Annotated in this window: 60 protein-coding genes and 1 riboswitch (1 of these 61 cut by a window edge); of the genes, 33 read left to right on the plus strand and 27 right to left on the minus strand. The window is 69.0% G+C overall.

The window, feature by feature from the left end:
* The first annotated feature begins 28 nt into the window (after positions 1–28).
* Entirely contained in the window at positions 29–2,494 is a 2,466-nt protein-coding gene (locus tag BKH33_RS03020; protein WP_081395411.1) for a glycoside hydrolase family 3 protein, read from the plus strand.
* Positions 2,495–2,629: 135 nt separating this feature from the next.
* Entirely contained in the window at positions 2,630–3,409 is a 780-nt protein-coding gene (locus BKH33_RS03025; protein ID WP_003781799.1) for a carboxymuconolactone decarboxylase family protein, read from the plus strand.
* A gap of 57 nt (positions 3,410–3,466) precedes the next feature.
* Here the strand turns inward: BKH33_RS03025 and BKH33_RS03030 are convergent, their stop codons facing one another.
* A complete protein-coding gene (locus BKH33_RS03030; protein ID WP_003781792.1) occupies positions 3,467–3,874 on the minus strand; it encodes a winged helix-turn-helix transcriptional regulator in 408 nt (135 codons plus the stop codon).
* 113 nt (positions 3,875–3,987) lie between these two features.
* On the opposite strand from BKH33_RS03030, the gene BKH33_RS03035 reads away from it, so the two are divergent.
* The 6 genes from BKH33_RS03035 to BKH33_RS03060 all read left to right on the plus strand — a co-directional run bounded on the left by BKH33_RS03035 (position 3,988) and on the right by BKH33_RS03060 (position 10,410).
* Entirely contained in the window at positions 3,988–5,013 is a 1,026-nt protein-coding gene (locus BKH33_RS03035; protein WP_076075094.1) for an NADP-dependent oxidoreductase, read from the plus strand.
* Complete coding sequence (locus BKH33_RS03040) at positions 5,006–5,884, plus strand: alpha/beta fold hydrolase (protein ID WP_003781787.1); 879 nt, start codon at positions 5,006–5,008, stop codon at positions 5,882–5,884. Before BKH33_RS03035 ends, BKH33_RS03040 begins: the two co-directional genes overlap by 8 nt.
* Before the next feature lie 98 nt (positions 5,885–5,982).
* Positions 5,983–6,765 (plus strand): alpha/beta hydrolase family protein, encoded by a 783-nt coding sequence (locus BKH33_RS03045; protein ID WP_003781795.1) that lies wholly within the window; start codon positions 5,983–5,985, stop codon positions 6,763–6,765.
* Positions 6,766–6,854: 89 nt separating this feature from the next.
* Entirely contained in the window at positions 6,855–7,670 is an 816-nt protein-coding gene (locus BKH33_RS03050) for a class I SAM-dependent methyltransferase (RefSeq protein ID WP_003781797.1), read from the plus strand.
* 179 nt (positions 7,671–7,849) lie between these two features.
* On the plus strand, positions 7,850–9,298 hold the full coding sequence (locus BKH33_RS03055; RefSeq protein WP_003781788.1) for an McrB family protein: 1,449 nt from the start codon (positions 7,850–7,852) through the stop codon (positions 9,296–9,298).
* The gene (locus tag BKH33_RS03060; protein ID WP_081392056.1) at positions 9,295–10,410 is read left to right on the plus strand and encodes a 5-methylcytosine restriction system specificity protein McrC; all 1,116 of its coding nucleotides are present in this window, start codon (positions 9,295–9,297) and stop codon (positions 10,408–10,410) included. Before BKH33_RS03055 ends, BKH33_RS03060 begins: the two co-directional genes overlap by 4 nt.
* Here the strand turns inward: BKH33_RS03060 and BKH33_RS03065 are convergent.
* Together BKH33_RS03065 and BKH33_RS03070 are read right to left on the minus strand one after the other, a co-directional pair.
* On the minus strand, positions 10,403–10,801 hold the full coding sequence (locus BKH33_RS03065) for a type II toxin-antitoxin system death-on-curing family toxin (protein ID WP_003784217.1): 399 nt from the start codon (positions 10,799–10,801) through the stop codon (positions 10,403–10,405). The two genes, BKH33_RS03060 and BKH33_RS03065, sit on opposite strands and share 8 nt — an antisense overlap.
* 10 nt (positions 10,802–10,811) lie before the next feature.
* The gene (locus BKH33_RS03070; RefSeq protein WP_003784210.1) at positions 10,812–11,015 is read right to left on the minus strand and encodes a hypothetical protein; all 204 of its coding nucleotides are present in this window, start codon (positions 11,013–11,015) and stop codon (positions 10,812–10,814) included.
* Positions 11,016–11,183: 168 nt separating this feature from the next.
* Between BKH33_RS03070 and BKH33_RS03075 the strand changes: the two genes are divergently transcribed.
* Together BKH33_RS03075 and BKH33_RS03080 are read left to right on the plus strand one after the other, a co-directional pair.
* Positions 11,184–12,716, plus strand: coding sequence for an alpha-amylase (locus BKH33_RS03075; protein ID WP_003784224.1), 1,533 nt, complete (start codon positions 11,184–11,186; stop codon positions 12,714–12,716).
* Positions 12,717–12,813: 97 nt separating this feature from the next.
* Positions 12,814–13,407: a DJ-1 family glyoxalase III gene (locus BKH33_RS03080; protein ID WP_003784225.1), complete on the plus strand. Its 594-nt coding sequence runs from the start codon at positions 12,814–12,816 to the stop codon at positions 13,405–13,407.
* Positions 13,408–13,470: 63 nt separating this feature from the next.
* Here BKH33_RS03080 and BKH33_RS03085 read toward each other — a convergent pair whose 3' ends face one another.
* The 3 genes from BKH33_RS03085 to BKH33_RS03095 form a co-directional block, all read right to left on the minus strand.
* A complete protein-coding gene (locus BKH33_RS03085) occupies positions 13,471–13,842 on the minus strand; it encodes an SdpI family protein (protein WP_043539591.1) in 372 nt (123 codons plus the stop codon).
* A gap of 162 nt (positions 13,843–14,004) precedes the next feature.
* Entirely contained in the window at positions 14,005–14,640 is a 636-nt protein-coding gene (locus BKH33_RS03090) for a hypothetical protein (RefSeq protein ID WP_003784208.1), read from the minus strand.
* A gap of 82 nt (positions 14,641–14,722) precedes the next feature.
* The gene (locus BKH33_RS03095; protein WP_003784214.1) at positions 14,723–16,810 is read right to left on the minus strand and encodes a PspC domain-containing protein; all 2,088 of its coding nucleotides are present in this window, start codon (positions 16,808–16,810) and stop codon (positions 14,723–14,725) included.
* A gap of 125 nt (positions 16,811–16,935) precedes the next feature.
* On the opposite strand from BKH33_RS03095, the gene BKH33_RS03100 reads away from it, so the two are divergent.
* From BKH33_RS03100 to BKH33_RS03180, 17 genes are all read left to right on the plus strand, one after another.
* Complete coding sequence (locus BKH33_RS03100; RefSeq protein WP_081392055.1) at positions 16,936–18,303, plus strand: ATP-binding protein; 1,368 nt, start codon at positions 16,936–16,938, stop codon at positions 18,301–18,303.
* Positions 18,304–18,382: 79 nt separating this feature from the next.
* Positions 18,383–19,096 carry a response regulator gene (locus tag BKH33_RS03105; RefSeq protein ID WP_081392054.1) on the plus strand — a complete coding sequence of 238 codons (714 nt, stop codon included), beginning with the start codon at positions 18,383–18,385 and terminating at the stop codon, positions 19,094–19,096.
* Between the two features lie 129 nt (positions 19,097–19,225).
* A complete protein-coding gene (locus BKH33_RS03110) occupies positions 19,226–19,996 on the plus strand; it encodes an L-threonylcarbamoyladenylate synthase (protein ID WP_076075089.1) in 771 nt (256 codons plus the stop codon).
* Positions 19,993–21,258, plus strand: a complete 1,266-nt coding sequence (locus tag BKH33_RS03115; RefSeq protein ID WP_003785332.1) for an MraY family glycosyltransferase — start codon at positions 19,993–19,995, stop codon at positions 21,256–21,258. Before BKH33_RS03110 ends, BKH33_RS03115 begins: the two co-directional genes overlap by 4 nt.
* Positions 21,255–21,776, plus strand: coding sequence for a hypothetical protein (locus BKH33_RS03120; protein WP_003785336.1), 522 nt, complete (start codon positions 21,255–21,257; stop codon positions 21,774–21,776). The genes BKH33_RS03115 and BKH33_RS03120 overlap by 4 nt, the downstream gene beginning before the upstream one ends.
* 172 nt (positions 21,777–21,948) lie before the next feature.
* A complete protein-coding gene (gene atpB / locus BKH33_RS03125; RefSeq protein ID WP_232621565.1) occupies positions 21,949–22,869 on the plus strand; it encodes a F0F1 ATP synthase subunit A in 921 nt (306 codons plus the stop codon).
* 81 nt (positions 22,870–22,950) lie between these two features.
* Positions 22,951–23,160: an ATP synthase F0 subunit C gene (gene atpE, locus BKH33_RS03130; RefSeq protein ID WP_003785325.1), complete on the plus strand. Its 210-nt coding sequence runs from the start codon at positions 22,951–22,953 to the stop codon at positions 23,158–23,160.
* Entirely contained in the window at positions 23,160–23,765 is a 606-nt protein-coding gene (locus BKH33_RS03135) for a F0F1 ATP synthase subunit B (protein WP_050998552.1), read from the plus strand. Before atpE ends, BKH33_RS03135 begins: the two co-directional genes overlap by 1 nt.
* The gene (locus BKH33_RS03140) at positions 23,762–24,577 is read left to right on the plus strand and encodes a F0F1 ATP synthase subunit delta (protein WP_003785335.1); all 816 of its coding nucleotides are present in this window, start codon (positions 23,762–23,764) and stop codon (positions 24,575–24,577) included. The genes BKH33_RS03135 and BKH33_RS03140 overlap by 4 nt, the downstream gene beginning before the upstream one ends.
* A 122-nt stretch (positions 24,578–24,699) precedes the next feature.
* Entirely contained in the window at positions 24,700–26,331 is a 1,632-nt protein-coding gene (atpA, locus tag BKH33_RS03145) for a F0F1 ATP synthase subunit alpha (RefSeq protein WP_003785331.1), read from the plus strand.
* 1 nt (position 26,332) lies between these two features.
* A complete protein-coding gene (locus BKH33_RS03150) occupies positions 26,333–27,277 on the plus strand; it encodes a F0F1 ATP synthase subunit gamma (RefSeq protein WP_076066112.1) in 945 nt (314 codons plus the stop codon).
* Positions 27,278–27,369: 92 nt separating this feature from the next.
* The gene (gene atpD, locus BKH33_RS03155; RefSeq protein ID WP_003782648.1) at positions 27,370–28,806 is read left to right on the plus strand and encodes a F0F1 ATP synthase subunit beta; all 1,437 of its coding nucleotides are present in this window, start codon (positions 27,370–27,372) and stop codon (positions 28,804–28,806) included.
* A gap of 44 nt (positions 28,807–28,850) precedes the next feature.
* Positions 28,851–29,117, plus strand: a complete 267-nt coding sequence (locus BKH33_RS03160; RefSeq protein ID WP_003782650.1) for a F0F1 ATP synthase subunit delta/epsilon — start codon at positions 28,851–28,853, stop codon at positions 29,115–29,117.
* A 3-nt stretch (positions 29,118–29,120) separates the two neighbouring features.
* Entirely contained in the window at positions 29,121–29,537 is a 417-nt protein-coding gene (locus tag BKH33_RS03165; protein WP_003782652.1) for a DUF2550 family protein, read from the plus strand.
* 372 nt (positions 29,538–29,909) lie between these two features.
* Entirely contained in the window at positions 29,910–30,605 is a 696-nt protein-coding gene (gene nucS, locus BKH33_RS03170; RefSeq protein WP_003782656.1) for an endonuclease NucS, read from the plus strand.
* 10 nt (positions 30,606–30,615) lie between these two features.
* On the plus strand, positions 30,616–31,872 hold the full coding sequence (locus BKH33_RS03175; RefSeq protein WP_076142524.1) for a DNA glycosylase AlkZ-like family protein: 1,257 nt from the start codon (positions 30,616–30,618) through the stop codon (positions 31,870–31,872).
* 110 nt (positions 31,873–31,982) lie between these two features.
* Positions 31,983–33,218: an N-acetylglucosamine-6-phosphate deacetylase gene (locus BKH33_RS03180; protein WP_003780839.1), complete on the plus strand. Its 1,236-nt coding sequence runs from the start codon at positions 31,983–31,985 to the stop codon at positions 33,216–33,218.
* A 114-nt stretch (positions 33,219–33,332) separates the two neighbouring features.
* Here the strand turns inward: BKH33_RS03180 and BKH33_RS03185 are convergent, their stop codons facing one another.
* From BKH33_RS03185 to rpmB, 18 genes are all read right to left on the minus strand, one after another.
* Positions 33,333–33,857 carry a DinB family protein gene (locus tag BKH33_RS03185; RefSeq protein WP_003780831.1) on the minus strand — a complete coding sequence of 175 codons (525 nt, stop codon included), beginning with the start codon at positions 33,855–33,857 and terminating at the stop codon, positions 33,333–33,335.
* An 81-nt stretch (positions 33,858–33,938) separates the two neighbouring features.
* The gene (locus BKH33_RS13535) at positions 33,939–34,145 is read right to left on the minus strand and encodes a hypothetical protein (RefSeq protein ID WP_143228590.1); all 207 of its coding nucleotides are present in this window, start codon (positions 34,143–34,145) and stop codon (positions 33,939–33,941) included.
* A gap of 659 nt (positions 34,146–34,804) precedes the next feature.
* A complete protein-coding gene (locus tag BKH33_RS03190; protein WP_003780834.1) occupies positions 34,805–35,623 on the minus strand; it encodes a hypothetical protein in 819 nt (272 codons plus the stop codon).
* A gap of 2 nt (positions 35,624–35,625) precedes the next feature.
* A complete protein-coding gene (locus tag BKH33_RS03195; protein WP_003780843.1) occupies positions 35,626–36,408 on the minus strand; it encodes a DUF6318 family protein in 783 nt (260 codons plus the stop codon).
* A 606-nt stretch (positions 36,409–37,014) separates the two neighbouring features.
* Positions 37,015–37,887: a formyltetrahydrofolate deformylase gene (purU, locus tag BKH33_RS03200; protein ID WP_076068043.1), complete on the minus strand. Its 873-nt coding sequence runs from the start codon at positions 37,885–37,887 to the stop codon at positions 37,015–37,017.
* A 4-nt stretch (positions 37,888–37,891) separates the two neighbouring features.
* Positions 37,892–38,827 carry an urea transporter gene (locus tag BKH33_RS03205; protein ID WP_076075054.1) on the minus strand — a complete coding sequence of 312 codons (936 nt, stop codon included), beginning with the start codon at positions 38,825–38,827 and terminating at the stop codon, positions 37,892–37,894.
* A 60-nt stretch (positions 38,828–38,887) separates the two neighbouring features.
* Entirely contained in the window at positions 38,888–39,703 is an 816-nt protein-coding gene (locus BKH33_RS03210) for an urease accessory protein UreD (RefSeq protein ID WP_003781997.1), read from the minus strand.
* The gene (gene ureG, locus BKH33_RS03215) at positions 39,700–40,380 is read right to left on the minus strand and encodes an urease accessory protein UreG (protein WP_003782067.1); all 681 of its coding nucleotides are present in this window, start codon (positions 40,378–40,380) and stop codon (positions 39,700–39,702) included. The genes BKH33_RS03210 and ureG overlap by 4 nt, the downstream gene beginning before the upstream one ends.
* A 34-nt stretch (positions 40,381–40,414) precedes the next feature.
* Positions 40,415–41,158 (minus strand): urease accessory protein UreF, encoded by a 744-nt coding sequence (locus tag BKH33_RS03220; protein WP_003782046.1) that lies wholly within the window; start codon positions 41,156–41,158, stop codon positions 40,415–40,417.
* Positions 41,139–41,630, minus strand: coding sequence for an urease accessory protein UreE (gene ureE / locus BKH33_RS03225; RefSeq protein WP_003782027.1), 492 nt, complete (start codon positions 41,628–41,630; stop codon positions 41,139–41,141). The genes BKH33_RS03220 and ureE overlap by 20 nt, the downstream gene beginning before the upstream one ends.
* Positions 41,631–41,650: 20 nt before the next feature.
* On the minus strand, positions 41,651–43,363 hold the full coding sequence (gene ureC, locus BKH33_RS03230; protein ID WP_003781973.1) for an urease subunit alpha: 1,713 nt from the start codon (positions 43,361–43,363) through the stop codon (positions 41,651–41,653).
* A gap of 17 nt (positions 43,364–43,380) precedes the next feature.
* Positions 43,381–43,692 (minus strand): urease subunit beta, encoded by a 312-nt coding sequence (locus BKH33_RS03235; RefSeq protein ID WP_003781975.1) that lies wholly within the window; start codon positions 43,690–43,692, stop codon positions 43,381–43,383.
* Entirely contained in the window at positions 43,689–44,003 is a 315-nt protein-coding gene (locus tag BKH33_RS03240; protein ID WP_003782040.1) for an urease subunit gamma, read from the minus strand. Before BKH33_RS03240 ends, BKH33_RS03235 begins: the two co-directional genes overlap by 4 nt.
* Positions 44,004–44,290: 287 nt before the next feature.
* Positions 44,291–44,413: a type B 50S ribosomal protein L36 gene (gene ykgO / locus BKH33_RS03245; RefSeq protein ID WP_003782012.1), complete on the minus strand. Its 123-nt coding sequence runs from the start codon at positions 44,411–44,413 to the stop codon at positions 44,291–44,293.
* Between the two features lie 77 nt (positions 44,414–44,490).
* Positions 44,491–44,742, minus strand: coding sequence for a type B 50S ribosomal protein L31 (locus BKH33_RS03250; RefSeq protein ID WP_003782049.1), 252 nt, complete (start codon positions 44,740–44,742; stop codon positions 44,491–44,493).
* Positions 44,743–44,790: 48 nt separating this feature from the next.
* On the minus strand, positions 44,791–45,096 hold the full coding sequence (gene rpsN / locus BKH33_RS03255) for a 30S ribosomal protein S14 (protein ID WP_003781976.1): 306 nt from the start codon (positions 45,094–45,096) through the stop codon (positions 44,791–44,793).
* Positions 45,096–45,272 carry a 50S ribosomal protein L33 gene (gene rpmG, locus BKH33_RS03260; protein ID WP_003782014.1) on the minus strand — a complete coding sequence of 59 codons (177 nt, stop codon included), beginning with the start codon at positions 45,270–45,272 and terminating at the stop codon, positions 45,096–45,098. The genes rpsN and rpmG overlap by 1 nt, the downstream gene beginning before the upstream one ends.
* Positions 45,269–45,508, minus strand: coding sequence for a 50S ribosomal protein L28 (gene rpmB, locus BKH33_RS03265; RefSeq protein ID WP_003789593.1), 240 nt, complete (start codon positions 45,506–45,508; stop codon positions 45,269–45,271). The genes rpmG and rpmB overlap by 4 nt, the downstream gene beginning before the upstream one ends.
* A 55-nt stretch (positions 45,509–45,563) precedes the next feature.
* Between rpmB and BKH33_RS03270 the strand changes: the two genes are divergently transcribed.
* The 4 genes from BKH33_RS03270 to BKH33_RS03285 all read left to right on the plus strand — a co-directional run bounded on the left by BKH33_RS03270 (position 45,564) and on the right by BKH33_RS03285 (position 50,944).
* Entirely contained in the window at positions 45,564–46,769 is a 1,206-nt protein-coding gene (locus BKH33_RS03270) for a CobW family GTP-binding protein (protein WP_076142528.1), read from the plus strand.
* Positions 46,770–46,831: 62 nt separating this feature from the next.
* A riboswitch (ZMP/ZTP riboswitch) is annotated at positions 46,832–46,917 on the plus strand.
* A 65-nt stretch (positions 46,918–46,982) separates the two neighbouring features.
* Positions 46,983–48,293 carry a serine hydroxymethyltransferase gene (gene glyA, locus BKH33_RS03275; protein ID WP_003782055.1) on the plus strand — a complete coding sequence of 437 codons (1,311 nt, stop codon included), beginning with the start codon at positions 46,983–46,985 and terminating at the stop codon, positions 48,291–48,293.
* Positions 48,290–49,186, plus strand: coding sequence for a bifunctional methylenetetrahydrofolate dehydrogenase/methenyltetrahydrofolate cyclohydrolase (locus BKH33_RS03280; RefSeq protein WP_003782021.1), 897 nt, complete (start codon positions 48,290–48,292; stop codon positions 49,184–49,186). The genes glyA and BKH33_RS03280 overlap by 4 nt, the downstream gene beginning before the upstream one ends.
* A 42-nt stretch (positions 49,187–49,228) precedes the next feature.
* Positions 49,229–50,944, plus strand: coding sequence for a glycoside hydrolase family 32 protein (locus BKH33_RS03285; RefSeq protein WP_003781998.1), 1,716 nt, complete (start codon positions 49,229–49,231; stop codon positions 50,942–50,944).
* A gap of 129 nt (positions 50,945–51,073) precedes the next feature.
* On the opposite strand, the gene BKH33_RS03290 is transcribed toward BKH33_RS03285, so the two are convergent.
* Complete coding sequence (locus BKH33_RS03290) at positions 51,074–52,978, minus strand: glycoside hydrolase family 68 protein (protein ID WP_003782007.1); 1,905 nt, start codon at positions 52,976–52,978, stop codon at positions 51,074–51,076.
* 333 nt (positions 52,979–53,311) lie between these two features.
* Between BKH33_RS03290 and BKH33_RS03295 the strand changes: the two genes are divergently transcribed.
* Positions 53,312–54,505, plus strand: coding sequence for a choice-of-anchor L domain-containing protein (locus BKH33_RS03295; protein WP_076142531.1), 1,194 nt, complete (start codon positions 53,312–53,314; stop codon positions 54,503–54,505).
* Positions 54,506–54,601: 96 nt separating this feature from the next.
* On the opposite strand, the gene BKH33_RS03300 is transcribed toward BKH33_RS03295, so the two are convergent.
* Both BKH33_RS03300 and BKH33_RS03305 read right to left on the minus strand, forming a co-directional pair.
* Positions 54,602–54,826, minus strand: a complete 225-nt coding sequence (locus tag BKH33_RS03300; RefSeq protein ID WP_003781979.1) for a hypothetical protein — start codon at positions 54,824–54,826, stop codon at positions 54,602–54,604.
* Positions 54,827–54,839: 13 nt separating this feature from the next.
* The gene (locus BKH33_RS03305; protein ID WP_003782044.1) at positions 54,840–55,136 is read right to left on the minus strand and encodes an acylphosphatase; all 297 of its coding nucleotides are present in this window, start codon (positions 55,134–55,136) and stop codon (positions 54,840–54,842) included.
* Between the two features lie 87 nt (positions 55,137–55,223).
* On the opposite strand from BKH33_RS03305, the gene BKH33_RS03310 reads away from it, so the two are divergent.
* A protein-coding gene (locus tag BKH33_RS03310; protein ID WP_076069598.1) for an exodeoxyribonuclease III crosses the window boundary here: on the plus strand, positions 55,224–55,750 show its 5' portion. 307 nt of this gene lie beyond the right edge of the window; only the first 527 of its 834 coding nucleotides appear in the window; the start codon lies at positions 55,224–55,226; its stop codon lies beyond the right edge, outside the window.

The following is a 55,750-nucleotide window of genomic DNA, read 5'->3' on the forward strand; positions in this document are numbered from 1 at the left end:
ACCACACTAAGAGACCCACCCCTTTCCCCTGGCTGAGCCAGGCGAGATCGCCCTGTTCGGCTCCGGTGCGCGGCGCACCATCAAGGGCGGAACCGGCAGCGGCGACGTCAACTCCCGCCACGTCACCACCATCGAGGAGGGTCTGGAGGCGGCCGGCTTCACCATCGTCTCCCGGCCCTGGCTGGAGGCCTACGACCGCGTTCGCGACCAGGCCCATCAGGACTTCATCGCCGATATCAGGACCGAGGCCGCTGAGCGGGGCGTCCCCGCCATCATGATCGGCATGGGCTCGGTCATGCCCGAGCCGGAGTACTCGATCCCCCTTGACGTTGACGCCGGCACCGACCCGGAGACGGCCGTCTACGTCCTGGCTCGAACCTCTGGTGAGGGCAGCGACCGCACCCCCGAGGCCGGGGACCTCAGGCTCACCGATACCGAGATCCGCGACATCCTTACCCTGAACGAGCGCTTCGAGAAGTTCCTCCTCGTCCTCAACGTGGGTGGCGTCGTCGACCTCAGTCCGCTGGGCGACGTCGGCAACATCCTTCTGCTCTCCCAGCTCGGCGCGACCATCGGCGACGCCTTCACCGACGTTCTGCTGGGACGGACTTACCCCTCCGGCAAGCTCGCCACCACCTGGGCCGCATGGGATGAGGCCGACCAGATCGGCGACTTCGGCGATCCTGATGACACCCACTACCGCGAGGGCATCTACGTCGGCTACCGCTTCTACGACTCGGTCGGCAAGGAACCGCTCTTCCCCTTCGGATTCGGGCTGGGCTACACGGCTTTCGACATCCAGACCCGCCAGGTGAGCCTTGACGGGGCGCGCGTGAGCATCGACCTCGATGTCACCAATACCGGTGAGCGCCCGGGCAAGGAGACCGTCCAGGTCTACGTCAGTGTTCCGGCCGGCCGCCTCGACCAGCCACTCCAGGCACTGGCCGGTTTCACCAAGACCGACGAGATCGCTCCCGGCGCCACGGCGCACATCACCATCGACATCGACCTGACCGACCTGACCTCCTACGATGCGGCCGCCCGTGCCACGATCCTGGAGGCCGGGCGCTACCTGCTGCGAGTAGGAGCCTCCAGCCGGCAGCTGAGCTCCGTCGCCGTCGTCGAGCTCGCCCAGGACGCGACCGTCCGATGCCTGACCGGCGACCTGGGGGACCCCGGCTTCACCGACTGGAGGCCCGAGGCTCCGGCGTCCCTCGATGTACCGGCCGATGTGCCGGTGCTCGCCGTCGACCCGGCCCACCTGCGCCGGCCGGACGTCGCCGAGCCTATTGAGCAGTCCGCTCCGGAGGGCTTCAGTGAGGCCCTCGCCCTGGCCCGGGGGCTCTCCGACGACGAGCTCATCTATACCGTCCTGGGTGACTACCACCGCGGCGAGGAGTCCGGCTCCGTCATCGGGGCGGCCTCCACCACCGTCATCGGCGCAGCGGGCCAGACCACTACCCGGATCCCCGGCCTGCCCAGCATCATTATGGCTGACGGGCCCGCCGGCCTGCGCCTGGCCCCCACCTACGGTGTCGACGCCGACGGCCCCTTCTCCCTGGGCGACTCCAGCCTGCCCGCCACCTTCCTCGAGCTCATGGACGACGCTGGACGCGAGGCCCTCGGCATCGCAGACGCCTCCGAACCCCGCGAACCCGCCGAGATCCGCGAGCAGTACACCACCGCCATCCCCATCGGCACCGCGCTCACCCAGTCCTGGAACCCGGCACTGGCGCAGCGCCTCGGCGACATCGTCGGAGCCGAGATGGAGCGCTTCGGCGTCGACCTCTGGCTCGCCCCCGCCTTCAACCTGCATCGCTGCGTCCTGTGCGGACGCAACTTCGAGTACCTCTCCGAGGACCCGCTGCTGGCCGGGCGCATCGCCGCCGCCATCACCCGCGGTGTCCAGTCCCACCCGGGGCGGGGCGTGACCATCAAGCACCTGGCCTGCAACAACCAGGAGACCAACCGCCTCAACTCCAACAGCAATGTGAGTCCCCGAGCCCTGCGCGACCTCTACCTGCGCGCCTTCGAGATCTGCGTGCGCCGAGCCCGGCCCGCCGCCGTCATGACCTCCTACAACCTCATCAACGGCGTCCATACCTCGGAGTCGGTCGAGCTGCTCGAGGTCATTCTGCGCCAGGAGTGGGGCTTCGACGGCTTGGTCATGACCGACTGGGTCGTCGACGGCATGACCCACAGCGACATGAAGCACCCGCGCGCCACCGCCCCCGCCACCATCAAGGCCGGCAACGAGCTCTTCATGCCCGGAGGCGAACCGGACCGGGAGGACCTCCTGACCGCGCTCGGACGGGGAAGCGACGCTCGGCCATCGGCCGCGCAGGCCGAGTCGGACGACGGCGGTGTGGGCCTGACGCGCGCCGAGCTCGAGAAACAGGCCGCCCGCGTCATCCGCATGGCCCGGAGGCTTGCCGGCCATGGCCGCCGGATACGTGAAGAAACTGAGGCAGGCCGCCTCTTGGGCCAAGACTAGGGGTGGATCGGCACAGCCGACGTACGTGCTCACTTCGCGCGGAGAGCCGCCGGCGGGATGTGGGAGAACCTGCCGTTCGGGCAGCCGACGTGACATGCTCGGGTCGAGCCGCCCGCGAATCGTAAGGAGCCCTCCATGGCGCTGACACCACAGGCCCGTGAGACCTTCACCCGACTCTTTGGCGTGGAGCCGCAGCCGCATCCCACGGATCCAGAGCTCTTCGACATCCTCCAGAACGAGATCTTCGACGAGGCCTTCTCCACAGGAGTCCTCACCGACGTCGAGCGAGAGCTGCTCACCATCACCGTCCTGACCGCCATGCAGACCCTCCCGCAGCTCAAGGCCCATGTGGACGCGGCCCTCAACATCGGTGCCAGCCCGCTCCAGCTGCGCGAGACCATCTACCAGTGCGCCCCCTACATCGGCTTCCCCAAGACGCTCAACGCCATCGACATCGCCAATAAGGTCTTCGAGGAGCGCGGCATCTCCCTGCCCCTGGAGAGTGCCGGCACCGTTGACGGCATCGACCCCAGTGCCCGGGAGCAGGCCGGAGCCGCCATCCAGACCCCGCTGTACGGCAATGAGGTCAAGGAGGTCTTCTCCGCCCTGCCCCAGCCCTTCGATGAGTTCGTGCCCCACCTGCTGACCTCCTCGGCCTTCGGTGACTTCGCCACCCGGGGTGGGCTCGACGTCGCCCAGCGCGAGCTTGTCAGCCTCGTCGCCATCGCCGCCATCGGCGCCTCCACCCAGCTGCGCCCGCACGTGGCCGGGGCGATCCGGGCCGGCTCCTCCCGCCAGAAGGTGGCGGCAGCCCTGGTCCAGGTCATGCCCTACATCGGCGGTCCCTACGCCCTGTCCGGCCTGGTCCTCGTGGCCCGCTACGACGAGAAGACCTCCGCAGAGGCCTACCGCTGAGAAGCGGGTCCCGGTGGGGCGGTATCCTCCACGGTTGCTGCGGCTGTGGAGCGAGTGCTATTCAGTGAGATGAGCCTCGCGCAGGACGGCGATGCGCCTGGCGAGGTCGTCGGGATCCGTGCCGATCCTGGGGGCGTTGGGGGCGGTTGACGGGTCGATGCGAGCGCCGAGGTGACCGAGCTCGATCAGCAGCGGCAGCGTTGCCAGGCCCTGCTCGGTCAGCGAGTACTTCCCCTGCTTGCCGCGGGCGACCTCATTCTTCGTGAGGAAACCCGCCTCCACCAGGTCGGCCAGCCGGCGGGACAGGACAGGGGCGCTGATGCCCTCCTCACTGCCGGTGAGCAGCTCGCGGAAGGAGCGTCGGTCATGCAGGACGATGTCTCGCAGGATCAGCAGGCTCCATCGGTCGCCGAGCATCTCGAGGCTGCGGTTGATAGGGCAGGCGGAGCGGGGACGGGGGATCATCGCGCCCTCCTTCCGTGGTAGTTGCATTCTGTTACTGGATAGCATATCGTCCATCTCAAGTGGTAACACAATGCAACTAGACGTCTGGTGCTGCGGCACAGGAAGGACACCACGTGAAGGCCTTCGTCCTGAAGAAGTACGGCAACCCTCTGAGCGTCGTCGACATGCCCGTTCCCGAGCCCGGACCGCGCCAGGTCCTGGTGCGGATGGTCGCCTCCGGCGTCAATCACGCCGACGAGCGCACCCGCACCGGTGAGTTCAAGGCCGTCTTCCGGCTCGACCTGCCCAAGGTCATGGGAGGGGAGCTGAGCGGCGAGGTGGTCGCCGTCGGCTCTCAGGTCACAGAACTCGCCGTTGGCGATCAGGTCTACGGCTACACCGGCGTGGTGGCGATGGGAACCTGGGCCGAGTTCGTCGTGGTCGACGCCGATGCCCTTGCCCCCGCGCCCCGCAGCATCTCCTTGGCTCAGGCGGCCTCCCTGCCGGTCGTCGCCCTGACCGCGTGGCAGTCGCTGGTGACGATCGGCCGCCTCCAGCCGGGCCAGACGGTCCTGGTTCACGGCGGCGCAGGCGGAGTGGGGTCGGCTGTCATCCAGCTCGCCAAGCACCTGGGAGCCACGGTCGCCACCACGGCCTCGACCTCCAGTGCCGACACCGTCCGACAGCTCGGCGCGGACATCATCATCGACTACCGCAGTGAGGACTTCGTCCAGCGCCTGGCCGAGACCCCGGTGGACATCGTCGTCGACACGCAGGGCGGAGAGATCATCTCACGGTCCTTCCAGGTCCTGCGTCCCGGCGGGATCGTGGTGGGTATCGCCGGCACCCCCGACCCGTCACTGGCCGATCAGGCTGGCGCCGGGCCGCTGGTCAAGGTCGCGCTGTCCGCCCTCAGCCTCAAGGTGCGCCGCCAGGCCCGCAAGCTCGGCGTGCGCTACCGGTTCCTGTTCATCGAACCCGACGGAGAGGCCCTGCGCACCATTGCCGGACTCGTGGACGACGGCGTCATCCAGCCCGTCGTCGACCGGATCCTGCCCTTCGAGCAGACCCTCACCGCGCTCGACCAGCTGCTGGCCGGCGGGACCCGCGGCAAGGTCCTCGTGGCCACCAGCGAGCAGGAGGTCACTAGTCATGCCTGAGGCAGACAGCACGAGCATGATCTCCGGGCCCGTCAACCGGTGGACCTCCGCTCCCACCCGGCACCTGCGGGTGAGAGGAGAGTCCTTCGCGTACCGGGACCTCGGGGTCGACAGCGGAACGCCTATTGTCCTGCTCGCCCACCTCGGAGCCACGCTCGACGAGTGGGATCCCCGCGTCGTCGATGCGCTCGCAGGAGGCCGCCGTGTCATTGCGGTCGACCTGCCAGGCATCGGCTCCTCCACCGGGAGCGTCCCACGAACCATCAAGGGAATGGCCGGTGCTGCACGGGCCTTCATCTCCGAACTCGGCCTAACCCGGATCGACCTCATGGGCTTCTCGCTGGGAGGGTTCGTCGCCCAGCAGGTCACTCTCGACGCCCCGAGCCTGGTCCGACGGCTCGTCCTGGCCGGAACCGGTCCCGCAGGAGGCAGCGGGATCGACCGGCCAACCGGTGCCGCCTACGTCTACCTCGACATGCTGCGTGGAGTACTTGCCCGCACTGACGCCAAGGAGTTCCTCTTCTTCCCGCGCACGCCCGACGGCAAGGCTGCAGCGCGTGAATACCTCGCCCGGATTCACGAACGAGTCATGGATCGAGATTCTCCGATCTCCTTGAAAGCCTTCCGTACTCAGATCGCCGCCATTAAGGCCTGGGGGCGTCAAAAACCACAGGACCTGTCCACGATCACGGCTCCCACGCTGATCGCCAACGGGGATCACGATCGTATGGTTCCGACCCCGCTGTCCGAGGACATGCACCGGCGGATCCCCAGCAGCACCCTGGTCATCTACCCCGGGTCAGGACACGGTGGAGTCTTTCAGTACTACCGGGAGTTCATCCCCACGTTGCTGGACCACCTCGACTCTTGAGGTAAGGGGGTCCGATTCGGCAGTGAGGCCCGGTGGCCCGTCTACGATGGCCGCCGGGCCGGACTCCCGTTGCCGGCCCCGCACAGCAAGGAGAGCACGTGACGACGACGCAGCCCTACCTCTCACGGCAGGTCACCTTCACCGCCCAGGGGCAGAGGATCGGAGGACTGGCCTACCTCCCGCGCTCGGCGTCGTCGGCCCCCGCCCCTCTGGTGGTCTGCTGTCACGGCATGGAGGGATCCCACACCCGCGTGGCCCCCATGGCAAGCCGCTTCGCCGCCGCCGGAGCCGTGGCCGTCTGCTTCGACTTCCGCGGGGGTGGCGGCAGCGCCAGCCAGGGAGAGACCACCGCGATGTCGGCCCTCACCGAGCTGGCCGACCTCGAGGCCGTCCTCGCCGCCGCCTGCGCGTGGCCTGAGGTGGACGCCTCCCGGGTCGCCCTGTTCGGGCTGAGCCTGGGGGGAGCGGTTGCGGCGCTCGCGGCCGCCCGCCACCCCCAGCGGATCACCGCGCTGGCCCTGTGGTACCCGGCGCTGAGACTGGGGGAGAACCTGCGCGCCGCCTTCCGCACCCTGGCGGCCGTGCCCGAGGAGTTCGACTGGGCGGGCACCCGCCTGGGGCGCGCCTACGCCGTCGACGGCTGGAACCTGGAGGTCGGGGCCGAGCTGGTCTCATACCGGCGTCCGGTGCTCATCGTCCACGGGGATCAGGACCGCTCCGTGCCCATCGAGGTCTCCCGGGCTGCTGTGCGCTCCCTGCCCGATGCCGAGCTCGTCACTATTCCCGGAGCAGCCCACGGTTTCGGTGATGCCAACTGGGAGGAGGCCATGCGCCGCACCATCGACTTCCTGGCCTGGAACGGTGTCCTGGAGGAGGACTGAGCCGCGCGGCTGGGCGTGGGGCTCGGACGGCGCGTCCGGTTTCCTGACGGCACTGGTGCCCGAATCGCCGGCACCGCAGAATTGACCGCATGAGCGCATACGAGACAGCGGACCTGACCAGCGTCAGCAAGACGATGCTGCTGACCCTTCACGCCAGGGCGGAGCACACGCTTTCCGACTGCCCGCGCTTCACGGACCCCGCCGCCGTCGAGCTCGTATCCCGGCTCGACTACGACTTCACCATGGCGAGACAGGACCGGCTCATGGCCGACGGCGTCGTGCTGCGCACGCTCACGCTCGACCCGCTCGTGGCCGGGTACCTGGCCACTCACCCCGGCTGCACGGTGGTCAACATCGCCTGCGGGCTCGACACCCGCTTCCAGCGCCTCGACGACGGGCACGTCACCTGGTACGACCTCGACCTCCCCGACGTCATCGAGCTGCGACGTCGGTTGCTCGAGGACAGTGAGCGTCACCGCACGATCGCCGCGTCCGCCCTCGACCCCGACTGGCCCGACCAGCTGGGGGAGGGTGAGGCGAGCGGCGACGTGCTCGTCATCATCGAGGGGCTGAGCATGTACCTCGAGCAGGACGAGGTGCGCTCTCTTATGGACATCATCGCCGCACGGCTGCCCGGTGCGACGGTTCTCATCGAGGTCATGCCCCGCCTGTTCCAGAAGTACGGCCGGGAGCGCTCGGTCGAGGACGCGGGGGCGCGCTACACCTACGGCTGCTCCGGCGCCGCCGAGTTCCACCGGAGGGCCGCACCCGGATTCACGCTCCTCCACGACGTCCCCTTCACCAGCACCATTGCGCGCTACCACCCCGTGCTCGCGCCCCTGGTGCGGCTGCCGCTGGTGGGCAGACTCTCAGAGCGCATCGTGGTGCTGCGAGCACCGGCCTGAGCGGGATCTCTTAACGGGGACATCCTGTGCCTACGGGAGCGGGAACTCCGGCGCCGACGGCGTCGGATCTCCCCGCCTGGAGCGGCACGTACCCGGCTGGTACTGATGGGGCGAGGCAGCACTACTATTCTCCCTGGACGTGCTCGCAGCGTTGCGGGTACGGGCGATGAGGAGGAAGCATGAGTGAGCCGATGACGGCGTCGACCGAGAGGGCTGAGAGCGCCCAGGAGCGGGAGCGCGGGTACTGGCTCTACACCCCGGGCGAGGGCGCGGCGAGATGGGAGGAGTTCCGAACGGCCGGGATCATGGCGCTCAACTGGGACCGGGTTGGTGATCTTGCCTCCTTCCCCGACAAGGAGTCGCTCCTGGATGCGCTCTACACCCATTACGGGGACTGGGGCGGCCGCCCGCGTAGGGCCGCGGACTCAGTGTGGGACTACATCCATGCCATGAAACCGGGCGACATCGTCTACGTCCGCCGTAGCTTCAATGAGATCGTGGGGCGCGGAGTGGTTCGCTCCGACTATCGCTATGACGAGGACCGATCATCCTTCCGGGCGGTGCGTGACGTCGAGTGGACGCATGTCGGCTCCTGGCCGCTCGAGCAGCGGATCGGCAGACTGATGCTGCAACGCCTCACAGAGAACACGAAGTACACACCGGGCCAGCTCAACGCGCTGATCGGAATCGAGGACTCGCACTCTCCCTCGTCCGCGGACGAGCGGCTCGGGAATAACGATCTCGATGAGGCGGACGAGCACTACACCAGTACCGATTTCTTGGACGAGGTCTTTCTCAGTCCCGAGGACCTGGATCAGATGCTCGGGCTGCTGCGACGCAAGAAGAACCTCATCCTCCAGGGCGCTCCGGGCACGGGGAAGACCTTCGCCGCCAAGCGCCTGGCGTACGCGCTCATGGGAGAGACGGATGACTCGCGGGTGGAGGTGGTGCAGTTCCACCAGTCGACCGCCTACGAGGATGTCGTCGTCGGGCTGCGCCCCACGGTCGAGGGCGGGTTCGCGGCCGCAGAGGGCGTCTTCGCCAGGTTCTGCCGGCGCGCTGCCGCCGATCCGGGGCGGGACTACGTGTTCATCATCGACGAGATCAACCGCGCCAACATCTCCAAGGCCTTCGGCGAGCTGCTCATGCTCATCGAGGCCGAGCACCGCGGGGAGGCGCTGCGCCTGCCCGTGTCCGGGGAGCTGCTGTCCGTCCCGAAGCGGCTCCACATCATCGGCATGATGAACACCGCCGACCGGGGCCTGGCCCTCATCGACTACGCGCTGCGGCGTCGCTTCGCCTTCTTCGAGATGAGGCCGGCTCTCGACCACCCGGGGTTCCTCAGGCACGTCGAGGCAGTGGGCAGCTCGAGGCTGGAGGCGCTGGTCGACGTCGTACGCCGCCTCAACCAACGGATCGCCGAGGACGAGGCCCTCGGCCCCGGATTCCAGATCGGCCACTCCTACCTGTGCCTGCCTGCGGGAAACCCTGAGAACCCTGGGGGCATGGATGCGGATGTGACCTCGATGGTGCGCTACGAGCTGGAGCCACTGGTGCGCGAGTACTGGTTCGACAACCCCGCTGCGATGGACGAGAGCATTCACGAGCTGGAGAGCATCCTGCCATGACGGCCGCCCTGCCCGGACGGGCGCAGGACGGGACTGCCGGCCGACCGCACGAGCGTGGTCCCAGCACTGTGCTGCTCAAGAACGTCTACTACATGCTCGCCTACGCCTTCAAGGCACTGGAGACCGGCGAGCACCGGCGCCTGGCGGCCGAGGACTTCGAGCACGTCCACGACATGCTCGCCGCGATCCTGGCCGGTGGGCTGGACAACCGGCGCCGACGCGGTTTCGAGCGGGACTATCAGCCCTTCACCGAGGACCTGACGGTTGTACGGGGACGCATCGACTCGGCCGCCACGATGCGGCTCAGGGCCCGCCGCAGGAGCCTGGTGCGCTGCGGCTACGACGAGCGCACCGAGAACACCCTCATGAATCGGCTCCTCAAGACCGCCGCCCTGCGCCTGATCCTGCACGGCGACATCGCCCGGGCCCGCAGGACGCGCCTGAAGTCCACGCTGCTCGTCATGGGCGGCGTCGAGGTGATGAGCGCCGGGGACCTCAGGCAGCTGCACTGGGAGAGCCTGCGATTCCACCGCGGTAACCGCTCCTACCGACTGCTCATGGGGGTGTGCCGGCTCGTCCTGGACGAGCGGCTGCTCAGCGGCGCCGACGGCGCAGTCAGCCTCGCGGACTTCCTCGACACCCAGGAGCTGAGCGCTCTGTACGAGCGCTTCGTCCTGGCCTACTTCCGCCGCCACCACCCCCACCTGCGTGCCGGTGCGCCCTGGGTGAGCGGCAGCATCGAGGACGCCCCGGTCTTCCTACCGGGGCTGCACACCGACATCGTCCTGACCGGACCGGAGCGGACCCTCATCATCGACACCAAGTGCTACGGGCGCATCCTCGGCTCCCGCTACGACAGGCGGATCCTGTCCCCGGCCAACCGCAACCAGATCTACAGCTACGTCATGCACGAGGCCAGTGATCCCCGACAGGGCGGGCGCGAGGTCGCCGGCATGCTGCTCTACGCCCAGACCGCCGTCGACCCGCCGATTCGCGAGACCTGGACCGAGACCGGGCACCGCTTCCACGTGCGCACCCTTGACCTGGACCGGGACTTCACCGAGATCGCCGCTCAGCTCGACGACGTCGCCGCCCTGCTCGCACCTACCTGATCTCTTCCGAGTCGTGGCTGCGCCATTGAGACAGGGCCTCAGCGGTCCCCTTGAGCGAGAGCTCTCCTGCCGCTACGGCCATCACCAGCTGGTAGGCATCATCGTCGGGAGCCTCGATCCAGTGGCAGTTGATGTCCAGAAAGACCAGCGTGGCCAACCACCCCAGGCGCTTGTTTCCATCCACCAGGGGATGATTTCGGACCAGGGAATGGACCAGGGAATCGAGCAGGGCCGCAGCTTTCTCATCGATCGTGGCGTACGCGTCACGTCCCCAGAGAGTGGCTGTAGGGCGGTGCAGCGCCGAGTCGAGCAGACCGAGATCCCGGACCGGTCCGACGGCGAGGTCCTCAATGAGTATCAGGGCGTCCTCAAGCGTCAGATACTCGATCATCCGTGCCTGCTCAGCGACCAAGGCGTTCCAGGACCTCGGCATACCGGGTACGGATACGGGCGGACGCTTCTTTAACTCGCCGCTCATGTCCGCGGCGTGCGGCCACCTCGTGGATCGCTCGGATCGTCGCCTCCTGGCGGCTGACCCCGTCCTCCTTGGCAAGAAGTGTCAGAAGACGCTCGTCCTCTTCACTTAAACGCAGTGTCATCGCCATGCGCCCACAGTAGCAGGTGATACCACACTGGTATCACGTGTGGTGTGCTCGGAGGAATCGACCGGAGTTCTCAGCTCACCTGTGGGGACATCCTGCGCGTGGACGCACGGGCTTTTCGATCACGCATTCGGCTTCCGCCGTCGGGGGAGGGCTGGCAGCATCGGATCCGTGACCGAGAACCGCGCCCAGCCCAGCCCCGCCAACCCGGACGACGTCGTCAACCCCCTCCTGCTTCAGGCCTTCGCCTGGGACCTGCCCGCCGACTCCACCCACTGGCGCGTCCTGGCGGACAACGCCTTCCTCCTGGCCGACTGCGGCGTGAGCTCGGCCTGGCTGCCGCCCGCCTACAAGGGACAGGCCGGGGTGGAGGACGTCGGCTACGGCGTCTACGACACCTACGACCTGGGCGAGTTCGACCAGAAGGGCACCGTCCCCACCAAGTACGGCACCAAGGAGGACTACCTCGCCGCCATCGAGGCCCTGCACGCCGCCGGCATCAGCGTCGTGGCCGACATCGTCCTCAACCACCGCATGGGCGGTGACGACACCGAGGTCGTGCGCGCCACCCCGGTCGACCCCCACGACCGCATGCGCCCCATCGGTGATGCCGAGGAGATCACCACCTGGACCCGCTACACCTTTCCGGGGCGCAACGGCGCCTACTCGGACTTCACCTGGGACTGGACCTGCTTCCACGGCACCGACTGGGACGAGGCCCGCCACCAGCAGGGCGTGTGGCTCTTCGAGGGCAAGCAGTGGAACGAGAACGTCAACGACGAGCTCGGCAACTACGACTACCTCATGGGCTCCGACGTCCACGTCACCGACCCCGCCGTCAGTGCCGAGATGGACCGCTGGGGGCGCTGGTACGTGGAGACCACCGGCGTCGACGGCCTGCGCCTGGACGCTCTCAAGCACGTCGGTGCCGACTTCTTCGCCCGCTGGCTGCCCCAGCTGCGACGCGCCACCGGGCGCGCCCTGCCGGCCGTGGGCGAGTACTGGACCCGCGACGTCGCCGAGCTGGAGGGCTACCTGGAGGCCGTTCCCTTCATGAGCCTGTTCGACGTCCCCCTCCACTTCCACCTGCACGCCGCCTCCACCTCCAACGGCGACGTCGACCTGTCCCGCCTCTTCGAGGGCACTCTCGTGGCCTCCGATCCCGCCCGCGCCGTGACCTTCGTGGAGAATCACGACACCCAGCCGGGGCAGTCGCTGGCCTCCACCATCGAGTCGTGGTTCAAGCCCTCGGCCTACGCCCTCATCCTGCTGCGCGAGGCCGGGACCCCCTGCGTCTTCTGGGGCGACCTGTTCGGCACCCCCGAGACCGGTGACCTGCCGGCCGTCACCGAGCTGCCGCTGCTCATGACCATGCGGCGCGCACTGGCCCACGGCCCCCAGCACGATTACCTCGACGGGCCCGACCTCGTCGGCTTCGCGCGCGAGGGCGACGATGCCCACCCCGGCTCCGGGCTCGCCGTCGTCCTGTCCGACCGCAAGGCCGGCGCCAAGCGTCTCCACGTCGGGGCTCGGCACGCCGGCGAGCAGTGGATCTGCGTCCTGGGCGGGCACGAGCCGGTCACCGTCGGTGACGACGGCGCCGTCGAGCTGCCCGTGTCCGACGGCGGTCTGAGCGTCTACGCGCCCGAGACCGCCAAGCCGATCCTGGACAACGCCGAGCAGCATCTCCTGCGCCAGCGCTGAGTCATGGTGCCGGCGCCTGCCTTCCCGGCCGATGCTGCGGGCGCGTAGGGTGACGGTGGCAGCCACACGCATCTGAGCCGACCTTCCTGGAGGAGACATGCCCGCTTTCCACGCGCCCACCGACCAGAGGACCGAGAAGGCCGTCGCCGTCTTCATCGCGCCGGGACTGGAGGAGGTCGAGGCGCTGGCGACCGTGGACATCCTCTTCCGCGCCGGAATCCCGACGACGATGATCTCAGTGACCCCTGAGCGGACCGTCACCTCCTCCCACAACATCGTCGTCACCTGCGACCTCACCCTGGCCGAGGCGAACCTGGCCGACTACGACATGCTCGTCCTGCCCGGTGGCATCCCCGGCACCCCCAACCTCAAGGCCGTCGAGCCGCTCATGGCCGCGGTCACCGAGCGCGTGCGCGCCGGCCGACCGGTGGCCGCCATCTGCGCCGCCCCCTCGATCCTGGCCGAGCTGGGTCTGCTCGAGGGCCGCCAGGCGACGTCGAACCCGGGCTTCATCAGCGTGCTCGCCGAGCACGGTGCGCAGGTCAGCCAAGCCGCCGTGGTGGCCGACGGCCCCGTCATCACCTCCCGCGGCATGGGCACCGCCATCGACTTCGGCCTGGAGATCGTGCGCCACTACCTCGGCGAGAAGGCCGTCGACGACGTCAAGGCCAAGATCGTCTACCAGGGCTGAGCGCTCCAGCCCTGACGCCGACGTCCCCTACCGGCTCCCTCGCCTGCGTCTGAGGGGACCGGTTCATGCGTTCCTCGTCAGCATCGCAGCGCACCTGCGGGCCTGAACGTGAAGGAACGCGATACCGGCAACCATCTGAATCAGCGTGATGGCCATGGGGACCAGGATCGAGACCGTCTCATGCAGGACCGCCTGGATGACGAACAGGAGAGCCGAGTCGATGAAGACCACGCCCAGTCCTATAGTCGCCACCGCGCACCGGGCCTGCATCGTGTACCAGTTCTTCTCGGAGCGCTGCGCGATCTCGTAGCGCACTCCCGCCCACGAGTTCGGCGGGAGCCTGTGCTGCGCCATCCGGCGCCCCAGCACCACGAGCACGATCCCGGTCACGCCCAGGACCAGGCTCATGAGTATGGAAATAGCTGTCTCAACCATCGATGTCCCTCGTTGTCCGTCGGAGTGGTGGAGGTTCTCGGTTCCGGTGAGCTCTCCTTGCATGGTACGCCCGCGCGGACGCACTGTGAACCTCGCGTCCTCACGCCTGAGGGGCGGTCAACGAGAATCAAGGTGCGTCCGCGGGCGGTGCAGCTGGTCTGATCAGGGTTTGATACTGCGGCGCCCCTTGGGGACGAGGGCCGCGACGACGAGCAGGCCCCCCAGCCCGGCCAGGCAGGCGATGGCCGTCGTCGTGAAGTCGAAGCGCAGCCCCAGGCCCGCCGCGATGAGCAGCCCACCTATGAGGAGCAGGAAGGCCCCCCACAGGAGCGTGGACCCCTTGATGTCCTGGGGGGCCTGAGGTCGCTGGTCCTGACCGGTCACCGTCCCGGCGCTCCACACCGGGCCCGGCGTCGACGACGCGGGCGCCGAGTCCGCGGACGTGACGCGGCCCTTGCCGCTCTTACCTTCCCGTCCGAAGGGGTCGGTATCGAAGGCGGTGGAGAAACCGTTCTGGTTCTGGGCTGAGCTCGCGGCCGGAGAGGTGGGTACATCAGTTGGCGCTGCCGCCTTGCTCTTAGCGTCGGCATCGTCGGTACGGGCGACCTGATCGGTACCGCTCGGTGCGCCTTCGGTGCTCAGGACATCAGTAGCGGCACCGTCGGAGGTGGGAAGCGGCATGGTGAGTGGTCGGGTGTCGCCGGAAGCCGGAAAGGGCCTCGTGGCGTCCTCGCTGGTCGCCTCGGTGCTGTTCTTACTGGCGTCGTCGGGCGACGTCGTGGACGAGGTACTGCTCATTGGGGGTCTCCTTGGATAGGGGCCGGGACATGCCCGGGAAAGATTTCTGGTGGCTGAAACGAGTGCGGAGGCGCGGGTGCGATCAGCCGGCATCCGCCGGGGTGGCCGTGGCGGGCTGCTTGGGGGGAGCCTGGGAGGGCGCCGGCGTGGCCGTTCCGGAGGAGGCCGGGCTCGCACTGGACTGTGCGGTGCTCTGTCCGGACAGGATCTTTTGCACGCAGGAGTCGTAGGCGGTGCGCTCCGCGGAGGTCAGGCCGGACAGGTTGCCCCAGCCGACATCCTCGCTTCGGTTGTCCTCGTTGACGCTCCCGTGGGCCGTGCGGATGCAGGCCTCGGCGTCCTCAGCCTTGATGGCCTGGTGGCTCATGCCCGGAACCGGCAGGGTGCCTTCGTGGACATTGCCCTTCTCGTCGTACCAGGAGCTGACGATCCACACGGATTCCTCGTTGTCGCCGTACCAGAAGACGGTGCCCCGTGACTCCTCGACGTTGATCGTCCCGGTGTCCACCGAGGCGTTGATGGTGATCGCCGGTCGCCCGTCCTCGCTGCTGGGGGAGGTCAGGGTGGACGCGACGTTCAGGCCGCCATGGGATTCCCTGTAGGCGGGCACGGCCTTTCCGGCCACGTCATAGGCAGGTAGGTTCTCGTCGTCGGTCCCCATCTGCTTGCCGTTGACGGTCCAGGCCCTCGAGACCCGCGACTCGATCGTCCCCATGTCGACGTCGGTCTTGACCGTCACCCGCTGGTTGGTGTCGGTCTTGATGCGGAGGGTCCCGACGTCGAGGTGGGCGGTGATGGTGGAGAGCCTGCCGGCCTCCTCAACGGGCATGCCGCGCAGGTCCAAGGTGAGATCACCGACGTCCTTGCTGCGAGTGACGCTGCCGCCGCTGGCCGACGACGCCAGCTCCTTCCACGTCACCGTGCTCGAGGCGAAAGTGGCCGAATCCGTGAGGTCCTTGAAAGGCATGTGGGCCAGGCTCGAGGGGACGACCGAGGCGGTGGCAAGAGCGGGGATCGCCATGATGAAGAGGGCCGGCCAGCCCAGCACCGTCATCCAGCCGCCGTGCCGACGGCGCAGACCACTGATGAAGATGCCTGCACCCAGGAGAGCGACCAGGACGCCGATGAGAATGAACTGGCCCTGGAGCAGGCCGACGCGGTGGGTCGCCGTGGCGTACCAGATGCCTGCTCCGGTCAGGAGCCCCAGCCCCAGGATCGCCAGCGACGTCGAGGAACCGGGACCGGGACGGCGCGGGCGCAGTGGGCGGGCCGGCATGGGCGCCGGCTGGTAGGGCGGGTGCTGCCGGTAGGAACGGTTCCGCCAGCTCGGACCGTTCGCCGGGCGGTTGAAGGCCGGGGCGCCAGAGCCTGCTGGGGAGAAGGCTGAGGAGTCTGAGGCCGATGGCGAGCCGGTCGCCGAGGGGAAGGCCCCGGGTGCGGCCTGGCCGGTCTGGTCACCAGGATGGTTGCCCGGTGACTGCTCGGCGCCGTGCTGAGTGGTCTGCCAGGGCTGGTGGCCCTGCGGGGCCGGAGCGGTGTTCCGGACTCCGCGGCGGTTCTGGACGAGGCGGACGGCGAAGATGACGGCCAGGACGGTCAGCCCCAGCCAGAACAAGGACCACACGGGGGCGGCGATTCCCGGGAGGCCCCACAGGTTGATGTACCAGCTGGGGATGAGGCCGTTACCGAGCGTCGACATGCCCACGATCGTCATACCGATGGCTCCCGCCAGGCCGGCGTTGAAGCGGCCGGAGAGCGCCTCCTCCAGGTGGATGCGCCCGTCGGACTCCTCGGGCAGAAGGGCCCAGGCCACGCCGTACAGGACCAGTCCGACACCGGCGAAGATCGAGAGCACCACCCATACGCAGCGCACCAGAACAGGATCCAGGCCGAAGCGGTAGGCGACCCCGCCGGCCACACCTGCGATCCAGCGCTCGTTGGTGCGCATGAGGCCAGAGCCGCGCAGGGAGTCGAAGAAACGGCGCGTCGAGCCGCCCTGGGGCCCGGACCGGGGCCCGCCGTACTGCTGGTAGGAGGGGCCGGGCCCGGGCTGCGGGCCCGTTTGGGAGCGGTGCTGGGAGCCGCCGGTGCCGTGGGAGTCGGAAGGACCGGAGGACGTGGAGCCGGCGGGAGAGTCGCCGTCAGGCGAGGGAGTGGGCATGTCATTCATGCCACCAATTCTTCGCTCCCGCGTCCCGCGCCACGATCGGGGGACCCCCTGAATGATCCCCGATCGTCCCCCGAATCCCCCGGAGGACCATCGGATCGGGGACCCCGACGTGCCACGATGGTGCCATGACAACAGCTCAGCAGTGGGGTGCGCAGCCCGGGCCGACCACCGGCGGGCCCGCGTACTCCTGGAGCCCCCCGCCGCGACCGCAGCGACGACCCCCTCTGCGTCGTCCACCCCGTCAGCTGGGGCCGGTCCCGGCCGACCTGCCCGCGGAGGTCGCCCGGCTGCGCCGGCCCGCTCGCATCGCCGGCGTCTGCGCGGGTCTGAGTCTCCACCTGGGCATCCCCGTGCGCTACGTCCGCGCGGCCATGGCCGTTCTTGCCCTCGCGGGTGGCGCGGGCGCCTTCCTCTACGCCCTGCTGTGGGCGACGCTGCCCGGGGAGAGCGCCCCGGCGGGGGACGAGTCCGCCTCACCGGTCTCCCGGGCCCGCCTGGCCACTCGTCCCAAGGGCGGAGAAGGCGCTGGAGGCCGGGGAAGTCATGGGGCTGACAGCGGATCCGTCTCCGGTCTGTCGCAGACGGTCATCGACGGCGGCTCCCTCCTCCTGGCGGCCCTCTTCCTGGCGGCATGGCGATTCGGCCTGCTGGACCAGGTCGGCGCGGTGGGAATCATCATCGTCATCATCGCCGGAGCGGCCCTGTCCTGGTCCCAGATGGACAACCTCGTCGGTCCGGACCGCAACCTGGGCGCTGTTCTGCGGGTTGCGGGCGGGGTGTGCCTGGCCGTCGTCGGCATCCTGGTGTGGGTGGCCGCGGACAGCTCGCCCTACAAGCTCATCTCCGGCCTCATCACCGGAGGGGCTCTTGTGGTGGGGATCGGCGTGGTCCTGGCGCCTCTGTGGCTGCGGACCAACCGGGCCCTGGCCGACACCCGCGCCGCCGAGATCCGTGAGGCCGAGCGAGCCGATATCGCCGCCCACCTGCACGACTCCGTCCTCCAGACCCTCACCCTCATCCGTAAGCGCGCCGACGAGCCCGAGACGGTGGCCCGCCTGGCCCGATCCCAGGAGCGCGAGCTGCGTGCCTGGCTCTACACCGACCGCCCCGCGCCGGGCACCTCCGTGGTCGACGCCTTCACCGATCTGGCTGGCGAGGTCGAGGACCGCCACGGCGTGGCCGTTGACGTCGTGTGCGTCGGCGACCGTTCTCCCGACCGTGATACCGAGGTCATCGTGGCCGCCACCCGCGAGGCCCTGTCCAACGCGGTGCGCCACGGCGCCCCGCCGGTCTCCCTCTACGTGGAGGCCGGCGACCAGCGCCTCGAGGTGTTCGTGCGCGATCACGGCCTCGGATTCGATCTTGACGCCATCGCCGATGACCGCCACGGCGTGCGCGAGTCCATCATCGGCCGCATGGAGCGTCACGGCGGCAGCGCCCGGGTTCGCCGCATGGCCACCGGCACGGAGGTGGCCCTGTCGCTACCCACATGATCCCGCTGCCCGTCTATCGTTGGCTCCATCCCACTCAGCTCCTCCTTCATCGCACCGACGTCACCACCAGGAAGACCCCATGGCTGACACCCCCGCCGGCACCCCGACAGACGACCACCAGCCCGCCCCGGCGGTTTCGCCCCTGCGAGTCCTGGTCGTTGACGACCACGCCCTGGTCCGCTCGGGGGTGCGCTCCGAGCTGACCGCTCACGCCCCCGACCTGGACGTCATCGCCGAGGCCGACGACGTCGAGGGCGCCATCGCAGCCGTCCACGCCCTGCGGCCCGACGTCGTCCTGCTCGACGTCCATCTGCCCGGCGGCAACGGTGGGGGAGGGGGCGAGGTCGTCGCCTCCTGCCACGACGTCCCCGAGACGCGCTTCCTGGCCCTGAGCGTCTCGGACGCCAGCGACGACGTCGTCGGCGTCATCCGGGCCGGCGCCCGCGGCTACGTCACCAAGGCCATCTCGACCGAGGACCTGGCCCAGGCCGTGCGGCGCGTGGCCGCCGGGGATGCCGCCTTCTCCCCGCGCCTGGCCGGCTTCGTCCTGGACGCCTTCGGCGCGGGGGCCGGCGAGGTGGCCGTGGCCGACACCGAACTCGATCGCCTCTCGGCGCGAGAGCGGGAGGTCATGCGCCTCATCGCCCGCGGATACACCTACAAGGAGTGTGCCTCCGAGCTGTTCATCTCGGTCAAGACCGTCGAGACCCATGTCTCCGCGGTTCTGCGCAAGCTCCAGCTGTCCAACCGCAACGAGCTCACCCGCTGGGCCGTGGCTCGTCGCATCGTGTAGAGCGCGGGCTCGGCCCGAGAACGAGGACGGGACGTGCGGGTGAGGGGCGGCCGGGGCAGGTGACGGTCTGACATCGCGTCTGGGCCCACACCGCCGCACTGTCCCGCCGCCGGCCCGATCCGTGGCAGGATGCGGGACGTGAGCCACCCCCCGCAGCCCTCCGCGAGCACCGCTCATCCCCACCCCGACCTCCTCCAACCGGCCTGCGAGCACCTGCGCGCGGGCGGGCTCGTCATCCTGCCCACGGACACCGTCTACGGCATCGGGTGCGACGCCGCCGAGGCCGGGGCGGTCGAGCGGCTGCTGGCCGCCAAGGGGCGCGGACGCCAGATGCCCCCGCCCGTCCTCGTGGCCGACCCCGCCGACCTGACCGGGATCGTTGCCGAGGTGCCCGACGTCGCCCGTACCCTCATGGAGGCCTTCTGGCCGGGGGCGCTGACCCTCATCCTCGATGCCGATGGAGCCCTGACCTGGGACCTGGGGGAGACCGGCGGCACCATCGGAGTGCGCATGCCGGCCCACGACCTCGCCCTCGACCTCCTGCGCCGCAGCGGCCCGCTGGCCGTCACCTCCGCCAACCCCACCGGCGCGCCGCCCGCAACCGATGCCGCCGCCGCGCGGGCCGCCTTCCCCGGACGGGTCCGGTGCGTCGAAGAGCTCACGCAGGGTGCCGCGGGTACCGGCGCCGTCGGGCGCGAGGACATCCTGCTTCTTGACGGAGGGGCCACGCCCGGCCCGGTCCCCTCCACCATCGTCACCCTCGCCGGGGCGCACGCCCGCGCCCCCCGGATCTTGCGCCAGGGGGCCCTGGCGCTCACTGACCTGGAACGGGTGGCCGGCGTCGACCTGTCCGAACGAACGGCGGACGCAACGCATGACAGGACGGAGGTGGGTGCGTGAAGGTCTACCTCCTGGTCATGGCCATCGCCACCGCGACCACCTACGTGGCCGTTCCGATCATCCGGCACATCGCCTTGGTGGGCAACGCGCTCACCCCCGTGCGGGCACGCGACGTCCACTCCACGCCCATCCCGCGCCTGGGCGGCGTGGCCATGTTCTTCGGCCTGTTCTCCGCGATCTCCGTGGCCTCCACGATCCCCTACCTCTCCGACGTCATCGACTCCAGCGCCTGGGCGGTGGTCCTGGGAGCGGGACTGGTGTGCCTGCTCGGCGTCGTCGATGACCTGTGGGAGCTGGACTGGATGACCAAGCTCGCCGGCCAGATCCTCGCCGCCGGCGTCATGGCCTGGCAGGGCGTCCAGCTCCTCACCTTCCCCGTGGCGGGGCTGACGATCGGCTCCTCGCGCCTGTCCCTCATCTCCACCGTCATCGTCGTCGTGGCCGCCATCAACGCCGTCAACTTCGTCGACGGACTCGACGGGCTGGCGGCCGGCATCATCGGGATCGGCTCGACCGCCTTCTTCATGTACACCTACGTCCTCACCCGCGCCACGAGCCCCGGCTCCTACAGCTCCCTGGCCGCCACGATCGTGGCCGCGCTCATCGGCGTGTGCGTGGGCTTCCTGCCCCACAACTTCAACCCGGCCACCATCTTCATGGGCGACTCCGGGGCGATGCAGCTGGGGCTGGTCTCGGCGGCCTCCACCATCATCGTCACCGGGCAGATCGACCCCGGCAGCTTCGACGGCTCGCGCGCCCTGCCCGCCTTCATGCCGATCCTCCTGCCGCTGGCGGTCCTCCTGCTGCCCCTGACCGACATGATCATGGCGATCGTGCGTCGGGCCAGGAAGGGTCTGAGTCCCACCCACCCCGACCGCATGCACATGCACCATCGGCTCCTGGCGGCTGGGCACTCCCACCGCCGCGCCGTGCTGGTGATGTACCTGTGGGCCGCCGTCGCCTCCTTCCCCGTCGCCGCGATGGCCTTCTTCCCCCTGCCCTGGGTGATGGTGGGGGCGGGCATCGCGGTCCTGCTCGCCTTCGTCGTCACCGTCGACCTCATGCCCGGGGTGCGCCACGCCCTGCACTCGATGCTGCACCGGCGCCAGGACCGCCAGGAGCAGCGGATCGTCATCTCCCGCAACGTCTCGGGAACCGGTGAGGTGACGCGCCCGGCCCAGGGGCAGGCGCCACAAGGAGCCGTCGTGTCGGCTGCTGTGTCAACGGCTCCGGCCTACCATCCCGAGGAGACGGACGCATGAGTACAGCACACGGCTCCGGCCCGATGTCGCAGCAACCTGCCGACGAGCAGCCGGGACCGACCGGGGGGACCAGTCACAACACCGCCGTCCTGATCGACTCTGTTGCCCGGCTGCGTCGGATCCTGACGATTGCCACCGGGGTTCTGGTGGCACTTGAGCTCCTCTGGTGCGTAGGTGGCGGCATGACCGGAGGCGTGGCCCGCCCGACCGGGACCTTTCCGGTGGCCGCGGTGGCGACGGTGCTGCTCCTGGCCTCCACGTGGTGGGTTCTGGCCCGCATGGTGCGCTCCGGGATGGGACTCATGGCTGCCTGGATGGGCGGCGGTTACCTCGCGAGAATCTCCCTGCTGGCCCTGGCTCTCCTCGGCGGTCGGGTGATCGGGCTGGACATTCGAGTGATTGGGGTCTCACTCATCGTTGCTGTGCTGGTAAGCGTGTTCGCCGAGGTGACCGTCCTGGCGCGAGCACGAATCCTTGCTGTGGAGCCGATGAAGGGAGGGCCGACGGGCCGGTTCTGACCGAGGCGTAGGTTCATCCTTGGGAGGCAGCAAGGACGATGAATCGGGATGCACCTGCTGATTTTGCTTCGTTGAACCATTCCTAGGCGCTAGCATTGCCAGTGGTTAGCAGGCCTGTTCAGGGCAGACATCAAGCCAGACTTCGAAGCGTGAGAGACATCGGGAGGATCTCCTGTCCATCAACACCGTCACCGAGAGCGACGCGGCAGTCGACGACGTCGCCGCGCCGCGGACGGCTGACGCCAAGCCGTTCGTCAAACCGCTGTGGTACTGGGTGCTCCTGGTTGTCCTGGTTGCGGTGATCGTGCTGACTGCGGTGCCCGCCTTCACTCAGCACCCTCACTCACCCGGCGTCGAGGACTTCTTCCCCGAAGCGCTCTTTGGCCAGGGTACGTTCCTGGAGTTCAACAGGCTCACCCTCGTCCGCGTCGTCATGGGGGTCGCCTTGTGCCTGACGGTGGGGGTGGCCGCCAGCCGGCTCAAGACCGTCCCCGGGCGCGGCCAGGCCGTGCTCGAGCTCATCGCCGACTTCGTGCGCAGCAATGTGGCCCTCATGCTTCTGGGCAATAAGAACGGACGCCGCTTCGCCCCCCTGCTGGGGACCCTCTTCCTGGGAGTGCTGGCCATGAACATCGCCGGCATCATCCCGGGACTCAACATCGCCGCCTCCTCGGTGGTGGCGGTGCCCCTGGTGTTCGCGGCCCTGACATACATCACCTTCATCGGTGCCGGAATCAGGGAGCAGGGAATCGGTCACTTCCTCGCCTCCCAGCTCCTGCCTCCGGGGCTGCCCAAGGTGATGTACCTGCTTATCACCCCCATCGAGTTCCTCTCGAACTTCATTGTTCGGCCGGTGACGCTCACCCTGCGTCTGCTGTGCAACATGGTCTCCGGGCACATGCTGCTCGCCATGACCTTCTTCGGGACCACCAGTCTGCTCCTGCACCTACAGGCGTCTTCGGCGGCAAGTTTCCTCACCGGCGCAGCCATGATCGCGGTGACCCTGTTCGAGGTCTTCGTCGCGGTCCTGCAGGCCTACATCTTCACCATCCTCAGCGCCGTCTATATCAAGCTCTCCATCGAGGCCCACTAGACGTCACCGACCTGTCCCTGAGGCTCTTCACGACCCTCTGACCCCACCTGCGCCATCGGCGCCAGAAAGAAGGAACCACATATGACCTCCGCTGCTCTCGCATACGTCGGCTACGGCCTGGCCACGCTCGGCCCGGGCGTCGGCATTGGTCTGCTGGTCGGCAAGACCCAGGAGGCCACGGCCCGTCAGCCCGAGGTGGCCGGACGCCTGTTCACCAACATGATCATCGGTGCGGGCATGGTCGAGGCCCTGGCCCTTATCGGCTTCGTCATGCCGCTCGTCGTCAAGTGATGCTTCCCCTGGCTGCCGAGAGCGGGCAGGGAGGGGGGACCGCCTTCATTCTGCCTCCGCTCTATGAGATCTTCTGGGCGGCGATCGTCCTCCTGCTCATCCTCCTGGTGGTGGGCCGCTACGCCCTGCCCCGGCTCTACGCCGTGCTGGACGAGCGCGCCCGGCGCATCCAGGAGGGCCTTGACCTGGCTGACAAGGCCGAGCAGGACCAGGCCGACGCTGAGAAGCGCGCCGCCCGGCTCGTGGACGAGGCCCGCCGCGAGGCCGCCCGCATCCGCGACAACGCACAGAGCGAGGCCAAGGAGATCGTCGCCCAGGCCCGCACCGACGCCCAGGCCGAGGCCGCCGGTATCGTCGAGGGCGCCCAGCGCCAGATCCTGGCCGACAAGCAGGCCGCGCAGATCTCGCTGCGCACTGACGTCGGCATGCTCGCCACCACCCTGGCCGAGCGCATCGTCGGCGAGCAGCTCAAGGACACCGCCTTGTCCGAGCGCGTCATCGACCGCTTCCTCGACGATCTCGAGGCCATGCCTCCCGTCGACGGCGTCGACGCAGCGGTGACCACCGGCCCCGCCTCCGAGCCCGCCCCGGAGGAGAAGCCGTGAGAACCGGGACCGGAGCCACCCGTGAGACCGTGAGCCAGGCCTGGAGCCCGGTGCTCACGGCGGCGGGCGTCGAGGGTCAGGAGCTGGGTCGCCAGATCCTCGCCCTGGCCCACCAGGTCGCCGTCAACTCGCTGGAGAGCCCCCTGACCGACCCGGGCCGCGAGTCCGAGGACAAGGCGGTACTGGCTCGCAGACTCTTCGAGGGAACTGTGGACGGGCGCGTCGTCGACCTGCTCAGCGCCATGGTCCGCGGCCGCTGGTCCAAGCCGGTCGACCTCATCTCCGCCCTCCATGACCTGGGCATCGAGGCGATCCTCGCCGGTGCCCACGCCGACGGCGCGGTCGGTGAGATCGAGCAGCAGCTCTTCGACGTCCACGAGCGGATCGCCGACGACCGCGAGCTGCGCGAGGCCCTAGCGCCCTCCCGGCGCACCCGCACCGAGGCCCGCGTCCGCCTGGCCGAGGCGGTCTTCGCCGCCCACATCAGCGCCCCGGCCATGAGCCTGCTGCGCTGGTGCGTGCGTCACCGCGCCGAGGGCGGGCCGCTGCGCAACCTGCGCCGCGTCGTCGAGCTGGCCGCCGCCATGCGCCAACGCACCATCGCCGACGTCGTCACAGCCGTCCCCATGACCACGGCCCAGGAGTCGCGCCTGCGTACCATCCTGGAGCGCCGCCTGGGCACCCGCATCGATCTCAACTGCGAGGTTGACCCCGAGGTCATCGGTGGGGCGCGTGTCATGATCCGTAACCACGTCCTGGACCACACCGTGCGCGGCGCCGTCGCCGAGCTGCGCACCCGTCTGGCCGGATAGCGGGCAACGCGCCCAGCGCCGCCTCCTGCACCGGTCCCCACAACTTCACCACCCCACCCCGTGCCGTCGTCGCTCACGCCCAGCGCCGCCGGCCCTCAGAACGCAACCAGCAAGGAGACGAGATGGCAGAGCTGACCATCAGGCCCGAGGAGATCCGCTCGGCCCTGAACGAGTTCGCCGAGTCCTACAAGCCCGCCGAAGTCGCGGCCGAGGAGGTCGGGCACGTCGTCTTCGCCGCTGACGGCATCGCACACGTCGAGGGCCTGCCCGGCGTCATGGCCAACGAGCTGCTCACCTTCGAGGACGGCACTGCGGGCCTGGCCATGAACCTCGAGGAGCGCAAGGTCGGCGTCGTCGTCCTGGGGTCCTTCGACGGCATCGACGAGGGCCAGGTCGTGCGCCGTACCGGCGAGGTCCTCTCCGTGCCGGTGGGCGACGCCTACCTGGGCCGTGTCGTCGACCCGCTGGGTCGGCCCATCGACGGCCTGGGCGAGATCGAGGCCGAGGGCCGCCGCGCCCTGGAGCTCCAGGCCCCCGGCGTCATGTCCCGCAAGTCCGTTCACGAGCCCCTCCAGACCGGGCTCAAGGCCATCGACTCGATGATTCCGATCGGCCGCGGCCAGCGTCAGCTCATCATCGGCGACCGCCAGACCGGCAAGACCGCCATCGCCCTGGACACCATCCTCAACCAGAAGGCCGCCTGGGACAGCGGTGACCCCGACAAGCAGGTGCGCTGCATCTACGTGGCCACCGGCCAGAAGGGCTCCACCATCGCCGCCGTGCGCGCCACCCTGGAGGAGCGCGGCGCCCTGGAGTACACCACCATCGTCGCCTCACCGGCCTCCGACCCGGCGGGCTTCAAGTACCTCTCGCCCTACACGGGCTCGGCCATCGGCCAGCACTGGATGTACCAGGGCAAGCACGTCCTCATCGTCTTCGACGACCTGTCCAAGCAGGCCGAGGCCTACCGTGCGGTCTCCCTGCTGCTGCGCCGCCCGCCGGGCCGCGAGGCCTACCCCGGTGACGTCTTCTACCTGCACTCGCGCCTGCTGGAGCGCTGCTCCAAGCTCTCCGACGACCTGGGCGCGGGATCCATGACCGGGTTGCCGATCATCGAGACCAAGGCCAACGACGTCTCGGCCTACATCCCCACCAACGTCATCTCGATCACCGACGGGCAGATCTTCCTCCAGTCCGACCTGTTCAACGCCGACCAGCGCCCCGCCGTCGACGTCGGCATCTCCGTGTCCCGCGTGGGTGGTGCCGCCCAGGTCAAGGCCATGAAGAAGGTCGCCGGAACCCTCAAGATCACCCTGGCCCAGTACCGGTCCATGCAGGCCTTCGCCATGTTCGCCTCCGACCTGGACGCCGCCACCCGCGCCCAGCTCACCCGCGGTGAGCGCCTCATGGAGCTGCTCAAGCAGCCCCAGTACACGCCCTACCCGGTGGCCGAGCAGGTCGCCAGCGTCTGGGCCGGCACCAAGGGCTACCTCGACGACCTCGACGTCGCCGACGTCCTCCCCTTCGAGGCGGCCTTCCTGGACCACCTGCGGCGCAACACCGACATCCTGGACACCATCGAGTCCACCGGGCAGCTCACCGACGAGACCGAGGAGGCCCTGGTCAAGGCCGTCGAGGCCTTCCGACGCACCTTCGCCTCCGGTGAGCAGATGCTGGGCGCCCAGGTCGCCGAGCCCGAGGAGGAGCCCGCCGCCGAGAGGACCACCGAGCAGCTCGTGGTCAAGAGGGGCTGACGTGGCAGGAAACCAGCGCGTCTACAAGCAGCGCATTCGATCGACCCAGACCCTCCAGAAGGTGTTCCGGGCGATGGAGCTCATCGCCTCGTCCCGGATCGGGCAGGCGCGCCGCAACGCGCAGGAGGCCTCTCCCTACGACCACGCCCTGAGCCAGGCGGTGGCCGCCCTGGGCTCCTACTCCCGCTTCGAGCACCCCATTACCCAGGAGCGTACGGATACCAACCGCGTGGCGATCCTCGTGGTCACCTCCGACCGCGGCATGGCCGGCGCCTACTCGGCCACCATCCTGCGCGAGACCGGCCGCCTCATCGAGGAGCTGGTCAAGGACGGCAAGGAGCCGGTGATCTTCACCTTCGGCCGGCGCGCCCATAGCTACTTCAGCTTCCGCGGCACACCGATCGAGTTCTCCTGGACCGGTCAGTCGGACCGACCCAGTGACGAGTCCATCGAGGAGGTCGCCACCACCCTCCTGGACTACTTCCTCCAGCCGGCCGAGGCCGGCGGCGTGGCCGAGGTCCACATCGTCTTTACCCGCTACGTCTCGATGGTCTCCCAGGTCCCCGAGGTGCGCCGGATGCTGCCGCTCAAGGTGGTCGACGTCGCCGGGGCCGGTGAGCTCGACGAGGCCGGCAACGAGGCCCTGGAGAAGGAGCTGGCGGCCAAGCGCGGCAGCTCCATGCCGCTGTACGAGTTCGAGCCGGGTCCCTCGGAGGTGCTCGACGCCCTCCTAACCCGCTACATGGGCTCCCGCATCCGCAACGCCCTGCTGCAGTCGGCCGCCTCCGAGCTGGCCAGCCGCCAGCAGGCCATGCACACGGCCACGGACAACGCCGAGGACCTCATCATCACCTACACCCGCCTGGCCAACGCGGCGCGCCAGGGCGACATCACCCAGGAGATCACCGAGATCGTCTCGGGTGCCGACGCCCTGGGGGCCGAGTAGACCGAGAAGCCCCGACGTCGTCGAGACCCCACACAGACTCACCTCACCGAGCAGGACCCCCTCTCAGCTCTGGAAGATACGGAAGAACGCACATGGCTGACACCACCACCCCCGGGACGGGACGCATCACCCGCATCATCGGCGCCGTCGTCGACGTCGAGTTCCCGCCTGATGCGATCCCGGCGATGTACAACGCCCTCAAGGTGACCGTCCAGGCCACCAGTGCCGGCGAGGAGCCCCACGAGATCACTCTGGAGGTCGCCCAGCACCTGGGCGACAACATCGTGCGCACGATCTCCCTCAAGCCCACCGACGGCCTCGTGCGCGGCTCGCTCGTGCGCGACACCGGAGCACCGATCTCCGTGCCCGTGGGCGACGTGACCAAGGGCCACGTCTTCAACGTCACCGGCGACGTCCTCAACCTCGCCCCCGGCGAGCAGATGGAGATCACCGAGCGCTGGCCCATCCACCGCCAGCCCCCGGCCTTCGACCAGCTCGAGTCCAAGGAGCAGATGTTCGAGACCGGCATCAAGGTCATCGACCTGCTCACCCCCTACGTCCAGGGCGGCAAGATCGGCCTGTTCGGCGGTGCCGGCGTGGGCAAGACCGTCCTCATCCAGGAGATGATCCAGCGCGTGGCCCAGAACCACGGCGGTGTCTCCGTGTTCGCCGGCGTGGGGGAGCGCACCCGTGAGGGCAACGACCTCATCGTCGAGATGGACGAGGCCGGCGTGTTCGACAAGACCGCCCTGGTCTTCGGCCAGATGGACGAGCCGCCGGGCACGCGTCTGCGCGTGGCCCTGTCCGCCCTGACGATGGCCGAGTACTTCCGCGACGTCCAGCACCAGGACGTGCTGCTGTTCATCGACAACATCTTCCGCTTCACCCAGGCCGGCTCCGAGGTCTCCACGCTGCTGGGGCGCATGCCCTCGGCCGTGGGCTACCAGCCCAACCTGGCCGACGAGATGGGCCAGCTCCAGGAGCGCATCACCTCCGCCGGCGGTCACTCCATCACCTCCCTGCAGGCGATCTACGTGCCCGCCGACGACTACACCGACCCAGCACCGGCCACGACCTTCGCCCACCTGGACGCCACCACCGAGCTCAGCCGTGAGATCGCCTCGCGCGGCATCTACCCGGCTGTGGACCCGCTGACCTCCACCTCGCGCCTGCTGGCGCCCGGCTACGTGGGCCAGGAGCACTACGACGTCGCCACCCGGGTGAAGTCCATCCTCCAGAAGAACAAGGAGCTCCAGGACATCATCGCCATCCTCGGCGTCGACGAGCTCGGCGAGGAGGACAAGGTGACGGTGGCCCGCGCCCGCCGCATAGAGCAGTTCCTGTCCCAGAACACCTACATGGCGGAGAAGTTCACCGGCGTGGCCGGCTCCACCGTTCCGCTGTCGGAGACCATCGAGGCCTTCCGTCGTATCTGTGACGGTGACTACGATCACCTGCCGGAGCAGGCCTTCTTCAATATCGGTGGTATCGAGGACCTGGAGCGTCGTGCCGCTGAGCTCACGGCCTGAGTCGTTAGGATCCGGGGAGAGCCGGGCGCAGGAAAGGAGGGGACATGGCCTTACGTGTTGAGGTGGTCTCGCCGGCGGGCGAGGCCTGGGCCGGTGAGGCGACGCAGGTCTCCGTGCCTCTGATCAACGGGGAGCTGGGCATCCTGCCCGGCCGCCAACCCCTCGTGGCGGTCCTGGGATCCGGGTCTGTGCGCCTGAGTCCCGTCGACGGCGAGATGCGCAGGGTCGAGGTGTCCGGCGGCTTCTGCTCCGTGGACCACGACGTCATCACGATCGCCGCCGACCATGTGAAGCAGGACGCGGAGGCCTGAGGCATGGGGCAGCACGTGTGGATGGTCGTGGCGCTCGTCGTCCTCGTCCTCGTGCTGCTGATCGGCGGGTTCCTGGCCCGCCTGCGCTACCTGGCCGGACAGGTCGGCTCCTTCGAGTGCGCCCTGCGTCCACGCGGGGCGCAGCGCTGGCTGAGCGGGGTCGCCTCCTTCCGGCTCGACTCCCTGGAGTGGTACCGCCTCGTGTCCTTCTCCACCAGGCCGTCGCGCTCATGGAGCCGCTTGAACCTGGAGCTCTCCGAGGTACGGCGCCGCCGGGAGCAGGGGCGCGTCGTCGAGGTCCACTGCGTGGATGCCACTCGTAGTCCCGAGGGCTTCGACCTGGCCATGATGGAGGAGTCGCACTCGGCGCTGATCGCCTGGGTGGAGTCCGCCTCCCCCGAGCAACCCAGCCTCTACTGAGCCCCGCGCAGGCCTTTGCCAGTGAGCCTCGCCGGCGCTTCCGCCGGGCCGGCGGGGCGGAGTCACGCCCCCTGGCCGAATCGGCGACGTCCTTCTCCCGCGAGGACTGCGTTTTCCGGCAGACTACTGAGGCCCGTTCCCAGACATCTGTAGGACATCGCAGTCCTCGACCACGACGTACGTTCTCGACGGCGGGGTCACGGTCTTCTGGTGCTACGGCTCCTGGCTCCGGATCACGCCGAAGAAATGGTCCCTGATCTGGTCGGGTACGGTGCTCGAATGGCGGAGGGGTGGCAGGCGGGTGACACGATGCTCAGGCCTTCTGGCCCCGGCGTTGCGCCGAGCCTCGGTCCGCCCCGCTAGGGTGGACGGGTGCGCCTCGTTATCGCCTCCTGCTCCGTCGACTACTCCGGCCGCCTGGACGCCCACCTGCCCCGAGCCACCCGCGTGCTCATGCTCAAGGCCGATGGCTCGGTCCTTGTCCACTCCGACGGCGGCTCCTACAAGCCCCTGAACTGGATGAGTGCCCCGGCCCGCCTGACCGTCACCGAGCCGGACGAGGAGGCCGCCGCCGACGGCGTGCACGAGGTCTGGGAGGTGAGCGCCGCCAAGACCGACGACCGCCTCGTCATCCGCGTCTTCGAGACCATCTCCGACGTCAGCCACGAGCTGGGCGTGGACCCCGGGCTCACCAAGGACGGCGTCGAGGCTCATCTCCAGGAGCTCCTGGCCGAGCAGATCGAGGTCCTGGGCGCCGGCTTCCGCCTGGTGCGCCGCGAGTTCCCCACCGCCATCGGCCCGGTCGACATCATGGCCAAGGATGCTGAGGGCCGATCCGTGGCCGTGGAGATCAAGCGCGTCGGCGGGATCGACGGCGTCGAGCAGCTCACCCGCTACCTTGAGCTGCTGGACCGCGACCCGCTGCTGACCCCTGTCCAGGGCGTCTTCGCCGCCCAGACGATCAAGCCCCAGGCCCGTGTCCTGGCCGAGGACCGCGGCATCCGCTGCGTCACCCTCGACTACGACGCCATGCGCGGCATGGACGACCCGACCTCCCGCCTGTTCTGAGGAGGCAGCCGTGCCCGCCGCCCGCGACTCCTCCGCGCCGCTGCCGATCGAGGTGAGCCTGGCCCGCATCATCTCCCAGGGCCTCATCCCGGCCACTGCCGCGCCCGACGTCGTCCAGGCAGTATCCCGCCAGCTCGCCATTCAGGGGCAGCAGGTCTCCGCCGTCCCGCACGCCCTGCTCGTGCGCGCCCCGGCCGCCACCCCGGCTGACGTCGAGGCCGCCTTCGCTCGGGGTGACCTCGTGCGCTCCTGGCCCATGCGCGGCACCGTCCACATCACCACCGCCGCGGACCATCACTGGCTGCGGGCCGCCCTCATGCACCGCACCGACGCCTGGGTCCGGCGCAGCGAGGCCGACTACGGCGTCGATGCCGCCCTGTGCGAGCGCGCCGCCGAGGTGGCCCTCGGCCTCATCGATGACCAGGGCCCGCTGACGCGCTCGGTGCTGCTTGCGTCCTGGCAGGAGGCCGGCCTCATGGAGGCCTTCCGCGGCGAGGACGTCTCGGCCTACCGGCGCCGCCACCTCCTGGTGCGTCTCCAGCGTGAGGGGATCCTTGTCCAGGGGCCGCGGTCCGGCAATGAGCACCTCGTCATGGACGCGCGCCACCTGCCCGACGCCGACTCCGGGCCCGCCGGTGCAGGCGTCGCCCACGGCGGGGCGGGCCACCGCGCCGCCTGCGCGCACATCGCCTACCGCTACGCCGCCGGCCACGGCCCGGTCGGCGCCGAGGACCTGGCCCGCTGGACCACGCTGCCCAAGACGCAGGCCGCCCGCGCCCTGGAGGACGCCGTCGAGCTGGGGGAGGAGCAGGCCCCGGCCTCAGCTGAGGGCGCCGGTGAGTCGGCCGGGACCCGCGTTCCGCTCGTGCGGGCGGTCGCCGAGGGTGGGGCGCGCGGAAGCCTGCGCCCGCTCGGCCCTGGCGAGTCGGCACCGAAGGCCGGCCTGCTCTACATGCGCGCCGACCTGCCCGACCTCCTGTCCGCTCACCGCACCGCCGCGCAGGCCACGCACTTCCTGGGCTCCTTCGACGAGCTGCACGTGGGCTACAAAGACCGCTCCTGCCTCACCGACGACGACGGCGAACGCCTCATCTGCCCGGCGAGCAACGGCATGTTCCGCCCGATCCTGGTGGACCGCGGCTGTCTCGTCGCCGTGCGGCCGGTCGGCGAGGGCCTGCTGTGGAAGGGCGGGGCAGCGCCGTCGGCCCGCGTGGAGCGCGACGTCAACCGGGCCGTGTCCCGCATGGAGCAGCGCCTGGCCGGGTGAGCAGAGCGGAACCGGCTTTCCGCCCACGCAGTGTGGGGGAGAAGACGCTCCGAACGAAGTTGTCTGATGTCTGGGGAAGTGACAGAATCCGACTTATGAGCAACGAAGCCATGCAGGTCCGCGCACTTCGGGGGCGCGTCGTCACCCCCGACCACATCATCGACGACGGGGCGGTCGTCCTGTCGGGAGCTCACATCGCGTGGGTCGGCCCCGTTGACCAGGCCGCCAGGGCCGGCTTCGCAGGCGCCGTCGAGCAGGCGCAGGCCGCCCCCGAGGGCGGCTACCTCCTGCCGGGACTGGTGGACGTCCACTGCCACGGCGGCGGCGGCGAGTCCTTCCCCAACGCCGAGACCGCCGAGCAGGCGATGATCTCCGTGCGCGAGCACCGCCGCTTCGGCACCACCTCGCTGGTGGCCTCCTGCGTGACGGCCGCCCCCGAGGTCCTCAAGGCGCGCACCCGGGTCCTGGCCGGGCTGTGCGAGGACGGCGAACTCGCCGGCATCCACTTCGAGGGACCCTTCGTCTCGGTTGAGCGCTGCGGCGCCCAGGACCCCACCTACATCATCGACCCCGACACCGCCCTGACCCGCGAGCTCATCGAGCTCGGCGGCGGGCACGTCGTCACCATGACGATCGCCCCGGAGAAGCCCGGCATCACTGGCGACGACGGAGTCAACGCGGCCCTCATCGAGGGCGGAGCCCTGCCCTCCTTCGGGCACACCGACTCCGAGGCGGCCCCCGTGCGCGCCGCCCTGGCCGACGCTGCCGCCCGCATCGCCGAGCGCCTCGAGGCCGGCAAGCCGGTCCGCGCCCCGCGCTCCACCGCCACCCACCTGTTCAACGGCATGCGCCCCATGCACCACCGCAAGCCCGGCCCCGTGCCCGAGTTCCTGGCGGCCGCCCAGCGCGGCGAGTGCGTCCTGGAGATGATCGGCGACGGAGTGCACCTCAACCCCGCCATCGTCCTGGACATGTTCGAGACCCTGGGGCGCGACAACGTCGTCCTGGTCACCGATGCCATGGCCGCGACCGGCATGGCCGACGGCGACTACGTACTCGGCTCCCAGCCGGTCACCGTGGCCGACGGCGTCGCCCGCCTCACCGAGGGCGGCGCGATCGCCGGGGGGACCGCCCACCTCATCGACGTCGTGCGCACCACCTGGCAGGGGGGAGTCGACCTGGTCGACGCCGTCTACGCCGCCAGCGTCCAGGGCGCGCAGATCCTCGGCGACTCGTCCGTGGGGGCGCTGCGGGCGGGCCTGTGGGCCGACGTCGTCGTCACTGACGCGGACCTGCGGCCCGTCACCGTGCTGCGCCGCGGCGAGGCGGTGAAGCCCGCCGCCTGATCCTCCCGCACCACCGGCCCGCACGGGCCCAGCAGTCTCTTGTCATGTGGGAGCCGTTCGCCCCGACCTGAACCACCAGGTCGGGGCGAACGTGTGGTGCCGGGCGGGTTGCGCCTAGCCGGGCAGGCCCAGGAGGCGGCGGGTGTAGACGGCCTGGCCGGAGTGCTGGGCGGCGTCGTCGATGATCGAGACCAGGCGCGCGCCCCGGGTGACGGGCGGGTCCCAGGAGCTGTCGATGATGTCGTCGAGCCTCTCCGGCGCCAGGGATCGCATGTAGCCGTACGCCATGGCATAGGCGTCATCGAGATAGGCGGTCAGGACGGAGAGGTCGTCGACGACGACCTGGGCGGCCTCCTCGGGCGTGTGGCGCCAGTCCTGGGTGTCGTCGGGCAGGGGTAGGTCGAAGCGCTCCCGGTGACCGCCGGTGAACCAGACGAACTCCTGGCCCGCCATGAGCGAGATCTGGAGGTCGATCTCGCGGGCCGTGTGCCAGGCCAACCAGGTCAAGGAGTTCGTACGCGGAGCGATGTCTGGGACCGGGGGAGTATTGGCCTGCTCCAGCGTGACGTCGGCAAGGGCACGGTCAAAGCGCTCGCGGGATCTGGACAGTGCGTCGATGAGTATCTCTGCAAGTGTCATACCGTCAGGCTACGCCTCTACCTGACGCTCGCGGGAGCCCGGCGTCGACGGGGAGCCGGCTCTGAATGGCGATGGATGGATTCAACGCTGCGGGGAACTGGGGGCGATGCTCATGTACGTGGCTGAAGGCTTCTCCATGATGGCGAAGGCGAGGCAGGCTGCAGCCGAGATACCGACTCCAATAGTGCTCGCCATTGCCAGGATGTCGGAGGAGCCGGAAGAGAGTCCCAGGCTCTCAAGGGGTGAAGGAATACGTGAGGGGATGAAGTGCTGATCGGGCAGCGACAAGGATAGGAGTATAAGGAATGTCAAGTGACTGAAGAAAGCTGTCGCTGTTGCCGGTGTGATGATTCTGTTACCAAGGCGCGATGGCCTGTTCGATGTGGCGGCTAATGTAGCGACGTGGAAGCCGATGGCGTATGGGAGGAGGAAGAAGGAGCGCATACCGAATGCATCACATGTGATGCGCAAGCTGATCGTGATGAGCGGTATCACGATGGCCAGCGGGATCCTGAGCCAGAAGAGGAGCGTATTCCGTGTGGAAGCGATGTGGTCGTTGGCTCCCTGTATGGAATTCAGTAGGGACGAGTAGGACATGGCACGGTAGGGCGAAGGAGCTGGGAGCTGGTGCGTATATGGAGGTGTCACTCCATATACCTGCATACTGTTCTGGTGGAAGCTCATGCCTTGAGGTTAGAGGCGGAGTGTGGGAACGGCGATGGGGTGTTGTTCCCAAGGGATGAGGACCGGATCAGACGGACGAGTGGTAACGCGAGTGGGTGAGCTGGATGCGGGCCGGCCGTGTTCGTGTATCACCGCGCTCCGACGAACGCCCAGATCAAACCGAGTCCCGGACGCGAAACACCCCTCCCTCGAGTGGCGCGTCCATCCCCGGAACCCGCCGTCGTTCGTGAAGGGAACGTCGGTGGGGGTGGTGTTTCAGGGGGTTAGTGGCCTTGGGCTTCTTCGGCGTCGTCGGTGAGGTAGGAGGTGATGCGGACGAGGTCGTAGGGGGTGGAGGTCTCGGTGGTGGTGATGGTGCCTTCGATGGTGTGCCAGGTGGTGTCGCCTTGGGGGTGGTAGCGGGTGGTCCAGGTGGTGGTCAGGGTGGTGGTGACGGCTGTGGCGGTGTGCTGGTAGTGGTGGGTGACGGTCTGGTGGGGGTATGGGTGGCCGGGGTCGGTGGTGGTTGTGGTGGTGCCGTCTCCCCAGTTCCAGGTGTAGGAGGTGGGGGTGAACTCGACGTCGATGGTGGTGCCCAGGATGGTGGTGGTCTGGTGGCGCGCGGTGGGGTTGGTGTAGACGATGAAGGCCTTGGAGATGACTACCTTCGGGCCGGGCGGTTGGCGGGTGATCCCTGAGCCTTGCGCGATGAGAGTGGCGGCCTGGCGGGTGGTGAGCGTGACCGTGCGGGGGCTGGCCCCGGCGGGCCCATCGTTCTGGGGGTCGCCGGGCTGGGACATCCTGTTGTACATGCAGTCCATGTCCGGGATATGACCGCCGCCGCTGACGCAGTCCTGGTGGGGCTGCTTATCCCACGTCGATGGGTCAGAAGCTGTCACGGTCGGATGCTCTTGAGACGGCAGCTCACCAGGGCCTGAATCAGGTACTTCTATCGTTTCGCTATATTCTCCGGTTATTTCCGACCGACTTCCAGAGTTGTTTCCACCGATAGTGGGGTCAGATGATCCCGGCTCGCTTCGAGCCGCGATTGTCGGAAATATCGAAAGTGAAGTGATAACCACGACCGAGAGAGGGAGTCTCATTTTTAAACCACTTCCCCCTCACCAAGCATCCAGCGACCATTGATGTATCGAACACCGAACTTGAGTTCTTGGTCCTCGATTGGTTCGGCCACTTCGGGGTTTTTCCCGGGGTGACACCATGTCATTTGACCGTAGTTGATGTGGACGTGGATGAGGTTGTAGTTATAGCCGTCTAATTTCTCGTAGTAGCGAATGTTCGTGATGTCCTGATCCCATTTGTTAGCCCAGCCACCGTCCTTGTGAAGGTCGCTCGCCCGGTCGATGACTGATTTGCAGAAGACGCAGCCGTCTTCGGTCATGGCTTCAATTTCGGTAGTGTTGCCGGTCATGAAGGCGTAGCGGTAGAGATCGAGGAAGTAGTAGACGCTACCCGTGGCGCCTCGTGCGGACTCCTCATCCATGTGCAGAGGTTTGACGGGTGTGGGTTCGGCCAGGGCGGCGTCGCGTTTGGCTCGCAGCTCGGGGGTCAGGGCGGCCTCACGTGAGGCTGTCGCTGAGGCGTTGGCGTCGGCGACGCCCTTCTCAGCACGGGCGACGGCCGCCGAGGCGCTGGCACTGGCGCTCACGCTCGCCTCCGCCTTGGCGTCCTTCAACGAGCAGGCCGTCAACCCCAGAGCCAGCACACACACCACCGCCAGCCCAGCGGCCGCCCGGCTCCGCTCGAGGCGGGAACCAGGCCGGCGACGATCGAATACTGATCGTTGCGCGCCCGCAGGCGCAGGGGGCCGTAGGGACGTACTCATCGCGGAAGCCTCCTCGCCACCGAAACAACTCCACCAAACCACCCACCGAGCACTCCTGTCCGGCCGGGCGGCATATTGACTCTACCTGCGCAAACACGCCCACCACCAGAGCATCCTCGAACCCTGTGGAAAACCCAGAACAGCACCCTGCAGGCCGGGCGACAACCTCAACCTGACGGCTTGGCTACTGGCGCGTCCTGTGCCTTCGGGACGGCCGTGTACGTGCAGGTCCCCTCGCCCTCACGACCTGCAGTCAGCCACGCCATCATCAAGCCTGGTGGGCCCGTCGGCTACACGAGGTCCGCTCGCATCCGGCTACGTGAGCCGGCGCAGATCAAGCCTGGCTCAATCCGGTCGCCCCGAACTGCTGCCGGAGATCGCAGAATCGTCCATCTGAGATGGCCATGTGCTACCTGAGCGAAACACCTTGGCTCGCAGTCGCGGCAGCGTTCACCTCAGATGAATCCGCGCCACCTGACCTCGCACGAATCCACCAACCATCACACCACCGACACAACATCCCACGGGTCGTCGGAGCCCGTCCGAGGGATCTCCTGCTCCGGCCGGCCCGGCGCTCTCGCCTCACGACCCGAGAATGCTCGGATCCGGCGTGCCTTCCTGGGGTGCTCCAGCAGGCCGGCAGCGTGCTCAGGCGAAGACGACGGTGCGGTGCCCGTTGAGCAGCACCCGGTGCTCGGTGTGCCAGCGCACGGCCTGCGCCAGCACCCGGCGCTCGACGTCCTGCCCCTTGGCCTGCAGCACGGACACCGAGTCCTCATGACCGGCCCGTGTCACGTCCTGCTCAATGATCGGGCCCTCATCGAGGTCCGCCGTCACGTAGTGCGCCGTCGCCCCGATGAGCTTGACCCCGCGCTCGTGCGCCTGGGCGTAGGGGCGCGCCCCCTTGAAGGACGGAAGGAACGAGTGGTGGATGTTGATGACGCCCCCGTGCAGCCGCTCGCACAGGGCGGGGGAGAGGATCTGCATGTAGCGGGCCAGCACCACCAGCTCGACGTTGAGTGAGTCCACCAGCCCCAGCAGCTCGGCTTCGGCGGCCTCCTTGGTCTCCTTGGTGACCGGGATGTGGTGGAAGGGCACCCCGTAGAACTCGGCGACGTCCCGCAGCGTCTCGTGGTTGCCCACCACGCCGACGACGTCGACCGGCAGCCCTTGGCTGCGTTCCCTGAAGAGCAGGTCAGTCAGGCAGTGCCCCTCCTTGGAGACCATGATGAGGGTGCGCATGGCGCGCCCCACCTCATCGAGGCTCCACTCCATCTCGTACTCGCCGGCCAGCTCGGCCAGGTCCTTCTCCAGCTCCTCGCGCGGCACGGTGGTGAGCACCTGGACCCGCATGAAGAACAGGCCGGTGGAGGAGTCCCCGAACTGCTTGGACTCGGTGATGTTCCCGCCGCGGCGCGCCAACGTGCCGGTGACCGCGTGGACGATGCCCGGACGGTCGGGGCAGGACAGGGACAGGACCAGGTGGGCGGCGGAGTCGGGTTGCGCCGTGGAGTGAGCCATGGCCTCAGCCTAGTCGGCGCTCGCGCCAGTTGACGACGGCGAGCACCAGCCAGGTGGTCACGATGAAGGGCCAGGTGTAGGTCGGCACCGGGATCGCCGTGAAAACCCGGTCCACGATGACGGTCAGCACCGATCCCGCGACCGCCAGCACCCAGGCCCGCCTCCCGGGAGGCAGGAGGACGACGCCGATCGCGATCGCCGTCAGGCACGGAGAGTATCCGCCCAGACCGTGCGCCGCCTGGCCGGCGGGAACGAGTGCCAGCGTTGCCGCCGTTCCGACGACGCTGCCCAGCAGCGCTGCCGTTCCTACTCTCCAACCGGCGATGAACAGCCCGGCCAGGATCAGTGCACCGCCGACCCAGGAGTCGACGAGCACCACCTGGGACTCTCCCGTCAGCACCGCCTCCGGGACCAGCCACGCCGTCGACCCGCTGACCGGAGCCGGATCGGGCACCATCGGCGCGTCGATCGCCCTGAGCAGAGCGGTCAGCAGGCCGGAGACGATGCAGAAGGGAGCCGTGAGCGCCGGGAGCCCGAGCGGCGCGAGGGCGAGCTCCAGAGCACGGTGGACCGCGGGGCACGCCGCCGCCCCGACCACGGTGAGCAGCGTCGCCGGCCAGAAGACGCCCATAGCAGCCCAGGCCGCCGCTCCCACCAGCGCCCCGTTGTAGCCCTGGAGCCCATCGGAGACTCGCAGGTCCAGCAGCCGGCCCGCCACCGTCGACACCGTCGTCCCGAGGACCACTTGGAGAGCCATGAGCGGTGAGTAGACGGCGATGCCGGCCACGATGAGCAGTCCGGTGAGCGCCCGTGGCTGGAGGAAGATCTGCCCCACCCCGCGCCCCAGCGCGCCCACGCCGGATGAGACGATCGACGGGACGGCCGCGGTGCCCGGTCCGGGAGTCGGGTGGTGGGGCCGATGAACAGATGACTGAGGCATGAGGGGCTCCGATCGGTAGAGACTCGGGAGATGCCCGCCGCCCAGGCGAGCGGGCTGTCGCTAGTACTTGCGCAGGTCGAGCCTCGGCGCGCCGAACCACCGGTCGCGCAGGAGCTCGCTGATGTCGAGCATGAGAGCGGTGAGGCGGGTCGTGTCGTCGCCCAGTGCCCGCGCGATGAGCCCGGGGCCCGGCACCCGCGTCACTGCGCCGCGCACGCCGTCGACCTCGAGCAGCTCGCCGATCTCGGTGACGAGCGCGGCATCGATCCGCGCGTCGAGCGCCGTGAAGGAGGCCAGGTGGCTGTGTCCCTCCAGGGCTCCCAGACCCGCCATTCCGGCCTCACCAGGGACCAGGCGCAGGTTGTCGACGACGGCGCACCGGCCGCCGACGCGGATTTCGGTGCGCATCCGCACGCAGTCGTACCCGAAGGCCGAGCCGTCCGGGGCCCAGCCGGGGGTGAGGACCTCCAAGGACATGAAGGTCGCCGTCGGGTCCATCTCAACTAGGGTGGTCTGCCGGTAGGAGGCCCCCCGGTAGGCGATGACCTGGTCGGGAACGAGCTCCAGCACGGCCCCCGGAGCCAGGCTCGCCCGGGTGTCCTGGCGGACCGGGCGGGTGGGGGTGCGGTAGATCTTCGTGGCCGCCTGGGTCGTCAGCACTGCCGAGGCCCCCTGAAGGACCTCGACCTCGGTGAGGTAGCTGTCGCCGTCCAGGTACCCGCCTCCGGGATTGACCACGTAGTAGGCCACCTGTCCGGTCCCGTCGAGGTACAGCGGGCGGAACACCCTCAGTGCTCCCCGGTGGTACTGGTCGACGGCGATACTCCGGTCGCCGTCCTGGGCGATCCGCAGGTACAGCTCGCCGGTGGTGCTCACGACTCCAGGTCCGTCATGAGCACGTCGTGGTGGATCCACTCGATGACCTGCTCCAGGCCCTCATCGGTTTTGAGATTGGTGAAGCAGAAGGGCCTGTCTCCCCGGAACACCTTGGAATCGGCCTCCATGACCGCCAGGTCGGCGCCGACGTGAGGGGCCAGGTCCGTCTTGTTGATGACGAACAGATCGGACTTGATCATCCCCTGACCGGCCTTGCGGGGGATCTTCTCGCCCTGGGCGACGTCGATGACGTAGATGGAGAAGTCGACGAGCTCGGGGGAGAAGGTGGCTGAGAGGTTGTCGCCTCCCGACTCCACGAACACCACCTCGAGGTCCGGGTGGCGCTCCACCAGCTCGGCGATCGCCGCCTCGTTCATGGAGGTGTCCTCGCGGATGGCCGTGTGCGGGCAGCCCCCGGTCTCCAGCCCGACGATGCGGTCCACCGGCAGAACTCCCTGAGCGGCGAGGATCTTGGCGTCCTCGATCGTGTAGATGTCGTTGGTGACGGCGGCCATGGAGACCTCCTGGCTCATGGCCCGGGTGATGCGCTCGATGAGCTGGGTCTTGCCCGCCCCCACCGGGCCACCCACTCCGATACGGACCGGACCGTAGTGCTGGGAATGGGGCTCCGGCTGCCCGGGCGCGTCCGCGTGCTCCTGGCTGGTTGCTGCTGACATGCGATTCTCCTCAATAGCTCTTCAGGAGGGTCTTTCAGGACATGAACATGCGGGCGCGCTGGCGCTCGTGCCGCATCTGGCTGATCTCGATCCCGGGCGCGGCGGCACCCAGATCCATCTCGTCGAGGCCCCCGATCCGCCTGACCGCGGCGCGGACGTCGTCGCGTACCGAGGCGATGGCGCGCTGACCGGCGTCCTGCCCCAGGGGGATGGCTCGTACGGCGTTCTGCGTCAGTGAGATGACGCTGGACTGGAGGTATGCCGCCGTGACCGCCGCCGGTGGTGCCGTGAGCGCGTAGCCGGCGATCGCCAGCACGATGGCGGGGTGGGCGCGGCAGCCTTCCGTGTCCACGAGTGCCGCGTAGCGGCTCAGCAGCCTGTCGCCCTCCGTGCCTTCCAGGGCCAGGCGGGCGATGGTGAGCAGCCGCCGCCCCATCGTCACCCCGGCCCGGCGCACCTGGATCGGCACCGCCTGAGCCACGAGGAGCTCGTCGAGGTGCGCGATCGCCTCCCAGTCGTCCGCCACCACTGCCTCGAAGGCCAGCCGCAGCCCCAGCCCCTCGGAGAAGGTCAGCTGGGTGGACACGAGCGCGCGCAGCCAGGACACGAAGGAGGTCTCGTCGCCGACGACGCCCTCGCAGATGTAGGTCTCCAGCCCGAAGGAGTGGGAGAAGGCGCCCGTGGGCAGCGCGGAGTCGCACAGCTGGGCCAGCGGCAGCTGCCAGCACGCGGGCTCTCCCCACTCCGGGGCGAAGGGGTCAGTGGGTGTGCTCGGCATGGCGGAAGGGGACGGGCATGGAACGCTCCATCCGCGCGTGACGCACCCCCAGGTGCTCCAGGTAGTGCTCGGCGGTGTGGTCGTACTGGATGACCATGACACCGTCATGCCCCTCAAGCCCCGGGAAGGGCTCAGCGGGTCCGAAGAACTGGGCAGGCAGGTGCCGGTTGCCCAGGTTGTGGGCGACGACTCCCATCTCGCGCACCGTGACGGGCGCGATGACCAGGACGTCGGTGGGCTCCAGGCGCACGACGACGATTCCGCGTTCGTTGCGAAGCAGAATGTCTCCCTCGCGCAGGTCCGGTGCGCCCGGCGCGAGCCGGATGCCGAGCTCGGTGCCGTGGTCCGAGCGCACTCTTTGGATGCGTTTCGTGAGGTCGGCCAGGGGGAGGACCACGCTCTCAACGTGCACGTCCTCCAGGTCCTCGCCGGGCAGGTCGTGGATATTGCCTGAGATGGACTCGATAATCATGAAGGCTCCAGGATGAGGGGTCAGAAGAGGAAGTAGCGCTGGGCCATGGCGAGGACCTCGGCAGGCTCGCAGGTGACCTTCTCGCCGTCGACGGTGACCTCGTAGGTCTCGGGATCGACGGTGAGCGCCGGAGTGGCGTCGTTGAAGGCCATGTCCGCTTTCGTCAGCCGCCTGACCCCGTGGGCCGGACAGACCTTCTTGCGCAGCCCCAGGCTCTGGGGCACTCCCGCATCGATGGCCGCCTGGGACATGAAGGTGATCGAGTTCGACGCCGGTGCCGCCCCGTGGCCGCCGAACATGGTGCGCATGAGCGTGGGCTCCGGGGTGGGGATCGAGGCGTTGGCGTCGCCCATGACCGCGGAGGCGATCTGGCCCCCCTTGAGGATCAAAGACGGCTTGACCCCGAAGAAGGCGGGGTCCCACAGCACCAGGTCGGCCCACTTGCCCACCTCCACGCTGCCCACGACCTCGGCGATCCCGTTGGCTCGGGCCGGGTTGATCGTGTACTTCGACACGTAGCGCTTGATGCGCAGGTTGTCGCCGTCCTCCGGGTCCCCGGCGAGCCTGCCGCGCGCCTTCTTCATCTGGTCGGCCACCTGCCAGGTGCGGATGATGACCTCACCGACGCGCCCCATGGCCTGGGAGTCCGACGACGTCATCGAGAACACGCCCAGGTCGTGCAGAACGTCCTCGGCCGCGATCGTCTCCGGGCGGATGCGCGAGTCGGCGAAGGCGACGTCCTCCGGGATGGCGGGGTTGAGGTGGTGGCACACCATGAGCATGTCGAGATGCTCCTCAGCGGTGTTGCGCGTGAAGGGCAGCGTCGGGTTGGTCGAGGACGGCAGGATGTTGGAGTCCTGCGCCAGGGTGATGATGTCGGGGGCGTGGCCGCCGCCGGCGCCCTCGGTGTGGAAGGTGTGGATGACCCGTCCGCCGATCGCGCGGCGGGTGTCCTCGACGAAACCGCACTCGTTGAGCGTGTCGGTGTGGATGGCGACCTGCACGTCGAACTCGTCGGCGACCTTGAGCGCCTCGTCGATGACGGCGTGCGTGGCACCCCAGTCCTCGTGGATCTTGAAGCCGACCGCACCGGCGCGCAGCTGCTCGGCCAGAGGCTCCCGGGCCGAGGCGTGGCCCTTGCCCAGCAGGCCGATATTCATGGGGAAGTCCTCGACCGCCTGGAGCATACGGGCCAGGTTCCACGCCCCGGGAGTGATCGTGGTGGCGTTGGTGCCGTCGGCGGGTCCTGTCCCTCCTCCGATCATGGTGGTCACGCCCGAGGCCAGGGCGGTGGCGACCTGGGTGGGGGAGATGAAGTGAATGTGGGAGTCGATGCCTCCGGCCGTCAGGATGCGGTGCTCGCCGGCGATCACCTCCGTGGAGGTGCCGATGACGATGTCGACGTCGTCCATGATGTCCGGGTTGCCCGCGGCGCCGATAGCGCTGATGACGCCGTCGCGGATGGCGACGTCGGCCTTGTAGACCCCGGTGTGGTCGATGATGATCGCGTTGGTGATGACGGTGTCGGGGATGTCCTCGTCTCGCGTGCGCTGGCCGTTGTGGCCCATTCCGTCGCGGATGACCTTGCCGCCTCCGAAGACGGCCTCGTCGCCACGGTGGGTCAGGTCCCGCTCGATCTGGGCGAAGAGACCGGTATCGGCCAGGCGGACGGCGTCCCCAGTGGTGGGGCCGTACAGAGCGGCGTGCTCCCGACGGCTGAGTTCCTTGCTCATGATGTGCTCCTGTGCTCTCAGCCCTGGACGGGGCCGTTCGTCTCGCCTGCCAGCCCGAAGACCCTTCGTGCTCCCGCCAGCGCCACCAGGTGGACTGGTCTGGAGTCGCCCGGCTCGAAGCGAACGGCGGTTCCGGCCGGAATGTCGAGGCGGAAACCGCGAGCGGCCTGTCGGTCGAAGGACAGTGCGGAGTTGACCTCGGCGAAGTGGAAGTGCGAACCGACCTGAATGGGACGGTCCCCGGTGTTGAGGACGTCGAGGGTGAGGGTGGGGCGGCCCTCGTTGATGGTGATGGTGCCGCTCGCGAGCCGGTACTCTCCCGGGATCATGGCAGCCTCCTGCGAATCGGGTCGTGGACGGAGACGAGCTTGGTTCCGTCGGGGAAGGTCGCCTCCACCTGGACCGCGCGGATCATCTCGGGGACTCCCTCCATGACGTCGTCGTAGGTCAGCAGGGTGGTCCCGTAGGCCATGAGATCCGTGACCGTGCGCCCCTCTCGGGCTCCCTCGAGGATCTCAGCGGTGATGTAGGCGACTGCCTCGGGGTGGTTGAGCCGGATCCCTCTGTCCTTGCGTCTTCGTGCCAGGTCTGCGGCGACGACGATGAGTAGCTTCTCCTGCTCACGCGGGGTGAGGTGCATCGGGACTCTCCCAGAGACGGTTCGGAGCGGGCGCATAAGCGCGAGCTTGTCCGCGTGTGACGGACGCTTATAGGCAACGCCTTACGTGTTACGTGAATATTTCCGGTTAGTTGGCGGTGAGGTACACAGGTGCTTCCGCCTCATCGGTTTCCCGCGTCGTTGCAGGGCGAGGCTGATTGTGATTGAAGTCCCGCCGTTCTTCGACGACCGGGGTCGATGCTGAGGAAAGGAAGGGGCGGGATGCACGTTGTCGCGCATCCCGCCCCTTGCGGAGGTGGACCTGGCCGTCAGCCCTGACGGGCCTTGAGACGGGGGTTCTTCTTGTTGATGACGTAGGTGTGACCGCGGCGTCGGACCACCTTGGACCCCGGCTGCTTGGCCAGGGACCGGATCGAGGCGCGAACCTTCATGGGTGGTTCCTCTCCTTCCTTCTGTGCTGCGAGTGGGCGTGGGGCACTGCGGCGGTGGGGCCGCCGTGCCTGCGGGGCTAGCGCGTGCGCTTGCCGTAACGGCGCTCGAACTTCTCCACCCGGCCGGCCGTGTCCAGGATCTTGCCCTGGCCGGTCCAGAACGGGTGCGAGGCGCTGGAGACCTCGACGTCGTAGACCGGGTAGGTGTTGCCGTCCTCCCACTCGATGGTCTCCGACGACGTCAGGGTCGAGCGGGTCAGGAAGGCGAAGTCGGCGGACTTGTCGCGAAAGACGATGGGCTGGTAGCTGGGGTGGATCCCAGGGCGCATGGAAGCTCCTTGAACTGTGCGTGAGTGGTTGGGTGGCGGGCGGGATGGCTACCAGGAGGACTTGACGATGCCCGGAAGCTCACCGCGCAGCGCCATCTCGCGGAAACGCACCCGGGAGGTCCCGGTGATGCGCAGGTGTCCGCGCGGGCGTCCGTCCACCGCGTCGCGCCGACGCAGGCGGGTGGGGGAGGCGTCGCGGGGCAGCGCGTGCAGGGCCGCCATCGCCTCATCGCGCTCGGCCTGGCTCAGGTGAGGGTTGACCGAGGCCCGCTTGAGCTCGGCTCGGCGCTCGGCGTAACGCTCCACCACCTGCTGGCGCCGCAGCTCGGCGGCGATCTTGGACTTCTTGGCCATCAGCGCGACTCCTTGTACTCCACGTGCCGGCGCACCACCGGATCGAACTTGCGCAGCACCAGCCGGTCGGGGGTGTTGCGGCGGTTCTTGCGGGTCACGTAGGTGTGGCCCGTCCCCGCGGTGGAGACCATCTTGATGATCGGCCGCAGGTCCTTTCCTCCCTTGGCTCCGCTCATGACAGCTTCTCCCCTCGGGCGAGCATCTGAGCCACGACGACGTCGATGCCCAGCTTGTCGATCGTGCGGATGCCCTTGGCGGACACCGTCAGGCGCACGGTGCGCCCCAGGGACGGCACCCAGTAGCGCTTGCGCTGAAGGTTGGGGTCCCAGCGCCGGGGCGTGCGCTTGTGGGAGTGGGAGACGGACCGGCCGAAGACGGGCCGGGCCCCCGTGACTTGGCAGTAGGTGGTCATGACGAGCATGATATAAGAATGATTCTCAGTTTCGTCAACTCTGCTGGAGGACCTCGTGACCGATCCCTCGGATGACTTCGCCGCCGATCTTCCCGGCTCCGCGGCTGCAGCCGACAGCCGGCACACCCTGGCCGTCATCGGCGCCGTCGAACCCGCCCTCCTGGACCTGGTCGACCTCTCCCTGGCCGGTCAGGACGCCGTCGTCATCCGCGCCGGCCTTCACTTCGGCGCCGATGGCGAGGTCGATAGCGGTCACGCCGATGACGACGACCTGGTCCGGCTCGTCAGCCACAGCTCGGCCGAGGGCTTCGACGACGACCCGGTGCGCCTCGACGTCCCCATGCCCTACACCTGCCCCACCTGCTCCCTGCGTGAGGTCCTGGTCGCCGTCGCTCAGGACCGTTCCGCCCAGGATCCGGGTGGCACCACCGTCATCCTCCTGCCGGCGGCCATCGAGCTCGCCCACCTCGTGCCCCGCCTGGCCGAGGACCTCGTCGGCACCGGAGTGAGACTGGCCGGGACGGCCCACGTCCTGGACGCCACGACCGCCTTGGACGAGCTCCTCGAGCACCGCCTGCTGGCCGCCTTCCCCGGCGACTCCCGCTGCACGGGCGCCATCCACCTGGCCAACCTCGGCTATGCCGACGTCGTCCTGGCCCTAGGACGTGACGAGGACCCCGCCGGGGCCGACCTCATCGAGCACCTGCGCCCCCACGACGCCCTCCTGCTCCCGGGGCTCGACGCACCCCTCCTGGAGACCCTGACCGCCCTCACTCACGACCCCGCCTCCTCCCTGAGCCGTATCCACCCCGCGACCACGAGCGCCTGGGGCGGCCCCGACGACCACGGCGTGTGGACCCTCGACCTCAGCGCCACCCTGCCCTTCCATCCCGGGCGCCTGCGCGCCCTCGTCGTCGAGCTCGCCGGCCAGGGGCTGTGCGCTCGCGGCTGCTTCTGGCTGCCCAGCCGCCCCGGCCGGGTCTGCACCTGGGAGGTCGCCGGAGGTGCCGTGAGCGTCGGCGACGCCGGAACCTGGGCCGAGGTCCCGGCCGCTCCGTCCGGTGCCGGCGATGACGCAGCCTGCGAGCCTCGCTGCCACCTCGTGGTCACCGGCGTCGGCGATGAGGAGATGCGCGAGCAGGTGCGTCGCGCCTTCGCCCGGATCCTCCTGCGCCCCGAGGAGATGCCCCAGGCCCTGGCCTGGATCGGCGCCGACGACGGCCTGGGCGACTGGTTCGGCCAGGAGAGCCAGGAGGGCTGACCGCCCGTCCCGAACCGGGGGCTCGCCTCGAGGCGGCACGGCTGCGCCTCGGCACGATAGGGTATGACCGTCGCGACTGGCGCCGGGTGGATCACCACCGGGGAGCGGCACGAACACGACTCCGGGGTCGCCCGCCTGGGCCACGGATCGCCCACCAGTGCGCGCACAGCCGCCTGCCATGGCGCAGCGTGCGCCCCACACCTGAGGAGAGACATGACCGCGCAAGCCGTCACCCCGTCCCTGAACCAGCCGCTGGCCGAGCTCGACCCGGACATCGCCGAGGTCCTCACCGGCGAGCTCGCCCGTCAGCGCGAGACCCTGGAGATGATCGCCTCGGAGAACTTCGTTCCCCGGGCCGTCCTGGAGTGCCAGGGCTCGGTCCTGACCAACAAGTACGCGGAAGGGTATCCCGGTCGCCGCTACTACGGCGGCTGCGAGGTCGTCGACGTCGCCGAGTCCCTGGCCATCGAGCGAGCCAAGGCCGTCTTCGACGCCGAGTGGGCCAACGTCCAGCCCCACTCCGGGGCCCAGGCCAACGCCGCCGTCCTCCACGCCCTGGCCACCCCCGGCGACACCCTCCTGGGCCTGTCCCTGGCCCACGGCGGCCACCTCACCCACGGCATGAGGATCAACTTCTCCGGCAAGAACTACAACGCCACCGCCTACGGCGTGGACGAGACCACCATGCGCATCGAGATGGACCAGGTGCGCGAGGCCGCCCTGCGCGAGCGCCCCACGGTCATCATCGCCGGCTGGTCCGCCTACCCCCGCCACCTCGACTTCACGGCCTTCCGCGCCATCGCCGACGAGGTCGGCGCCGCCCTGTGGGTGGACATGGCCCACTTCGCCGGGCTCGTCGCCGCCGGCCTGCACCCCAACCCCGTCCCGCACGCCGACGTCGTGTCCACCACCGTCCACAAGACCCTGGGCGGCCCCCGCTCCGGCATGCTCCTGTCCAGCCGCGCCGAGCAGTGGGGCAAGAAGCTCAACTCCGCCGTCTTCCCCGGCCAGCAGGGCGGCCCCCTCATGCACGTCATCGCCGCCAAGGCCGTGGCCATGAAGATCGCCGGCACCGAGGAGTTCCGCGAGCGCCAGGAGCGCACCGTGCGGGGCGCCGCCATCATCGCCGAGCGTCTCGGGGCCGACGACGTGCGTGCCGCCGGCGTCAGCCTGGTCACCGGAGGCACCGACGTCCACCTGGTGCTGGTCGACCTGCGCGACTCCTCCCTGGACGGCCAGCAGGCCGAGGACCTTTTGCACACCGCCGGCATCACGGTCAACCGCAACGCCGTCCCCTTCGACCCGCGCCCCCCGCGCGTGACCTCCGGCCTGCGCATCGGCACCCCCGCCCTGGCCACCCGCGGCTTCGGCGACGCCGAGTTCACCGAGGTCGCCGACATCATCGCCGCCACCCTCGTCCACGGCGCCGCCGGCACCGCCGACGACGAGACCCTGGCCGCTCTGCGTGGCCGCGTGCGCGCCCTGACCGACGCCTTCCCCCTCTACCCGGGGCTGGCCCAGTGAGGGCCCCCTGGAACGGGGCGGCCCGGGTCCTGAACGGCAAGGCCACGGCCGCCGCCCTCAAGGCGGAGCTCAAGGAGCGCGTCGCGGCGCTGCGCGAGCGCGGCGTCACCCCCGGTCTGGGCACGGTCCTGGTGGGGGAGGACCCCGGCAGCGTCAAGTACGTCGCCGGCAAGCACGCCGACTGCGCCGAGGTCGGCATCCTCTCCATCCGCGCGGATCTGCCGGCCACCGCCACCCAGGGTGAGGTGGAGGCCGCCGTCGACGGCCTCAACGCGGATGCCGCCTGCACCGGCTACATCGTCCAGCTCCCGCTGCCGGCGGGCGTGGACACCAACGCGATCCTGGAGCGCGTCGACCCGGACAAGGACGCCGACGGCCTGCACCCCACCAACCTGGGGCGCCTGGTGCTGCGGGCCTCGGGGCCCATCGATTCGCCCCTGCCCTGCACGCCGCGCGGCTGCATCGAGCTCATGGAGCGCCACGGCATCGACCTGGCCGGCCGCAACGTGTGCGTCGTCGGCCGCGGTGTCACGGTGGGCCGCTCCATCGGCCTGCTCCTGGGCCGCAAGGACGTCAACGCCACCGTGGACATCTGCCACACCGGCACCACGGACCTGGCCGAGCACGTGCGGCGGGCCGATGTCGTCATCTCGGCGGCCGGTAGCCCCGGTATCATCACCCCGGAGATGGTGGCCCCCGGCGCCGTCGTCCTGGACGTGGGCGTCTCGCGCGTCGTCGACCCCGCGACCGGCAAGGGCCGCATCGCCGGTGACGTCGCCGACGGCGTGGACGAGGTGGCCTCCTGGCTCTCGCCCAACCCCGGCGGCGTGGGTCCCATGACTCGCGCCCTGCTGCTGGCCAACGTGGTCGAGACTGCGGAGCGCTCGCTCTGAGGGACGTCGCCGCTCGCCCGACCGGCCGATAATCTTGAGGTCATGACGGACGAGTCCCACGGCGCCCATCCCTCCCATCCTGACCAACCCACCCACCCGGCTGAGCCGGCAGGCTCCACGAAGTCCCCGGAGCCCGGGCCGACTCAGCCGGAGGTGTGTCCTCCGGGTGAACAGAGCCCTCCCGGCCCCAAGGCCCCACAACCGCAGAAGACCGGCCTGCGGCGTCGGACCCTGATCCTCGGTGCGGCCGGCGCCGGTGCCCTCATCGTGGGCGGAGCCGTCCTGGTGCGATGCTCCACGGGGCGCCGGCCCGCCCCGTCACCGACCGCCACGGACTCGCCGGCCTCGGCCGCCTACCGCCCCGCCTACCACTACAGTCCCGCTGCGGGGAACCTCGCCGACCCCAACGGCCTGGTCCTCTACGAGGGCGAGTACCACCTCTTCCACCAGCAGGACGGTACCTGGGGCCACGCGATCAGCTCGGACATGGTGCACTGGAAACGCCAGGAGACGGCCTTGGAGCACGACGCGCAGGGCCTGGCCATGTCCGGCAGCTGCGTCGTCGACGGCGCCAACACCTCCGGCCTGGTCAAGGGCGGCGGCATGGTGGCCGTCTACACCTCCACCGAGGGCGGTGAGGCCCAGTCCCTGGCCTACTCCAGCGACCGGGGCCGGACCTGGCAGCGCTTCTCCGGCAACCCCGTCATCCCCAATGACGGGCGCAAGGACTTCCGCGACCCCAAGGTCTTCTGGCACGAGGACTCCAAGGCCTGGGTCATGATCGTCTCCGCCGGTGACCACGTCTCCCTGCTGCGCTCCACCGACCTCAAGGCCTGGACCCACGCCAGTGACTTCGGCCAGGGCATAGGCTCGCACGCCGCCGTGTGGGAGTGCCCCGATCTCTTCCCTCTGACCGACTCCAGCGACGGCCGCACCCGCTGGGTCATGACCCTCTCCGTGGGCGCCAACGAGGAGACGGCCGGCTCCACCGCCCAGTACTTCATCGGCGACTTCGACGGCTCCGTCTTCTTCCCTGAGGACCGTGAGACCCGCTTCACCGATGCCGGCCAGGACTTCTACGCCGCCCAGAGCTTCGAGCACGTCGAGGGCCGTCGTGTGTGGATGGCCTGGCTGGGCAACTGGAACTATCCCTACTCGCTTCCCACCGGCGACTGGCGCGGCGAGATGAGCATCCCGCGCGAGCTGTCCCTGACCACCGTCGGCGGTAGGCGCACCCTCATCCAGAGGCCCGTCCCCGAGCTCGACGCCCTTCGCGGCGAGGCCACCGACCTCGCCGGTCTCAAGGCCACCGATACGGTGACGGACCTGGGCACGGGCCGCACGGTCGAGATCGATCTGACCCTGGACGTCTCCCAGGCCTCCGAGGCCTGGCTGGGCCTGGCCCGCGGAGAGGTTGACGGCAAGACCCAGGAGGTTCGCGTCGGCGTCAACGTCTCGACCGGCACTCTCTACCTGGACCGCACCAACGGAGGTCTCACGCAGGTCGACGGCAAGGACGAGGGCACCAGGACCGACTTCGCCCTGCGACGTGAGGTGCGGTACCACCCCACCGGCTCCACGGTGCGTCTGCACCTCTACCTGGACCGCTCCAGCCTCGAGGTCTTCGTCGACGACGGCGCCACCGTCGGCAGCCTCCTGGTCTTCACCGCTCCCTCCTGCCAGGAGATCGTCCTGGGCGCCAAGGGCACGGCCACCATCGCCTCCGGCAGCCTCACCCCGCTGTCGGCCGCCCTGTAGGAGCGCCGCCAGGCGGTCCAACGACGACGAGGCGGGGCCGCCGGAACATCTGTTCCGACGGCCCCACCATCATCTCAGGGCGCTGCCGGGCAACGTGGTGCCCTGCCCATGGCCCTACTTCAGGGGCGGCTACTTCAGGCGCTGCGGGCGGGTGTCACCGCCGTTGGTGCGGGCCCGGTCCGCGGGGATGTCCGCGAAGCCTCCCAACCCGTTGGTGCCGTAGGTGCGGTCCACCGAGGTGGTGTCCCCGGAGATGTTGAGCTTCACCGTCGGGGACAACGAGCCCCCACGCACCGGGTTGCCATCCTTGTTGCCGCCGATGGAGTCGATGAAGGACTCCACCAGACCGCCGGGCATGACGTAGTGCGAGTAGGACTGGAAGGTGTAGGGACTCTGGTTGAAGTCCGGCGAGTAGGGCTTCCCCGGGTTGAAGTTGAGGTTGATGGGGTTGCCCAGCGCGATACCCGTGTTCTGGTTGAGCGGTTTGTAGTCCGATCGCAGCCCGTCACCCACGAACCCGTAGACGCCCTCGGGGCCCTGGAGACCGTCGGCGTAGGTCTCCCGGTGCGAGATCGTGAACAGGTAGTACTTGCCGTCCTGGAAGTAGATCTGCGGCCGCTCGGTCTGGTCATTGACGCAGTTACCGCTCAGCAGCGGTGGCAGGTACTCCCACTCGGTCATCGCCTTGTTCTTTGCCCGGGCCAGTCCCACGTTGGCCAGCTGGTAGTAGCCGCCGCGCTGGTTGACCGCCTCGACCGTCTCGGCCTTGGGGTCGCCCTTCTCGTATCCGAGGTCCTCCTCGGTGCAGGTGGCCAGGGTGGTGTTCTGACCGGCCTTGGCCGCGGCGTCGACGTACTGCTGCTCACGAACGAAGGCCGAGTTGCCCTCGAAGACCATGTACTCGGTGGGGTCCGAGGGGTTGTTCTGGTCGCGGAAGGTGAAGGGGTCACGGAAGTTCACGCCCGGGTTCTGCTCGCGGGTCTGGTAGTACTTGCCGTCCGGGACGAGCAGCTGGTGCTGGGTGCGGAAACCGGTGAGCCACACGCCGTTCTCGTCGGCGTAGATGCGTCCCTCGGACTGCACGATCCGCGGGTCGTAGGGCTTGGAGGTGGCGTTGTTATTACCCTGGCTGCCGTCGTTGTTCCCGCTGCCGCCGGTGGTGCTGTTGTAGAAGGCCACCGAGGTGTAGAACATGCGGATCTTGTTGCCCTCCATGAGGCGGGCCGAACCGGACCACTCGGTCTGGGCCGTGAAGCTCTGGTCCTCGAAGATCGAGCCGGAGGCGCCGTCGGGAAAGACGTGCCCACCGTAGATCCAGCCGCCGTTGGAGCTGCCCGCGCCGTCGGCCGAGGAGGTCTGCGTGCCGGCCTTGCGGTAGAAGAAGCCCAGACGCGCGTGGGTGTGGCGGTCGTCGAAGGTGTAACCGGCGTGCCGGTCGGCCACCAGGGAGAAGGCGATCTCCCAGCCGTTGTAGGAGATCTGGTGGGCCGCCTCATCGGTCAGCGTCCAGGTGTCCCACACCCACACGTCCTCGCTCGTGGCCGGGAATCCGTTGGAGATCTCAGGCATCGTGAGCTGCTCGGGCATCGAGTTGGTGCCCGACGGCGCCTTGGGGTTGGAGACCCGCTGGATCTGCATGGCGTCGGCGCGGGTCCACTTGGCGGTGTAGTTCTCCTCGACCCCGTGCGCCGCACCGGTGTGCTTGGTGGCGTTGGCCCAGCCGGGGTTGTCGGCCTTGAAGCCGTTGGCGTCCTGGGCGGCGGCTCCACCAGCGGCCTGCTGGTCGGCCTGACCCGCCTGCCCCTGATCCGTGGGGGTCTGGGTCGCCTGCCCCTGATCGGCAGGGGACTGGTCGTTCTTCTGGTCTGCTCCCGCCTCGGGTGAGGCCTCGGCGGTGGCGGAGGAGCTGGGGGTGGGTGAGGGGGTCTCATCGGCGAGCGCGGTGGTCCCGGTCCCGGCCACCAGGAGTCCGAGCGCCAGTGCTGCGGCCAGTCGTCTGCGACAGGCTCGGAACGAAGTGTGTGTCACGGTCATTGTCCGTACTGTCCTTACTCATGAGGGATGAGGGTGTCAGTGCGCCGTGAGCCGATGTTCTTGATCTCCCACCCCTACCTTAGGGGAACCTGGAGATGAGGGGACAGGGCTTTCGGCCGGGTGTGCAATTCCAGTCGTCTCCTACCAAAGACGTACACCCTGCACTCTCAGGGTTTATTGAGGTTTTCAGTCAATTTAGTGATATACCCCACGTGACGGTATGTTACTGGCCGGTTAGTCTTGAGCGCGTTCTCCGTGAGCTGTCTGGTCTCCCAGCCTGTCGGTTCAGGTGGTCGTCCGCTGCTGGGCGGCCCCGTGTCTAACGGAGATCCTGTGAGTACTCTTCCCATCCGTCTGCGACGGTTAACCGCACCAACAACCGCTTTCCTGGCCGTGCTCGCCTTGAGCGCCACCGGCTCGGCGGTGGCCGCTCCTGCGCCGAGCACGGCGGGGCAGTCCACCACCTCCCTGCGTAACACCTCCACGGTGAGCGCCCAGTCCCTGGCTCAGATGGTCGCCGGCCCGAAGGCGACCGTGACCAACGCGACCGTCTCCGGCAAGGACGTCCAGATCGGCACCGTCAAGGGGCTGCCGGGCGACGGCAACGCCATCACCGAGGGTGTCGCCCTGTCCACCGGGTCCCTCATCGACCCCGATCCCACCGCCGACTCCGACACCGACATCACCCGCTCCGCGGTCCTGGGGCCCAACGACGCCCTCGACACCACCGGTGACTTCGGCACCGTTGAGGACCCTGCGGGTCTGGGCAAGGTGGCCGGCACCGATGTCTACGACGAGGCCGTCCTGGAGTTCGACGTCACCGCCACCAGCTCCAACGTCGTCCTCTACTACAGCCTCGGCTCCGAGGAGTACGCCGGCGCCACCGAGGGGACTCCGGCCTCCTGGCAGTCCCGCGGCTACAAGGACCCGCTGAGCATCCAGGTCAACGGCACCGAGTGCGCCCACGTTCCCGGCACCCAGACGGCCGTGAGTGCGGCCACCATCAACGAGTCCTCGAACGCCGGCTACTACACGGCCAATGTCTCGGGCCATACACCGGGACAGATCCCGGTCGAGTTCAATGGCTACACCTCGGCCCTGCCGTGCCAGGCCGCCGTCACCCAGGGGAAGACGGTCCACGTGCGCGTCGCCATCGCTGATGCCCAGGACGGTCAGCTCGACTCCACAGTCCTTCTGCGCACCCAGGGGCTGGGGTTCACCGACAAGCCGATCACCGAGCCCTGCACGGCCAAGGCCGGCACCTGTGACATCCCCGGAACCAACAACGGTTCCAACGGGGCGAACAACAGCAAGGGCTCGACCACTCCACCCGGCCAGGGCAAGCCGGGCGTCACCGACTACAGCGCCGCCTCGCCCACGACGGGAGCCAAGACCACCGTGGCCGGTCTGCCCCTGACCGGAACCCAGGCGCTCTTCCTGGGCGTCGTCGCCCTGCTGCTCCTGGCCGGCGGTGGTGTGGCGCTCATACTGCGCCGTCGTCGCCTGGCCGGTTCTGAGGCCGACTGACAGTGAGGCTCTGGCCCACAGCCGGCTGACGGGGCGGATGAAGCTCTCTTCTTCCGCCCCGTCAGTCTGTGTCTGCGGCTCACCGCTGGTGGATGCTCAGTCCTCCTCCCGCCTGGAGGCTCGGCGCGCCGCCGCCTCCTTGGCCAGCATCGCGCAGCCCAGGACGCACAGAGGCATGGAGCTCAGCCACAGTGCCGTGGCGAAACGGGACAGAACCGGCGCCTGAGCCAGGGCGGGGAAGATGGCGGCGAGAACGACGAACATCATCCAGAAAGCGATTCGGCGCCCGCTGTGCGAATCCGAGTCGTTGTTGTCACTCATGGCCTGCTCCTCTTCATCCGGTGATCTCGAACCGGCGGTCCTCAAGACAGCCGGCGCGCAGGTCGGTGACGGTGATGGTGCGCACCGAGGCCCACCGCGGGCCGCGTCTCAGCCACGATATCAGCCGGGCCACGGCGTCCGACTCGCCCTGGGCCATGACCTCGACATCGCCGTCGGGCAGGTTGCGGACCTGTCCCACCACGCCCAGCTCCTGGGCCGCGTAGGCGCAGTGGTAACGGAAACCCACTCCCTGGACGGTCCCGTGGACCAGGACGTGAACGGTTCGTGTGCGCGTGCCGGCCTCGCTCATGACTCTATGGTCTCAGGCGTAGTGCCAAGCGGGAACCGGCAGGTTGGCTGCAGGGCCGGTTCAGCCTCGACCGCTAGTCTTGCCGCCATGCGTATCGCCACCGTCAACGTCAACGGCATTCGTGCTGCCGCCCGTAAAGGCATGGGGGACTGGCTCGCCGCCTCCGCCCCCGACATCCTCCTGCTTCAGGAGGTCCGCGCCGACGAGCAGATCGCGGTCGACCTCCTGCCCGGCTATCAGGCCGCCATCTGGCCCTGCCGTATCAAAGGGCGCGCCGGTGTGGGCGTCGCTGTGCGCGACGGCGGACCTGCCACCCTCGGGGAGCTGCGCTACGGTGTGGCAGCGCCTGGTACCGAGGAGCCCGACGTCGACTCCGGCCGGTGGCTCGAGGCCGATCTGACGGTGACCGGGCTCGAGGGTGTCGAGCAGCTGACCGTCATCTCCGCCTACCTCCACTCCGGCCAGCTCGGAACCGAGAAGATGGACCAGAAGTACGCCCACCTCGAGCTCGTCGACGCCCGCATGGCCGACCTGCTGGCCGCCGCCAGCGACGACGGGCCCCAGGTCCTCATGGCCGGGGACCTCAACGTGGTGCGCTCCGAGCGCGACATCAA

It is taken from the genome of Actinomyces naeslundii (assembly GCF_001956585.1).
GTDB classification, from domain to species: domain Bacteria; phylum Actinomycetota; class Actinomycetes; order Actinomycetales; family Actinomycetaceae; genus Actinomyces; species Actinomyces naeslundii.

Excerpts from the sequence above, each read along its gene's own strand:
- BKH33_RS03025 (WP_003781799.1), top strand. The coding sequence starts at position 2,630 with ATGGCGCTGACACCACAGGCCCGTGAGACCTTCACCCGACTCTTTGGC.
- BKH33_RS03030 (WP_003781792.1), bottom strand. The coding sequence starts at position 3,874 with ATGATCCCCCGTCCCCGCTCCGCCTGCCCTATCAACCGCAGCCTCGAG.
- BKH33_RS03040 (WP_003781787.1), top strand. The coding sequence starts at position 5,006 with ATGCCTGAGGCAGACAGCACGAGCATGATCTCCGGGCCCGTCAACCGG.
- BKH33_RS03050 (WP_003781797.1), top strand. The coding sequence starts at position 6,855 with ATGAGCGCATACGAGACAGCGGACCTGACCAGCGTCAGCAAGACGATG.
- BKH33_RS03055 (WP_003781788.1), top strand. The coding sequence starts at position 7,850 with ATGAGTGAGCCGATGACGGCGTCGACCGAGAGGGCTGAGAGCGCCCAG.
- BKH33_RS03060 (WP_081392056.1), top strand. The coding sequence starts at position 9,295 with ATGACGGCCGCCCTGCCCGGACGGGCGCAGGACGGGACTGCCGGCCGA.
- BKH33_RS03065 (WP_003784217.1), bottom strand. The coding sequence starts at position 10,801 with ATGATCGAGTATCTGACGCTTGAGGACGCCCTGATACTCATTGAGGAC.
- BKH33_RS03070 (WP_003784210.1), bottom strand. The coding sequence starts at position 11,015 with ATGGCGATGACACTGCGTTTAAGTGAAGAGGACGAGCGTCTTCTGACA.
- BKH33_RS03080 (WP_003784225.1), top strand. The coding sequence starts at position 12,814 with ATGCCCGCTTTCCACGCGCCCACCGACCAGAGGACCGAGAAGGCCGTC.
- BKH33_RS03085 (WP_043539591.1), bottom strand. The coding sequence starts at position 13,842 with ATGGTTGAGACAGCTATTTCCATACTCATGAGCCTGGTCCTGGGCGTG.
- BKH33_RS03090 (WP_003784208.1), bottom strand. The coding sequence starts at position 14,640 with ATGAGCAGTACCTCGTCCACGACGTCGCCCGACGACGCCAGTAAGAAC.
- BKH33_RS03095 (WP_003784214.1), bottom strand. The coding sequence starts at position 16,810 with ATGAATGACATGCCCACTCCCTCGCCTGACGGCGACTCTCCCGCCGGC.
- BKH33_RS03100 (WP_081392055.1), top strand. The coding sequence starts at position 16,936 with ATGACAACAGCTCAGCAGTGGGGTGCGCAGCCCGGGCCGACCACCGGC.
- BKH33_RS03105 (WP_081392054.1), top strand. The coding sequence starts at position 18,383 with ATGGCTGACACCCCCGCCGGCACCCCGACAGACGACCACCAGCCCGCC.
- BKH33_RS03110 (WP_076075089.1), top strand. The coding sequence starts at position 19,226 with ATGCGGGACGTGAGCCACCCCCCGCAGCCCTCCGCGAGCACCGCTCAT.
- BKH33_RS03120 (WP_003785336.1), top strand. The coding sequence starts at position 21,255 with ATGAGTACAGCACACGGCTCCGGCCCGATGTCGCAGCAACCTGCCGAC.
- atpE (WP_003785325.1), top strand. The coding sequence starts at position 22,951 with ATGACCTCCGCTGCTCTCGCATACGTCGGCTACGGCCTGGCCACGCTC.
- BKH33_RS03135 (WP_050998552.1), top strand. The coding sequence starts at position 23,160 with ATGCTTCCCCTGGCTGCCGAGAGCGGGCAGGGAGGGGGGACCGCCTTC.
- atpA (WP_003785331.1), top strand. The coding sequence starts at position 24,700 with ATGGCAGAGCTGACCATCAGGCCCGAGGAGATCCGCTCGGCCCTGAAC.
- atpD (WP_003782648.1), top strand. The coding sequence starts at position 27,370 with ATGGCTGACACCACCACCCCCGGGACGGGACGCATCACCCGCATCATC.
- BKH33_RS03160 (WP_003782650.1), top strand. The coding sequence starts at position 28,851 with ATGGCCTTACGTGTTGAGGTGGTCTCGCCGGCGGGCGAGGCCTGGGCC.
- BKH33_RS03165 (WP_003782652.1), top strand. The coding sequence starts at position 29,121 with ATGGGGCAGCACGTGTGGATGGTCGTGGCGCTCGTCGTCCTCGTCCTC.
- BKH33_RS03180 (WP_003780839.1), top strand. The coding sequence starts at position 31,983 with ATGCAGGTCCGCGCACTTCGGGGGCGCGTCGTCACCCCCGACCACATC.
- BKH33_RS03185 (WP_003780831.1), bottom strand. The coding sequence starts at position 33,857 with ATGACACTTGCAGAGATACTCATCGACGCACTGTCCAGATCCCGCGAG.
- BKH33_RS03190 (WP_003780834.1), bottom strand. The coding sequence starts at position 35,623 with ATGAGACTCCCTCTCTCGGTCGTGGTTATCACTTCACTTTCGATATTT.
- purU (WP_076068043.1), bottom strand. The coding sequence starts at position 37,887 with ATGGCTCACTCCACGGCGCAACCCGACTCCGCCGCCCACCTGGTCCTG.
- BKH33_RS03205 (WP_076075054.1), bottom strand. The coding sequence starts at position 38,827 with ATGCCTCAGTCATCTGTTCATCGGCCCCACCACCCGACTCCCGGACCG.
- ureG (WP_003782067.1), bottom strand. The coding sequence starts at position 40,380 with ATGTCAGCAGCAACCAGCCAGGAGCACGCGGACGCGCCCGGGCAGCCG.
- BKH33_RS03220 (WP_003782046.1), bottom strand. The coding sequence starts at position 41,158 with ATGCCGAGCACACCCACTGACCCCTTCGCCCCGGAGTGGGGAGAGCCC.
- ureE (WP_003782027.1), bottom strand. The coding sequence starts at position 41,630 with ATGATTATCGAGTCCATCTCAGGCAATATCCACGACCTGCCCGGCGAG.
- ureC (WP_003781973.1), bottom strand. The coding sequence starts at position 43,363 with ATGAGCAAGGAACTCAGCCGTCGGGAGCACGCCGCTCTGTACGGCCCC.
- BKH33_RS03235 (WP_003781975.1), bottom strand. The coding sequence starts at position 43,692 with ATGATCCCGGGAGAGTACCGGCTCGCGAGCGGCACCATCACCATCAAC.
- BKH33_RS03240 (WP_003782040.1), bottom strand. The coding sequence starts at position 44,003 with ATGCACCTCACCCCGCGTGAGCAGGAGAAGCTACTCATCGTCGTCGCC.
- ykgO (WP_003782012.1), bottom strand. The coding sequence starts at position 44,413 with ATGAAGGTTCGCGCCTCGATCCGGTCCCTGGCCAAGCAGCCGGGGTCC.
- BKH33_RS03250 (WP_003782049.1), bottom strand. The coding sequence starts at position 44,742 with ATGCGCCCTGGGATCCACCCCAGCTACCAGCCCATCGTCTTTCGCGAC.
- rpsN (WP_003781976.1), bottom strand. The coding sequence starts at position 45,096 with ATGGCCAAGAAGTCCAAGATCGCCGCCGAGCTGCGGCGCCAGCAGGTG.
- rpmG (WP_003782014.1), bottom strand. The coding sequence starts at position 45,272 with ATGAGCGGAGCCAAGGGAGGAAAGGACCTGCGGCCGATCATCAAGATG.
- rpmB (WP_003789593.1), bottom strand. The coding sequence starts at position 45,508 with ATGACCACCTACTGCCAAGTCACGGGGGCCCGGCCCGTCTTCGGCCGG.
- glyA (WP_003782055.1), top strand. The coding sequence starts at position 46,983 with ATGACCGCGCAAGCCGTCACCCCGTCCCTGAACCAGCCGCTGGCCGAG.
- BKH33_RS03285 (WP_003781998.1), top strand. The coding sequence starts at position 49,229 with ATGACGGACGAGTCCCACGGCGCCCATCCCTCCCATCCTGACCAACCC.
- BKH33_RS03290 (WP_003782007.1), bottom strand. The coding sequence starts at position 52,978 with ATGACCGTGACACACACTTCGTTCCGAGCCTGTCGCAGACGACTGGCC.
- BKH33_RS03300 (WP_003781979.1), bottom strand. The coding sequence starts at position 54,826 with ATGAGTGACAACAACGACTCGGATTCGCACAGCGGGCGCCGAATCGCT.
- BKH33_RS03305 (WP_003782044.1), bottom strand. The coding sequence starts at position 55,136 with ATGAGCGAGGCCGGCACGCGCACACGAACCGTTCACGTCCTGGTCCAC.